Raw genomic sequence first — 57,103 nt, 5'->3', positions numbered from 1 at the left:
GCGGTAGGTGACTACCGTACCGGTTCGATTCCGGTCCTCGGCACCATAAATTTGCGCCCGTAGCTCAATTGGATAGAGCGTCTGACTACGGATCAGAAGGTTATGGGTTCGACTCCTGTCGGGCGCGTTATTCGGGAAATAGCTCAGCTTGGTAGAGCACTTGGTTTGGGACCAAGGGGTCGCAGGTTCGAATCCTGTTTTCCCGACCATTGAAACTATGAATTTGGGGCCTTAGCTCAGCTGGGAGAGCGCCTGCTTTGCACGCAGGAGGTCAGCGGTTCGATCCCGCTAGGCTCCACCAATTTAACAAGATTAATTTTGGCGGCGTAGCTCAGCTGGCTAGAGCGTACGGTTCATACCCGTAAGGTCGGGGGTTCGATCCCCTCCGCCGCTACCAAAATAAATAAATGGACCTTTAGCTCAGCTGGTTAGAGCAGACGGCTCATAACCGTCCGGTCGTAGGTTCGAGTCCTACAAGGTCCACCATTCATTTTAAATAATATGGAGGAATACCCAAGTCTGGCTGAAGGGGTCGGTCTTGAAAACCGAGAGGCGGTGAAAGCCGCGCGGGGGTTCGAATCCCTCTTCCTCCGCCATAAAATGATTAATTTCTATTATCGCGGGGTGGAGCAGTCCGGTAGCTCGTCGGGCTCATAACCCGAAGGTCGCAGGTTCAAATCCTGCCCCCGCAATACGGTCTGGTAGTTCAGCTGGTTAGAATGCCTGCCTGTCACGCAGGAGGTCGCGGGTTCGAGTCCCGTCCAGACCGCCATTATAAAATAATATTCCCGTTAGGGAACTTAATACTTCGGCTCAGTAGCTCAGTCGGTAGAGCAAAGGACTGAAAATCCTTGTGTCGGCGGTTCGATTCCGTCCTGAGCCACCATTTAATAATATGGCGGTTGTGGCGAAGTGGTTAACGCACCAGATTGTGGCTCTGGCATTCGTGGGTTCGATTCCCATCAATCGCCCCATCCAAAGTTAATGTTATGCGGGTGTAGTTTAGTGGTAAAACCACAGCCTTCCAAGCTGTTGTTGTGGGTTCGATTCCCATCACCCGCTCCATTATGGGCCTATAGCTCAGCTGGTTAGAGCGCACGCCTGATAAGCGTGAGGTCGATGGTTCAAGTCCATTTAGGCCCACCATATTAAATTTATTCCGCAGTAGCTCAGTGGTAGAGCTATCGGCTGTTAACCGATCGGTCGCAGGTTCGAATCCTGCCTGCGGAGCCATGTGGAGAAGTACTCAAGTGGCTGAAGAGGCGCCCCTGCTAAGGGTGTAGGTCGGGCAACCGGCGCGAGGGTTCAAATCCCTCCTTCTCCGCCAGAAAAGGCCCCTTGGTCAAGTGGTTAAGACACCGCCCTTTCACGGCGGTAACACGGGTTCGAATCCCGTAGGGGTCATACAAAAAGACTGATGACAATTTGTCATCAGTTTTTTTGTTTTATTGGAAATAAATAATAATGGGAACTTCCATATGGTCATTTTCTGCATTCAATAATCCAATCTATCTCCTCTGTTTATACTTCAGATGATAACTATATTAGAATATCATTTCTTCCTCATTATATTAATAAAATGTATTGCAATCGCTTACATTTATTAGACTTTTATAAATCAAATGTTTCCATTTCTTATTAAATTGAATAATTTTTTATGTATTTTTTCACAAAAAGTTTCGATATTTTTGTCGGATGTTGAATAATTTTTTGTCGATTTTAGGCTGATTTTAAGGAAATATATCACCTTATAGTAGCATGTCTCGGTTATTGTCAGAAAAGAGAAAAAAGTTTTTGAGGATTATTTATTATTTCCCTTTATAATTGGATTTTGAAATATATTTTTTTTATTGGAGTTGGAAAGAGCCATGGCAGTGAATACATTATTTCCTACAGATTATCAGTTACACCTGTTTCATGAAGGGAATTTTTTTCAAAGTCATGAGCTTTTTGGTGCTCATATCTTTAAAGATTCCAATAACGTATATACAAGATTTTGTGTATGGGCCCCGAATGCCTGCCAGGTGAGGCTCGTCGGGGATTTCAATAACTGGAATGGTGAAGGATATGAATTACAAAAGGTGAATGACGAAGGAGTTTGGGTGATAGTTGTCAACCAAAACCTAGAAGGAAATCGATATAAGTTTGAAATCTTTACACAGAATGGAGAAAGATTTTTAAAAGCTGATCCGTATGCATTCTATGCTGAAAAAAGGCCAAATACAGCTTCGATTGTATATTCACTTGGTGATTATGAATGGCAAGATGCTGAGTGGATGAATCGAAAAGCAGGGAAAAACTTTTTGTCTGAGCCCTCTGTCATTTACGAAGTTCATTTAGGATCATGGAAGAAACACAAGAATGGTGATTTTCTAACCTATAAAGAACTTGCTGATGAATTAATCCCTTATGTAGTGGAGCATGGTTTTACACATATAGAAATCCTTCCACTAGTTGAACACCCACTTGATATCTCTTGGGGTTATCAAGGAACTGGATATTTTGCAGCTACCTCAAGATATGGGACTCCAAATGATTTTTGTTACTTTGTTGATCAATGCCATCAAAATGGAATAGGAGTTATATTGGATTGGGTTCCAGGTCACTATTGTAAGGATGCTCATGGTCTTTATCGGTTTGATGGTACACATCTTTATTCTTATCAGAGTGAGCATGATCGGGAAAATGTGATTTGGGGGACAGCCAATTTTGATTTGGGAAGAGGAGAAGTTCAAAGCTTTCTAATCTCAAATGCCCTTTTTTGGATGGAATATTTCCACATTGATGGATTTAGAATGGATGCTGTTGCCAATATCATCTATTGGCCCAATGCGTTAGGAGAAAAATCTGAAAACCCTTATGGTATTCATTTCTTAAGGAAATTAAATCAGGTAGTTCATGATGTAAACCCTCATTTTTTAATGATTGGTGAAGATTCTACGGATTTCCGCAATGTAACAACACCTGTCCAATATGGTGGCCTTGGCTTCGATTATAAATGGAATATGGGATGGATGAACGACATACTAGAGTACATGGAAACCCCGCCATTTGCCAGGTCTCACGTTCATTCAAAAGTTACTTTTTCACTGTTATATGCTTTCTCCGAAAACTTCATGCTCCCGTTTTCACATGACGAAGTCGTTCATGGTAAAAAGTCATTGTTAAATAAGATGCCGGGGGATTATTGGGAGAAATTTGCTCAGCTAAGGCTATTGCTAGGTTATATGTTTACCCACCCGGGAAAAAAATTATTGTTTATGGGTTTTGAATTAGGAATGTTTTCCGAATGGAAGGATAAAGAACAGATGGATTGGCACCTTCTTGATTATGAAATGCACGAAAAACTAAATTCCTATGTGAAAGTATTAACGAAGGTTTATAAGCGTTCTAAAGCCCTTTATGAGCTGGATCATTTACAGGATGGCTTTGAATGGATTGATGTGGATAATAAAGACCAGTCTATCTTTTCTTTTATTCGTAAAGGTAAAAAAGAAGAGGATATGTTAGTCATCGTTTGTAATTTTACCGGTTTATCCTATCCAGAATATAAAATTGGTGTACCTAAAGCAGGGGAATACCGGGAGATATTTACCAATGATTTAGAGGAATATGGTGGCTCTGGGGTAGTCAATAAAAAAGTACTCAAAGCATCAGAGGAGCCATACCATGGTAAGCCCTATTCTATCAATCTTGCTATAGCCCCGTATGGGTTTCAAATATTAAGACCTGTTAAAAAAAGAAAGGAGAGAAAAAGCAATGGGAAAGAAAAAGTGCGTCGCCATGCTGTTGGCAGGAGGAAAAGGGAGCAGGCTTAATGCTTTGACAAATGACCTTGCCAAACCTGCTGTTCCATTTGGCGGTAAGTATAGAATTATTGATTTTACTTTGAGCAATTGTGCCAATTCAGGCATTGATACTGTAGGGGTCCTTACCCAATATCAACCGCTTTTGCTCAATTCCTATATTGGTATCGGTAGTGCTTGGGATTTAGACCGTAAAGATGGTGGAGTTACGGTATTACCTCCGTATAGTGAATCAACAGAAGTGAAGTGGTATACAGGTACAGCCAGTGCCGTTTACCAAAACTTAAATTATCTCAAACAGTATCAGCCTGATTATGTTCTTATCCTTTCTGGTGATCACATTTATAAAATGAATTACGAGAAAATGCTTGAATACCATATTGAAAAATGAGCAGATGTCACCATTTCCTTAATTGAAGTCCCATGGGCTGAAGCAAGTCGCTTTGGAATTATGAACACCAATGAGGAAATGAGAATTACAGAATTCGAGGAAAAACCGAGCCAACCAAAAAATAATTTGGCTTCCATGGGCATCTATATTTTTAATTGGAATATACTTAAGGAATATTTGGAAATGGATGCAAGAAATCCGGATTCCAGTCATGATTTTGGAAAAGATGTCATTCCATTACTACTTGATGAAAAGAGGAAATTATATGCTTATCCGTTTAAAGGATATTGGAAAGACGTAGGTACTGTTCAAAGCTTGTGGGAAGCTAATATGGATTTGCTAAAGGAAGATTGCGAATTAGATTTATTTGATCATAAATGGAGAGTTTATTCGGTTAATCCGAATCAGCCACCGCAATATATATCACCTAATGCCATTGTGAAGGAATCGCTCATCAATGAAGGTTGTACCATTGAGGGCAATATTGAAAGGTCTGTCTTATTCCAAGGTGTGACAGTAGGGAGAGAATCGATTGTAAAAGAGTCGGTAATCATGCCAGACGCTGTCATAGGTGAGAATTGTTTTATAGAAAAAGCTATTGTTCCATGTGATGTTTATATTCCTGATGGGACGGTGATTCGCTCATTTGATGATGAAATCATTTTAGTGACAAAAGAGATGATAAATACGCTTTATACTGCTTAGTCAGAACAATCTACAATGATGCTTTGTTGTTAAAAACGTTTTATGGGGGGACTTTGGAATGAAGAAAAAGCTATTAGGTATTATTGATGCGACAACCTATCACGAGGAATTGGAAGATTTAATTATACACCGTTCACAGGCGGCACTTCCTTTTGCTGGAAGGTATCGGATTATTGACTTTGTATTATCCAATATGGTGAACACAGGTATCCGCAGTGTCGCTATTTTTCCAAAAATGCAATACCGATCATTAATGGATCATTTAGGTTCAGGGAAAAATTGGGATTTAAACAGAAAACGTGATGGTTTGTTTTTCTTTCCATCTCCTGTTTTGGAAAGCAATCGTAATCGTATAGGGGCCTTTGACCTGTTTGCTGCCAATTTGGATTATTTTTACCGCAGTACTCAGGAATATGCATTCATCTCTAATTGTTATACCGTTGCCAATATGGATCTTAGGCCCATTTTAGAATGGCACATTCATTCTGGTTGTGATATTACGGAAATACGTCAGAAGAATGGAAAGTCCCTGGAAATGTTTTTAATTAAAACATCATTGTTGATTAAATTAATAGAAACACGGCATGAGACCGGTTATACATGCATGAAGGATGTGACAAATGATATCCATCATGATTATACGGTTTGCCACTATACCTATGAAGGGTATGCAGAAATGATTAACTCCATCGAGAACTATTATTCCACAAGTATGAAACTATTAAAGCCAGAGGTTTGGAAGGAGCTTTTCCTCAAAGAGCGGCCTATCTTAACGAAAGTGAAAGATGAGCCTCCTACTAAGTATGAAAAGGGATCATCGGTAAAAAATGCAATGATTGCAAATGGCTGTTTGATTAGCGGAACAGTGGAAAATAGTATTATTTCACGCGGTGTGAAAATTGGCAAAGGGGCTGTCGTTAAAAATAGTATTATTATGCAAAAATGCCAAATTGAAGATGGTTGCTATTTAGATTCAGTAATATTGGATAAAGATGTAAAAATTGAAGCGGGGGCCCAAATTACGGGAACAGCTCAATCACCTTTTGTTATTCGAAAAGGAACAAAGCAAGGAGCGTTGATGAATTCGTGAAAGTATTATTTGCTGTTTCAGAATGTGGACCATTTGCCAAATCAGGCGGACTGGCAGATGTTGCTGGTTCTCTACCAAAGGAATTAAAAAGTCTCGGTACAGATGTTAGGGTAATCCTTCCCAAATATGGTACGATTGCTGATCAATATAAAAAGAAAATGAAAAAAATTAAAGAATTCACAGTCGATGTTGGCTGGAGAAAACAATATTGTGGGATCGAAGAACTTATCCACCAGGGAATAACGTATTATTTTGTTGATAATGAATATTATTTCAAACGGGAAGGGTTGTATGGCTATTTTGATGATGGAGAAAGGTTTGCCTTTTTTAGTCGAGCTGTTCTTGAAACACTAAAAGAGCTAGATTATTTTCCGAATATTCTCCATTGTCATGATTGGCATACAGCAATGATTCCTTATTTGCTGCGAGCGGATTATTACCGAAGAACGGGTTATGGATCCATCCGTACTATATTTACCATTCATAATCTTCAATTCCAAGGCATTTTCCCGAGAGAGGTATTAAAGGATTTATTGGGGCTTGATGAAAGTTATTTTCATCCGGGACATTTGGAGTTTTTCGGAAATGTGAATTTTATGAAAGGGGCGCTTGTTGCCGCTGATAAAATTACAATTGTGAGCCCAACCTATAAGCAGGAAATTCAGACACCTGAGTTTGGAGAGAAATTGGATGGACTTCTTAGGGCCAGGAATGAGGATCTTGTGGGGATCTTAAATGGAATTGATGATGATTTTTACGATCCATCCAAAGATCCATTTATTTTTCAAAATTATTCTATTCATAATATTGGGAAAAAAGCAGCTAATAAAAGGGAGATTCAAAAGCAATTCGGTTTAAAACAATCCGCTTCTACTCCGTTAATGGTAATGATTTCAAGGCTTACTAGGCAAAAAGGGATTGATCTCATTAAATGTGTCTTCCGGGAGATTTTACAGGAGGATATTCAGCTCATTTTCCTTGGTGCAGGGGATTATGAATATGAGGAATACCTAAGACAGGCAGCAAGGATTTATCCGGAAAAATTAAGGGTCTATACTGGGTTTAATGAAGAATTGGCTCATAAATTATATGCTGCAGCTGATTTATTTTTAATGCCATCATTATTTGAACCTTGTGGCTTAGGACAACTTATCGCTATGAAATATGGGGCGATCCCAATTGTCCGAGAAACAGGGGGACTAAATGATACCGTTAAGAGTTGGAATGAATTTACCAAAGAAGGAAATGGATTCTCATTTAAGCATTTCAATGCTCACGATATGCTATACACAATTCGGAGAGCATTGAGCTTTTATCATAACAAAAAAACATGGGGATTAATTGTAAAGCAGGCTATGGAAAAGGACTACAGCTGGGCTCAATCGGCTTTTTATTACAACCAGCTATATTCCGAAGTGATTGCAAGGAGTGAAACCCATGTTTTCTAATAAAGAATCCTTTAAAGAAAACTTTAAAAAACGAGTTGAAATGCTGTGCGGTAAAAGCTTTTCGGAGAGTACTTCCAGAGATCATTATGAAACACTTGGATTGATGATTCGTGAATATGTCAGCAATGATTGGATAAAGACGAATGAAAAATATTTGGCTGTAAAGGGAAAACAGGTTTTTTATTTATCTATTGAATACTTATTAGGAAAGCTTCTTCGGCAAAATTTGATTAACCTTGGTGTTGAAGGATTAGTAGAAAAAGGGTTAGAAGAACTGGGAATTGTTCTCGAAGAACTCGAGGAAATAGAACCAGATGCAGGCTTGGGAAATGGTGGCCTGGGCAGGCTAGCTGCCTGCTTTTTGGACTCCCTTGCCTCATTGAATCTTCCAGGGCATGGGCATGGAATCCGTTATAAGCATGGATTATTTGAACAAAAAATTGTCAATGGATACCAAGTTGAGCTACCAGAACAGTGGCTAAGAAGTGGAAATGTTTGGGAAATACGTAAAGCAGATTTAGCGGTTCAAATTCCATTTTGGGGAAAAGTAGAAGCGAAAATGGAAAATGGACGACTTGTTTTTCATCATTTACATACCGAAACGGTTACAGCCGTTCCGTATGATGTTCCGGTCGTAGGGTATCATTGTAAAACAGTGAATACACTCAGATTATGGAATGCTGAACCTGCTCAATTCCCAATAAATAAGGATATTTTACAATATAAGCGGAGAACCGAGGCAATTTCTGAATTTCTTTACCCGGATGATACCCATGATGAAGGGAAGATCTTGAGGTTAAAGCAGCAATACTTTCTAGTATCGGCAAGCCTTCAATCCATTATTCGGTCCTATAAAAAGCAACATGGTAGTTTGAATGAGCTGCATCAACAAATTTGTATTCATATTAATGATACTCACCCTGTTTTAGCCATTCCAGAGTTAATGAGAATTTTAATTGATGAAGAAGGTTTTGGTTGGGATGAAGCATGGCATATTACTAAAAATACAATCTCCTATACAAACCATACCACTTTATCAGAGGCATTGGAAAAATGGCCAATTCATATTTTTCAGCCACTTTTGCCACGTATTTATATGATTGTCAATGAAATCAATGAACGTTTTTGTAGGGAACTATGGGAAGAGACTCCTGGGGATTGGGATAGAATAGCAAAGCTTTCTATTATAGCAGATGGTTATGTGAAAATGGCGCATTTAGCTATTGTAGGTAGCTTTAGTGTAAATGGTGTGGCAAGACTACACACGGAGATTTTAAAGGAACGGGAAATGCAACCATTTTATCAACTGTTTCCAGATAAATTTAATAATAAGACCAATGGAATTGCTCACCGCCGCTGGTTATTAAAGGCAAATCCGAAATTATCCACACTAATTTCCGAACGAATTGGAAATAGTTGGACAAGTGCCCCGCATGAGTTGATTAACTTGCTTAAATATCAAGAGGATCGTTCTTTATTAAAGGAGCTTGGAAAAATAAAAAGAGCAAATAAAGAAATGCTTGCTGACATTATTTATAAACAAAACGGCATTACGGTTGATCCACAGGCAATTTTTGATGTACAGGTCAAGCGGCTTCATGCATATAAACGGCAACTATTGAATGTACTCCATATATTGCATCTTTATAATCGCATATTAGAAGATTCAAGCTTCAGGATGATACCGAGAGTCTTTATTTTTGGAGCAAAAGCATCACCAGGGTATTATTATGCTAAAAAAATTATTAAGTTAATTAATACCGTTGCTGATAAAGTTAATAATGATCCTAGAGTTGGAGATCAAATGAAGGTCATTTTCTTAGAAAATTACCGAGTTTCTTTAGCAGAGAAAATTTTTACAGCTGCCGATGTTAGTGAACAAATTTCTACTGCAAGTAAAGAAGCTTCTGGTACTGGGAATATGAAATTCATGATTAATGGAGCTTTAACAATTGGGACATTAGACGGGGCAAATATTGAAATTCATGAGCGGGTTGGAGATGAAAATATTTTTATTTTTGGGCTGACCGCTGAAGAAGTTTTACATTATTATCGTCACGGAGGATATGACTCAGATGAGTACTATCATCATGACAGTCGTATTCAACAAATTGTTGACCAGCTGGTAAATGGCTTTTTTCCAGATGTTCATAATGAGTTTGAACCGATTTTTGATTCCCTTTTGGAGGAAAATGATCAATATTTTGTCTTAAAGGATTTTGCGTCTTACGCTGAAACACAGAGGAAAATTGGAGAAGCGTTTAAAGATCAGATTTCATGGCAAAAAAAATGTCTGGTTAATATCGCACATGCTGGCTATTTCTCCAGTGACCGTACTATCAGGGAATATGCTAAGGATATTTGGGACATTCATCCAGTGACATAATGGAGGCTAGATAAAGTGGCATCTAAAAACAAAAGCTTCTGTCGGGTTCGACAGAAGCTTTTGTTATGAAAAATAATGTCCAGTAAAAATCCCGATTGCTAACAAAAATCCAAAAATCGTGTTGGTTTGGGCAGTTGCCTTCATGGCAGGTGCCATTTGAATCGGCAATGTGCCTTGAATAAATCCTCTAACTGATTTGTATGGTTTAGGCGTACTTAATAGCACAAGTAATGTCCAAATAGGAACTACACCTGCGAAGATCAGACCTAAAATCCATAGATAAGAAAAGGCAAACATACTGGCTAATAAATAGATGGCCTTCTTTTTCCCTAAAAGAATTGCTAATGTTTTACGACCAAATTCCTTATCTCCATCAAGGTCACGGATATTGTTTGATAACAGAATTCCACCTACGAGTACAAAACTTGGAACGGAAACTAGAATGCTGGTAGTGTCCACCGTACCTGTTTGAATAAAGAAGGAGATTAAAATGATCATCATCCCCATAAACAATCCGGCAAAGATTTCTCCAAAAGGTGTATAAGCGATTGGAAGCGGTCCACCCGTATATAAATAACCGACACCCATGCAAATTAAGCCAACTAATGCAAGCCACCAGCTGCTATTTGCACAAATGTAAACCCCTAATAATAAAGCAATACCATAAAAAATCAAAGCTAATTGCATAACTGTCTTTGGCTTAATCCCGTCACGAACAATAGTTCCACCTATCCCAACAGAATGTTCAGTATCCAATCCGCGCTTAAAGTCATAATATTCGTTAAACATATTGGTGGCTGCTTGAATTAGAAGACTTGCGATCAACATGGCTAAAAATAATCCGATATGAATTTTTCCATACTGAAGTGATAGAGCCGTACCAAGTAGGACAGGTACAAAAGCCGCTGTTAAGGTATGAGGGCGGGTCATTTGCCACCATACTTGAAAGCCTTTGTTTGGCTTTACCACAGGATTTGTACCAGGTTGTACATTTGGCTGCATCCAATTTCTCCTCCCTCTGTTCGCTTTTTCTTTCTATTATAAATAGTATATTTGTCGAGAATAATATCTTGTCCAAACACTAGTGTAGGAAATCCCTACAAGAGTGTCAACGAAATTTTACTTTCAAAACTAGAAGATAATCCCTTTACCATTATAAGTCTTTTATTACAGTAAGGTCGAATTTTGACATATAATAAGGATAGAAATCGGGAAGTGGTGACAAGGATAATTGACTTCTTTACAATGGGAGTAGTATGTTTAAATAGTCTATTATGAATGGATAGCAGTCATTTTGGCTGTTTTGGAGGGATTTGTTTGGTTACCATTCAGGAAACAGAAATAATCGAAAAAGGCCGTTTAGCGAAGAATAGAGCGGAAGAACTTGGTCGGCCAATTTTAATCAGTGAAGTTCATCAAATACAAAATATGAACCCATTATCTTTTTTTAATATTGGGAAAGAACTCTATCAAGGTGAGCGATTTTTCTGGAAAGACCCAAATGATGAGATTATTCTGGTAGGGATTGGCATTTCGAAGCAATTACAGACAAATGATGTTTCTGATCGTTTTGCTTATGTAGAACAAGAGTGGAAAACTTTTTTAAAAGATAGTATTGTCATAAATCCATTTTCAATAGAAGGAGTAGGTCCTGTTATATTTGGGGGATTTTCTTTTGATCCAATGAAGCCAAAAACACAGCTTTGGTCCAAATATATGGACTCTATGTTTTATTTACCAAAATTTTTACTTAGTATCATTAAAGGACAAGCCTATTTTACAACCAATATAGTATGTTCTCAATATGATGACGATTTTTTCTTTCAAAAAATGCTGGATGAACGGAATGAACTGTTGAGGTCGGTTCAATCAAGCAATAGCTTACTTCCGCCAATACTGCTTGAGACAAAAGAGATTATGTCGGAAGAATGGAAAAAATCTGTTGAGAAGGTTGTAAAGGAACTTTCGACTGGACCATTAAAAAAGGTTGTTCTGGCTCGTGAACTCCGACTAAAATTTGAAAATAAGGTGGAGCCTGAAATCGTGTTGGAGCGGTTAAATAGACAACAACATGAAAGCTTTATCTTTGCCTTTGAATCTGAAGGCGACTGTTTTATTGGTGCTTCTCCGGAAAGACTGGTTAAGAAAAATGAAAACGAAATTTTTTCTACTTGCTTGGCAGGCTCGATTTCACGCGGGGAAACAGAAGAAGCCGACAGGATCTTGGGTGAACAATTATTAAATGATCAAAAAAACTTAATTGAACATCAGTTTGTAGTAGATATGATTAAGGAAGCTTTGGAAGAATCATGTGAGGAAATCATTCTTCCAGATCGGCCAAGCCTTTTAAAAAATAGAGATATCCAACATTTATATACGCCTGTTATTGGGAAATGCACAAAAGAAGCCTCCCTATTGTTATTAGTAGAAAGGCTTCATCCTACTCCTGCTCTAGGTGGTCTACCAAAAAAAGAAGCTGTGGAAAAAATTAGGAAGGTAGAAAATCTCGACCGGGGATTTTACGCAGCACCACTTGGCTGGATGGACTATAAAGGAAACGGGGAATTTGCTGTGTGCATTCGTTCGGGACTGATTCAGGGTAAGGAAGCCTCTCTTTTTGCGGGGTGCGGCGTTGTCGCTGATTCTGATTCCGAAAGTGAGTATTTAGAAACAGGATTAAAGTTTAGACCGATGTTACGGGCGCTTGGGGGAAATTAAATATGAGTCATCAAGAATCATTAACAGCCTATCTTGCGGCATTTGTCGCAGAGTTAGTGCATTGCGGAATAACGGATATTGTTGTCAGTCCGGGATCAAGATCGACCCCGATGGCAATGGTAATGGCTGAACATCCTGATCTACAGGTACACATACATGTCGATGAGCGCTCAGCTGCCTTTTTTGCTCTGGGAATGGCAAAGGCATCCAATAGACCAGTAGCTCTTCTTTGTACTTCTGGAACAGCCGCTGCCAATTATTTTCCGGCAATTATTGAGGCGCGATATTCTAGGGTTCCTTTACTTGTGTTTACAGCGGACCGGCCTCATGAACTTCGAGAAGTTGGTGCTCCACAAGCGATTGATCAAATTCATCTATATGGCCAGCATGTTAAGTGGTTTGCTGAAATGGCACCACCGGAAAGAAGCAATGAAATGATTCGGTATGTACGGTCAGTTTGTGCCAGAGCAGTAGCCATCGCAGGACAGGCTCCCGCCGGACCAGTACATTTGAATTTCCCGTTCCGTGAGCCATTGATTCCTAGATTGGAAGACGATCTTTTTCAATTAACGGACCGTCCGAAAGGATATGTAAAGGTTCATCATGGTGAATCAATAATAAACGATGACCAAATTCGACAAATAGCCGAGAAAATCAATAGGAAAACAAAAGGTATCATCGTTTGTGGAAATATAGACGATGGATGCTTTGCTGAAGCTGTTACCAAACTTTCTGATATACTAAAGTTTCCAATATTGGCTGATCCATTATCCCAATTAAGAAGTGGTGGACATAATCTTGAGAATATCATCGATACTTACGATACTTTCCTACGGAATGAAGACGCTAAGAAGTTCCTAAAGCCCGATGTTATTTTGCGATTTGGGGCAATGCCTGTATCAAAAGCATTATCGATATTTTTAAAAGAGAATTTAGAATCTGACCAATATGTCATTGATGGAGGAAGCGGTTGGCGTGATCCTTTTGCCTTATCCACAGATATGATTTACAGCAGTGAAACGCTATTTTGTCAGCAACTATCGGCATTGGTAGAAGAAAAGACAAGTGACCATTATTTAAAACAATGGTTAGCAATTAACGAACTGACGAAAGAAAATATGTCTATTGTAAAAGATATTAACGAATTAAGTGAAGGTAAATTATTTTCACAACTAGTAGACCTGCTTCCGGAAGGTGCAACTCTCTTTGTAGGTAATAGTATGCCTATTCGTGACTTGGACAGTTTCTTTTTGAAAAATAAAAAATCAATAAAAGTGATGGCTAATAGAGGGGCCAATGGGATTGACGGAACGGTATCGACCGCTTTAGGGGCTGCTTTGTATTCGAAATCTCTTTATCTCATTTTAGGAGATTTAACATTTTTTCATGATATAAACGGATTATTTGCAGCAAAGAGACAGCAAATCGATATAAACATTATACTGATAAATAATAATGGTGGAGGAATTTTTTCATTCCTGCCCCAATCGGAACACCCAAAACATTTTGAACTCCTTTTTGGCACCCCGTTAGATCTTGAGTTTGAGTTTGCGGTTAAATTGTTTAACGGTCATTTTACAAAAATCAAAGATTGGGACCATTTAAAAAATGAAATGGAAAGGTCAAAGGATGCCACTGGAATCAATGTATATGAAATTTTGACAAGCAGGGACAGAAATCGGGACGAACATCGCAAGTTTTGGAATTCAGTTTCCCAGGAAATATCAAAATATGTCAAAGGTGAGCAAATGTGAATGTGTTGATAAATGATGTTCGTTATTATGTTGAAACAAAAGGCAACGGCTTCCCGCTTATGTTATTACACGGTTTCACTGGTAATTCCACTACATGGGCACCATTTTATGATGTATGGGGAAAGCATTCCCGACTTATCATTCCGGACATTATTGGCCATGGGAAAACAGATTCTCCAACTGATCCTGATCGCTATAAGATTGAAAAGGTAGCCCGTGATTTAGCGGCTATTCTTGATGAACTTCAAATCGTGCAAGTGGACATACTTGGTTATTCTATGGGAGGCCGATTGGCTCTTACTTTTGCTATCATGTTTCCAGGAAGGGTTCGCCGGTTAATTTTAGAAAGTGCTTCTCCAGGGCTAGCAACTGTGGCTGAGAGAGCCAATCGCCGAATGAAAGATGCGGAACTTGCAAATTTTATTATGGATCAAGGGATAAAGAGTTTTGTTGATTACTGGGAAGAAATTCCCCTTTTTGCATCATTGAAGCGTTTACCTATTGAAAAAAGGATAGATATTCGCCAACAGCGTCTGGGCAATTCACCAGTTGGGCTTGCGAATAGTCTACTAGGGATGGGAACAGGATCACAGCCTTCCTGGTGGGAGCATCTTGATCAGCTTAAGTGTGAAGTATTATTACTAACAGGTAAAGAGGATAAAAAGTTTTGCCAGATTGCACAAGCCATGCTGCCAAAGTTGAATAAGGCGAGTCTAATTGAGTTTGAAAACAGCGGCCATACAATTCATGTGGAGAATTGTGAAAAGTTTGGTAGAATAGTAAGTGACTTTGTCACGAAATGAAATGAAGGAGGTAATTATTTTGGCAGTTGAATGGATTTCTGAACGTGAATATGATGAAATTTTATATGAAACATATAATGGAATTGCAAAAATCACGATTAATCGCCCACATGTACATAACGCTTTCACACCAAAAACCGTTATGGAGTTAATTGATGCTTTCTCCTATGCGCGTGACGATTCAAACATCGGAGTTATCGTGTTAACAGGTGCTGGGGATAAGGCATTTTGTTCCGGTGGTGACCAAAAAGTCCGGGGCCATGGTGGTTATGTTGGGGAGGACCAAATTCCTCGTTTGAATGTTCTTGACCTTCAGCGTTTAATTCGAGTGATCCCTAAGCCGGTTGTCGCTATGGTTAAAGGGTATGCTATCGGCGGTGGCCATGTATTGCACGTTGTTTGTGATTTAACTATTGCAGCCGATAATGCTATCTTTGGACAAACAGGTCCAAAAGTAGGAAGTTTTGATGCTGGCTATGGTTCTGGCTATCTTGCAAGAATTATTGGCCATAAGAAAGCTCGCGAAATTTGGTACCTATGCCGTCAGTACAATGCTCAAGAAGCGCTTGAAATGGGCTTAGTTAATACGGTTGTTCCATTAGAAAAGGTAGAAGAAGAAACGATTAAGTGGTGTGAGGAAATGCTTGAGAAGAGCCCGACTGCCCTTCGTTTCATAAAGGCTGCAATGAATGCTGATACAGATGGCTTAGCAGGAATTCAACAATTTGCTGGAGATGCAACATTGCTTTATTATACAACTGATGAAGCAAAAGAAGGCCGCGACGCATTTAAAGAAAAACGCAAACCTAACTTTGGTCAATTCCCTCGTTTCCCTTGATGAAATAGAAGTTTATTTAGCAGCTTGATGGTCTCCATCAGGCTGTTTTTTGTAGAAGGACGGATTAGAAGGTGAAGAAAATGGAGAATTTTATGCCGAATTTTTTGAAAAAAAGGGCGTTTCTAACACCTGATCGGCCGGCAGTTTATTTTCAAAACGAAATGATAACATTTAAAGATCTTTATGAACGCTCTTATTCTGTCGCAGGACAAATGCAGGGAATGGGAATTCAAAAGAATGATTTTGCTGGAGTTTTATTAAAAAACCATCTCGACAGTGTGGTTGTTTTATTTGCTTTACAGTTGTTAGGGGCTCGAGCAGTTATTTTAAATAATCGTTTAACACCAAATGAAATGGTGTGGCAGCTGGAAGATTCAGGAGCAGCATTTGTCATCCTCGATGACTCCTTTACTGAAATAGAATCAGTTGTTAACGAACGACTCCATCATATAAAAACCACGACCATCAAAAAGTTGTTTGCAAGCGATTCCGTCACACCAGCGATTCAGGAGGAAATCAGCCTTGGAGATATTTGCACGATCATGTATACTTCCGGAACAACTGGTTATCCAAAAGGAGTCATGCAAACCTACGGAAACCATTGGTGGAGTGCAACAGGCTCTGCCCTAAATCTAGGAATGACTGATAGAGATTGTTGGCTTTGCTCGGTTCCACTTTTTCATATTAGCGGGTTCTCCATTTTAATGAGAGGGATTATTTATGGTATACCAATAGTCCTTCATGAACGATTTGATGTAGATAAAACCATTCAAACGATACAAGAAAAACGAGTAACGATCATGTCGGTTGTCAGTACGATGCTTACACAAATTGTCGATGCATTGGAAGAGCAACGTCTTCCGGGATATTTTCGCTGTATGCTGTTAGGTGGAGGCCCTGCACCACTACCACTACTCCAATCTTGTCAAAAAAAAGAAATTCCAGTATTTCAAACATACGGTATGACGGAGACTGCTTCTCAAATTGTTACGTTAGCTCCTGAATATTGTTTGACGAAACTTGGCTCGGCAGGTAAGCCGTTATTTCCATCGCAAATCAAAATTGTGCGAGAGGATGGGGCTGAGGCTCAAGCAGGCGAAGTGGGAGGAATTATTGTAAAGGGTCCAAATGTCACACCGGGGTATTTAAATCGTCCGAAAGCAACAAAAGAAACGATTCGCAATGGCTGGTTGAATACCGGAGATATTGGTTACCTTGATGAGGAAGGCTTTTTATATGTCTTGGATCGCCGTTCCGACTTAATTATTTCCGGTGGAGAAAATATCTATCCTGCTGAAGTGGAAGCAGTAATATTATCACATCCAGATATTATTGATGTTGGTGTAACAGGCATAGAGGATGCAAAGTGGGGACAAGTACCAGTGGCATTTCTTGTGAAAAAGGCAGATTCAGAATTATCAGTTGAAGAAATTGAAAATTACTGTTTGAAACAGTTAGCGAAATATAAAGTTCCTAAATATATATTTTTTACTGAGGAGCTTCCAAGAAACGCAGCAAAAAAATTACTTCGCAGAACACTTAAGGAATGGATTCATGAAGGAAGGTTCTGTACATGAACATCAAGATGGTAGAATTGTTTGTTATTCGGATGCCATTGAAGACTCCTTTTACTACCCATTTAGGTAATGTAACCGAGCGTGAAGGAATTATTGTGAAGGTGACAAATCAGGATGGATTATCCGGTTTTGGGGAAGGAGTAGCCTTCTCTTCACCGTGGTATACAGAAGAAACCGTTGCTACAAGTATGCATATGCTTAGCGACTTTTTGATTCCACTTTTGCAAAAACATCCGATTCAACATCCAAAAGAGGCCTATTCTCTTTTTCAATGTATTAGAAGAAATCAGATGGCAAAGGCAGCTATAGAAATAGCATTGTGGGATTTATACGCAAAAAGCAAGTCCCTCCCCCTTTCAAAATTACTTGGAGGTACCCGCGAGGAAATTGTTTCTGGAGTAGTTATTGCAACTGATTCTATGGAAAAAGCACTTAAGCAAATTGAAGAGTATCTTCAGGAAGGGTATAGGAGAATCAAGGTGAAAATAAATCCTCAAATGGATTATCCTTTATTGAAGGAAATCCGACGCCATTATCCTGACTTGCCAATCATGGCCGATGCCAACTCTGCTTACACATTAAAGGACATGGATCATCTTAAATCCTTAGATGAATTTAATTTGTTATTAATTGAACAGCCACTCGCTCATGACGACATCATTGAACATGCTCAATTACAAAAAGAATTGAAGACGCCAATATGTTTAGATGAAAGCATTACATCATTTGAAGATGCACAAAAAGCGATAAAATACGGAAGTTGCCGGTCAATTAATGTGAAGATTGGCCGGGTTGGCGGGCTTTACGAAGCAAAACGAATTCATGATTATTGCTATGAACGAGGAATCCCAGTATGGTGCGGAGGAATGATAGAGTTTGGCATTTCGCGGGCTCATAATATTGCCCTTGCCTCAATGCCAGGATTTACAATACCAGGTGATATTTCCGGTTCAAAAAGGTTTTGGGAGGAGGATATTATTTCTCCCGAGGTAATTGTGGTGAACGGGAAAATATCTGTTCCAAATGTGCCAGGAATTGGGTTTAGTTTAAATGAAAAAAGACTGCGCGAAACAATAATCGCCAAAAAACATTTTCCTTTTAGAAACTAAGGAGCCATCATTTTGATAATACATTTCAAATACTTTACCTACAAAAAAAACCAGGCCATAGTGAGCCTGGTTTTAATATTCATTTTAGACATTTGCAGGTTCAAATGTTTTACAATCTGTTTCCTGACTATTTTCAGCTGTCTTTCCTTTGTGGCTGACTACATAAATTCGGTCAGCGGCACATTTGTTCCCTTCTGCCCAATACGTACAGTTATTTACTTCACATAAAACATCTTGTGCCATGTCGTATCACTCCTTAAATTATCGTAATACAATCATAGCATTGGTAGATGGCGGGATTTGTATACCAGTTAATATAAGGGAAAAATCCAGAAACATGGGAAAACTACCTTTTTTATGAACCATTTAATGCTTGTTTTAATGTTTTAAGGTTTTTATTCATTAAAGTAAAATAATTTTCCTCATTTTTTATGTCATCTTTTGTTAATATTCCCAGATTGTGAATCGGTAAGGCACGGGCATCTATTTCTTTTTGGACGATCTTTCCAAGTTTGGATTGAACATTTTGTTCAAAAAGCATGTAATGGATGCCTTCTCGTTCAGCTAAAGAAATAATTTTTTCCAACTCCTTTTGGGTTGGTTCATTAGTAGTGGATAAACCGATAATGCTGATTTGTTCAAGTCCGTAGCGTGTTTCCCAATAACTAAATGCGGCATGTGTCACAATTATCTTTTTATGTTTGGCTTTAGAAATCGTATTTTCAAATTCTTGATTTAATTGATCGAGTTCAGAGACAAGCACCTCAAAATTTTTCTTGAATTCATCTTTTTTCTGCGGCATTTTTTTCACTAAGTGATCGTAGATCACCGCCGCTAATTCTTTAGAATAGACGGGGTCAAGCCATATATGTGGATTTACATTCCCGTGATGATGATGATCTTCTTCCTCTTCATGAGCATGGTTATCTGCAGGCAGATCCAAACCATCAGCTACTGGGACCATCGTAACATGTTCATTTTTTAAAGTCTTTTCGGCTTTTTCAGCAAATCCTTCTAGACCAAGACCGATATAAAAAAATAAATCTGAATCGGCAAGCTTTATCATATCTTTTTGTGTAGGTTCAAATGTATGCTCATCGGCACCAGGAGGATAAATGGTTTCAACAGTTACGTTTTTTCCGCCAATTTGCTCAGCGAAATATTGAAGAGGATAGACCGTTGTATAAATAGCTAGTTGCTCCTTCTTTTTTGGTGATGGGTCTTTCTCATTGGAACAAGCAGACAGAACAAGAACTATCGGTAATAGGAAAGTAAAAAGTATTTTTTTCATAATAACTCCTTTTTCTAAATCGTATTTATTACGATTTGTATTCGAAAAAAATTTAGCTAATACGTAACGATTCCGATTTCCTTATGTATCTTACAAAAATTTTGTTTCTAATGCAAGTAAAAAAATTGTTTCCCCTAATTGATCTTGTGTATTCTAAATAAAAGAAAAAATGAAAAAGGTGTGAGGAAACTTGAAAAGCCCATCATTACTTCAGGAGATACTTGAGTTTAATGATAAATTTGTTGAAAACCGAAATTATGAAAAATATGAGACCACAAAATATCCCAATAAAGAAATGGTTATTCTTACATGCATGGATACTCGACTTCTCGAATTATTGCCGAAAGCATTAAATCTTGGGAATGGTGATGCAAAGATTGTAAAAAACGCTGGGGCTCTTGTTGCCCATCCATTTGGAAGTATCATGCGAAGCATTTTAATTGCGGTATATCAATTACAGGCAAAAGAAATATTAGTTATTGCCCATCATGATTGTGGCATGTGTGGATTAAAAGCGGAACCTGTAATTGACAGCATGTTAGAACGAGGGATTCCCCAAGAAACTCTTGATACACTAAATTATTCAGGATTGGACATTAAAAACTGGCTACATGGATTTGATTGTGTACAAGATAGCGTAAAGCACAGTGTAAACACGATAAAAAATCATCCTCTTATGCCAGAGGGAATTCCTGTGCATGGATTGGTCATTGATCCGAAAACGGGGAAACTAGACCTTATTGTTGATGGGTATCAGAATTAACTTTTTTTCTTTTATCCCATGTATCCGGTACAGGATCTATGCCGCCTGGATGGAATGGGTGGCATTTTAATATTCGCTTAACGGTTAAGTATCCGCCTTTAAGCACTCCAAATCGCTTAATGGCTTCCAAACCATAATGTGAACAAGTGGGATAAAAGCGACATGTCGGTGGCTTGAGTGGTGATATGAAGGTTTGATAAAAACGAATCAGGATCATCAACATTTTTTTTAGCATGAAATCTTCTCCATTCAGTGGTTTTGATTTTATTAATTTGAACATACATGGTTTCATGTAAAATGGCAATGTTTTTAAGTTGATGAAAATACTCGGAATTTATAGTATGATGAAAAGGTAAGATTGAAAAAGGAGTGATACTTAATGCCTTCAGTTGAAAGTTTTGAATTGGATCATAACGCCGTAAAAGCACCCTATGTCCGCCATTGCGGTGTTCATAAGGTAGGAAGTGATGGCGTTGTTAATAAATATGATATTCGTTTTTGTCAGCCTAATAAACAGGCGATGAAACCTGATGCGATCCATACACTGGAACATTTGCTTGCATTCAATATTAGAAAGCATGCGGAGAAATATGAGCACTTTGATATCATTGATATTTCACCAATGGGATGTCAAACTGGTTATTATCTTGTAGTAAGTGGGGAACCGACAGTTGAAGAAATCATTGATCTTTTGGAAGACACAATGAAAGATGCGTTGGAAATTACTGAGGTTCCTGCTGCAAATGAAAGACAATGTGGTCAAGCCAAACTACATGATTTAGAAGGTGCCAAGCGATTAATGCGTTATTGGCTAGAACATAGCAAGGAAGACTTAAAGCAAGTCTTTGCATAATAGGGAAAAGGGGCTGTTCAGTAAATCATTGATTTGATTTCTGAAAGCCCCTTTTTTTATGATTTATTCTTTTCATCCTCTTCTTGGCTGATATAAGGATTATCATCAATTGGATCAACGGTATGTTTATAGGAATAGGCTTTTGAAGTGGTGATAACAGCCAATAATAGAACAATGATGACAATAATAATTGATACGACCATTACTGTATACACAATTTTTTCCCCCTTCCCTCTCATATTGTAACATGTTCTGTTATAAAAAAGGGAACTGATTCATTTCAGTTCCCCCTTTGATATGTATGAATTAATGAATATTTCTTGGATAATAGGTATTTCCACGCTGTTGGACATATTGTTCTTGGGCAAATTTCCCTTTTAGACTTTCGATTAAATATAGCCCCATTAAATCATATAACTCTTGTTTATCCATATCATGGATAAGAGCCAGCAAATCTTCATATGACATTTCTTCTAAAAAGGCAAAGGCCAGCATGTCAATGTCTTCCTCATCACCAGTAAGCTTGTTTCTGTACATTTCATATAACTCATCGACCAATTTCATACCAACACCTCCAATAATGTTTATTCGTTTATTTAGTCAATTCCCTTAATAGATGAAAATCATCCGCATTATCAAATTGACTGAAAAGTCTGTTATTTATTGTTAATAATTATATCGTATTCATTTCTAAAAAATGTATCGAAATTTGGTAGAGAATAAAATATTTCTTTTTTGTGGATTCTAACCATAAAAGGGGATGAAAAAATGGAGAATGGAAAGAAAACGTATTATATAGACGTTGGAACTGGAGAAATTTCACAAAGTGCCACTGCATCTACATGGAGTTTTAAAATTCAAGCGACTGATGAAGAAATTACCCAGCTGCGGGAATTATTTGATCAAAACTACTCAACCGAGTGGAAAAACTTTTTCCGAGCTCATGTTCCTTATGTACAATATCATTATGACCGCGAAAATGATGAGTATGACAGTAGAATTCAACAAATTTATAGCATGATTTACCGCCTTGGGGATCAAGAAGCAAAAAATCATATTGAAAGCATGAATATTTTGCCGAATACTGAATTAACTGAGTGAGGAAAATCTTAGCCACAAGATTTTCCTTTTTTCGTTATAATAAAAGTATGATTTGAAAAAAGGCGGGCAAAGTGATGATTCAATTCTTCGATGAAATAGGGAATAGAGTAGAGCTTTCTTTTTCTCGGAATGCATTTGGTGTGGAACCAAAACATGTTTTAGTTCTCTGTAAATTACAAGAGGACTGGGTTTTGACCAGACATAAAAAACGAGGGCTGGAATTTCCGGGCGGCAAGCGGGAAAAAGGAGAAACGCTGGAGGAAGCGGCAAGACGTGAAGTTTATGAGGAAATAGGCGCCGTACTTGGAGATGTAAGATATTTGGCGGAATACAAAGTGTCTGAAAGAGACGGGGATTTTGTAAAAGCAGTTTTTTTTGCAGAAGTCAAAATGCTTGAAAGGACAGAGAATTATCATGAAACCCTCGGACCACATTTGATCAAGGGAGACCTGTTACAATTGCGTTTTGGCAAGGATTTTAGCTTTATTATGAAGGATCAGGTAGTAGAGGAATGTATAAAATTTATTGAAAACATAATGGAATAGTAAAGATGAAACAATTTAAGGCGGGATATTTTTTCCCGCCTTTTTGACTAGTCAGATGTTAGAAATAATTGAGATCCCAAATAAACAGCCATACTCCAGATAATAAAAGCGGAAATTTGATTGATCCGTTTGAGCAGTTTTCCATTGGTATCAATTTGACCGATCTTTTTTCCGGTAATTGCTAAGCTAAAAAACCAAACCCAGGAAACGAGAATGCAGGCAATCGAAAAAATCCATTTTTTAATCCCTGAATAGACCAGAGAGCTGGCACCGATTACACCGATGGTATCCATAATCGCATGTGGATTGAATAGGGAAACAGATGCAGCAAATAAAATTTGTTTACTAGGGGTAAAGCTCTCTGGATGATTGTTAAATTCAGGTGTATTTTTCCACATCAGCCAACCCATATAGGCCAAGAAAAAAAATCCAACAATAAACATTAAAGTTCGCAACCATTCAATATGTAAGACCATAATGGAAACACCAGCTACTGCCATGGTGATCAAAAGCGTATCACAAATACCAGCTGTAATCACAGAAGGCAATGCGTGTGTAAATTTCTTTTGTGTTGCTCCTTGATTAAACACAAAAACATTTTGGACTCCTAAAGGCAAAATTAATCCGAAAGCAAGTATAATTCCATGAAGGAATGGTTCCATTATTATTCTCCCCCTGTTCTTTTATAGAAACGAATAATGATTTATATGTCTTTATCAAATTGGAATAAGACAGTTGATAGTTTATTGACAGTTAATTTCGAAAGAATTTGAAAACCAGTCAATTTTACATAAATCTTAACATTATTACAGAAAACAACAAGATCTAGTTTAACTAAGTTTTTAATGTCTTGATTAAAAACTTAACCTTATTAAGAAAATATTATTTTTTTATACTTGGGATATATGAAATTTGCGGGCTAACATAATCTTAAGATGTAAAATAAAAAGTGGAGTTGGTATTTGATATAAAAGAGTATAGCTCACTTATTTTATAGACAAAAAGAACAAGAGAGTAGGATAGTATCATAAAATTCTATAAAATCATCTAGAAAATACTACCAAAGTAACTATGAAATAATAGTCAGAATTGTTAAACTATTAATAGCATCATGGGTTAGCTTCAATTTAATCCTACTAGGAGGGAGTAAAAATGGAGCGAAAAGTAAGTTTAATTCCGTATCAAGTCATTGAACAAGTAGAAAAGGCCAATGAAGTTCCCAAAGGAGTAGAAATGATTCAGGCTCCAAAAATTTGGGAGAAAACAAAAGGAAGAGGAATAACAGTTGCCATCTTGGATACAGGATGTGATATGTTCCATCCCGACTTAAAAGATCAAATTGTGGGCGGAAGAAATTTTACAGACGATGATAACGGGAACCCTGATGTCTTTCAGGATTACAATGGCCATGGTACCCATGTTGCTGGAACAATTGCTGCAAAGCAAAACGATAATGGTGTTGTTGGTGTAGCCCCTGAAGCAAAATTGCTTATTATTAAGGTGCTGAATAAAAAGGGGACTGGCCAATATGAATGGATCATAAATGGAATTCATTATGCCATCGAACAAAAAGTGGATATCATTTCTATGTCCCTTGGCGGTCCAGTAGATGTTCCTGAACTACATGAAGCCATTCAAAAAGCTGTTCAAAACAATATTCTAGTCGTCTGTGCAGCAGGGAATGAAGGGGATGGCAATGATTCAACAGATGAATTTGCTTATCCGGGTTCTTATAATGAAGTGATTAGCGTAGGTGCCATTGATTTAGAAAGAAACTCTTCGTGGTTTACTAATTCCAATAATGAAGTAGACGTAGTGGCTCCAGGAGAGAAAATTTTATCCACTTACTTAGATGGTAAATATGCTACTTTAAGTGGTACTTCGATGTCGACACCTCATGTGTCCGGAGCATTAGCATTGATAAAAGTACTAGCGAATGCAAGTTTTGAACGAGATCTTTCAGAGTCTGAACTTTATGCCCAATTAATAAAAAGAACGGTACCATTAGGAAATTCACCAAAACTAGAAGGAAATGGATTAATTTATCTAACAGTAACAGATTACTTGTCAGAAATCTTTAATCAGCAATTAAATCTAGAAAAAGTGAATATATAACAATGAAATATTAGTTCAAGTTTTAGAACAAAGAGGGTGTCCCCCAAGATATGATTAATAGGGGGCCCTTTTTATTTACTTTGAACATTGCCTGTTGCTATCCGTTTTAGAAGTTTGGTTGCCCTCTTTTATGATCAGTTATCATAATTCATCTTGGTCTGGAAAAAACTTAATTAACTGAAAATAGGAGTAGTTATTGACTATGAATTTAATTATTGATACTATTTTTTCTATTAATTTATTAACTATTTTCCTTGTATATGTTCAAGAATATGGCTTGAACGTCTCTACCGGGCTGCCGTAAATAGCCTGTCTACAAGGGGCAATGATTAGTGTTATAAGACTTTTTATTGGCCTTTGCAGAATAATCCTCCGGCAGTCAACCGGGGGATTTTTTCATTTTAATTGATTCGGAGGGCACATCATGAAAAACTTCTTTCAATTTTCCGAACGAAACACAACATGGAAACAGGAAAGTATAGCAGGAATAACAACTTTTCTTTCAATGGCTTATATTCTCGTTGTAAACCCGGTTATCTTAAGTCAAACTGGGATGGATAAAGGTGCATTATTCACAGCAACTGCTTTATCTGCCATTATTGGCTCTCTCCTTATTGGGTTGTTGGCAAATTATCCGATTGGAATTGCTCCAAGTATGGGAATTAATGCATTCTTTACTTTTACTGTCTGTATCGGTATGAAAATACCGTGGGAAACGGCATTGGCTGGAGTTTTTATTGCTGGTGTATTATTCATGATACTAAGCTTATTAAAAATTCGGGAAAAGATTATTAATGTCATTCCCAAAGATTTAAAACATGCCATTGCAGGAGGAATTGGCTTTTTCGTTGCCTTCATTGGTTTAAAAAATGCTGGGATTGTAACTTCAGATGAATCTACATTTGTGGCTATTGGCAATCTAAAATCTGCACCAACATTACTAGCCATTGTTGGATTTATCATAACCATTATTCTATTAAATAAAGGAATAAGAGGCGGCATTTTTTACGGGATGGTGCTGTCAACCATGATTGGAATGGCATTTGGTATTATTAATACACCAGAAGCAATTATTGGAAAAATACCGAGCTTAGAACCTACTTTTGGTGTGGTTTTTGAGAACTTGGATGATATTTTTTCTCCAAAAATGTTGGCTGTTATTTTTACCTTTTTGTTTGTTGCCTTTTTTGATACAGCGGGTGCACTTATTGCCATTGCTAGTCAGGCAGGCTTAATGAAGAATAATGAAATTCCTAACGCAGGAAAAGCACTCCTAGCTGATTCAATGTCTACTGTATTTGGAGCTATTTTAGGTACATCTACCACTGCATCCATGGTGGAATCCTCTTCTGGAATTGCTGTTGGTGGTCGGACAGGCTTTACTTCTATTGTCATTTCGGTTTGCTTTATAATTTCTTTATTTTTCTCGCCGGTTCTGTCTATTGTCACTCCTGAGGTGACAGCTCCAGCTCTTATTATTGTAGGTGCTATGATGGCAACTGAAATTAGCAGGATACAATGGAGCAATTTAGCTATTGTTATACCAAGCTTTATTACGATTATTATGATGCCTTTGACTTTTAGTGTTGCTACAGGGATTGCACTTGGTTTCATTCTTTATCCAATAAGTATGATGGCAATGAAGAAAACTAGGGAAATCCACCCAATCATGTATGTTTTATGTATCACATTTATCGGATATTTTATTTATGTTTTTTAACGTAACCATCATTTGCTTTCAAAAATTCATCACTTGTTGAAAGTAAGGTCTACCTAAAAAAGAGGACAATCTGTAGATACACAGAGTTGTCCTCTTTTTTGAATAAATAATACTAATGAAGGGATTCTAATACAGGAATCCCTTTTCTTTTAATATTTTATGATATTAAGAATAGATGTTAACTTGCATGAAAAGGATAATATATGAATTGAATGAAATGATAAAAATAAGGATCGTTGCTATAGCAAGATCCTTATTTTTATGAAGAAATCATGTAACGGAGGAATACATACGGTCGTTTATATTATCGTCAACAGTTTGAAAGAGAAAGAAGGTGTTAGTACTTATGCCTGATAGGAAGAAGGATGGAAAAAAGGAATCTATTGAGGAAATATGTTATGGGACATGGAAATCCATTTACCAATACATCTATTATAAAGTACAAAACAGAGAGGAAGCAGAAGATATAACCCAAGAAACATATGTTAAAGCGATTTCCTATTTGCAAAATGGGAGTGTGAATCCGGATAAATATATTGGCTTCTTAAAAACAGTTGCGTTAAATGTCATGCGTGATTTATGGCGCAAGAAAAAACGAAGGGGCCCTGTAGTGGATATTGACACATATATTCCAAAAGAAAATGCGGTGGAAGATCATTCAGAGAATAGCACCGATCGTTTAATGATCGAACATGCCTTAACCCAGCTTAATGAGGAACAACGGACGGTGATCGAACTACGGATTCTTAAAGGATTTTCTGTAGCGGAAACTGCTGGTCTAATGAATAAAAAAGAAGGGACCATCCGTGTTATACAGCATCGGGCATTAAAGAATCTTGCCAATATCTTAAAATCTAATAATTTAATGGGAGGGACAACAGATGAATCCACATGAAAAAATAGTATCAGATTTTATTGACCAATTAAATAAAGAAAAGAAACCAAAAGAAGATGAATATACCACGGATTCCGATGAATTAAAAGAGCTTTTTCAAACAGTTAAACTGGTTAAAAGCCTTAAAGAACCTGCCATGCCTGGAGAGGACTTTCCAGTAAAATTAGTCAAAGCTGTTGAAGAACAAGTATCACGCAAGCAAACGGTTAAAACTAGAAAATGGGCATGGATGGCAAGTATAGTCGGAATTGCAGCTATGTTCGCTCTCATGATAAATATCCTTTTTACACCAGGAAGCTCCAATATTGTTAAAGCCATGGAAGAGGCCTATCAAATGATTAACGCTTATCACGGGACGATAGAAATAGTTGAAACTAATGAAGATGGTGAATCTGTTACACAAGCGAAATTGGAAGTATGGGCAAATAAAGATGGAAACTATTATATAAAAGGAATACAAGGACCTAATAAGGATTATATTACGGTTAATAATGGAGAAAAGAAATGGCAGCTACAACCTGACAAAAAGCAAGTTCAGATTTTTCCAACCTTCCCAGATAACTATAGCTTTATTTTTGACTTAGGAAATGAAGTAAATGATGTAAAAAATGCTTTGTCGGTTAAAGAGATAGGGGAAGAAAAAATTGTAGGTAGAAAGACTACTGTACTAGAAGTAACGCCTAAGGGCGGATCATCTTATCATTTATGGATTGATCAAGAAACAAAGCTTCCGTTGAAAAAACAATCTGCTATGCAGCATGCCATTCAATATACAGTAACGTATACAAAAATTGATTTCAGCAACAGTATTCCTAATGAGCTATTATCTTATCAAGTTCCCCGTGACTATGCGGTAATTGACAACAACCCTGAGCAGGTTGTAAATAACTTGGAAGAGGTTCAAAAAACTGCTGGTTTTACACCAACGTCACCAAAAACTATTCCAGATGGTTATATCCAGGAACGAATTGCGGTCCTTCCTGAACAAAAAATAGTAAAAATGTTTTATAGTACAAAAGATCGTTCTAAAAAGGTCATGATTGTCCAAGGAAAATCAACCGGTAAGTTTAAACCAGTTCCCAATGCTACATTAGGAAAAATTAATAAACATCCAGTTGAAATTCAAGCTCCTTTCTATGAGGAAGCAGGATTGCTTGGTGGTGGTATTCCTTATTCAGGAACAACCAAAATCAATTCACTCCGTTGGCAACAAGATGGTTTAGAATATGTAGTTGTAGGTCAAGCGTCACTAGAGGATTTGACTGTATTTGTAGAAAATGTTGTCGATGGCCAATTGGAAATGCCGTCTCAAAATGAACAATCTTCCTTTAAACCGAAAGTAGAAGTTCCTTATGACCTATCAGTGGAGGAAAACGATCAAAAAAATGCGGATGCTGGAAGCTCACCATGGAAACTTGACCCATTATTTACTACACAGGTTTTTGTAAGTTTAAAAATGTCTCCTGAAGGCATTACTGGTGAATATCCTGTTTCCATAGAGGATCTTAAGCTTATCCAGAACACTGGAAAAACAGCGGTTGTAGAAGTAACAGGGGATCAATCACCTATTAAAAGGGTTTATTTAAAGCGGCTTATCAGACAAGATGCTACTGGGATTTGGACTGTTGTAGGTTATGATCCTATGGAATAAGATGGATAAATAAAATACTTTGAATAGTGTTGTTACAGTAAAAGCTGGTTACTCTTAATCAATGAGAGCCAGCTTTTTTTAAGAGGAAAATTCATAATATTTCTAAAAAGTGGATTTATTGTGTACAATCCTAGGTGAGGAGTGTGGTTAATTATGAAGGCAATGGTAATAAAAAAATTTGGAGATCCATCGGTTTTTGAAATTGCTGAAATACCAAAACCAAAAGTCATTCCAGGGCATGTTTTGATCCAAGTTAAAGCAACCAGTGTTAATCCAATTGATACAAAGGTACGGAGTGGAGTGGTGTCAGCCGTTGCACCAGCCTTTCCGGCGGTTTTACACGGTGATGTAGCTGGAGTTGTTATTGAAGTCGGAGAAGGGGTAACAAATATTAAGGTTGGAGATGAAGTATATGGTTGCGCCGGTGGTTTTAAAGAAACTGGAGGGGCACTGGCAGAATATATGCTTGCTGATGCACGGCTCATTTCACATAAACCAAAAAATTTGACGATGGCACAAGCAGCGGCACTTCCTCTAGTGACCATTACTGCATGGGAATCGCTCTATAACCGTGCCAATCTTCAATCCGGTCAAACTGTCCTTGTTCATGCAGCGACTGGCGGAGTAGGTCATGTGGCTATTCAGTTGGCAAAGTTGGCAGGTGCAAGGGTATTCACTACGGCTTCCTCTTCAGAAAAAGCAAGTATTGGCAAGCGTTTGGGTGCAGATGTGGTGATTAATTATCGAGAACAGTCGGTGGAAGAATATTTAAAGAAATACACAAATGGAAATGGGTTCGAAATCGTGTTTGATACAGTGGGCGGTGAAAATCTTGACCGTTCTTTCCAGGCGGCGGCTCCATTTGGAACAGTATTAGGTATTGCGGCACGCTCAACGCATGATTTATCTCCACTCCATGCAAAAGCACTAACCTTACATATTACATTCATGCTGTTAAAAATATTAAATAAAGATTTAAGGCAGGAATATGGTGAAATATTACAAAAAGTAACAAAGCTTGTAGAGGAAGGAAAGCTATATCCACTCGTTCATGAAAAAACATTTACATTTGATCAAGTCAGCGAAGCACATTCTTTATTGGAATCTAACAAGGCTATTGGAAAAATTGTCCTAACAAATGAATGGTAATATTTACTTTTGTGAAAAAGAACCCACTATTTTTAGTGGGATCTTCCTGTATGCTCCGAATAATGATGATGTAGTTTTGATAGAAAAATCAGACATTACAAACAATATTGAATGTGTACATAGGCAGTAAAAGGATTTTCAGGGAAATTTCCAGAATGTAATAAAGGGAAAATCATCTTTAGGAGGTATAAATATGGCTGTAACGCAAGGAATATTACAATGGACTTTGATTTCGGAATGTCCTGTTCCAAATGATGTAAACGAACTACTAGTAGAGGGTGAGGTCGCGATTGCTGCCTATAAAACGTTTCGGGACAGCGCGATTTTTACAAATAAAAGGTTAATTGTTAGAGACGCACAGGGGCTAACAGGGAAAAAGGTTGAGATTTATTCTTTGCCATATTCATCCATTTACATGTGGTCGACTGAAAACGCGGGAAGTTTATTTGATGTGAACGCAGAGGTTGAATTATGGACAAAAGCTGGTCATATTAAAGTAAATTTAAAGAAAGGCATCGATATTCGTAAATTTGACAAACTTATTGCAGAGGCTATTTTATAAAGAAAAACAAAGCATCCGTTTTTGGAAAACTTCGGATGCTTTGTTTTGTAGTAAATCTTTCTATTCATTTGATGGAGAGAAACTAATTATAAGAGACCCACCATTTCTAATCCATGGCGAATTCCATCTTCTTCAACAGATTTTGTCACAAATTTTGCTGCTTCTTTTACTAATTCTTCTCCATTTCCCATCGCTACACTATTTTGAACGGTTGAGAGCATTTCCACATCATTTAGTCCATCGCCGAAAGCATAGATTCGTTCAGGAGAAACTCCTAGTCTTTTTGCAATTCTTTCAATTCCTTTTGCTTTTGAACCACCTTTTGGAAGAATATCGACGGATACAGGGTGCCATCTGACAAAATCAAAATCATCATATTTTTGTTCATATTGTATTTCTTCTCCTACTGGACAAAAAAGGAGGGACTGGTATAATTCACGCCCTTTATAATAGTGTGGATCATGTGTTGGAAAATGACTAATTTTTAAAGTCTCAATACTTTCTTTAATATAAGGATGGTGTGGTACATTTGCTTTCATATCTTCATGGTCCATAAAAACAACCGGATGGTCATTTTGAAGCGCTTCTTCTGTTAATTTTTCAAGGGTATTAATATTTAAAGGATTTGTATATATGACCTCACCGTTTAACACAACATATTGTCCGTTATAACTGACATAAGTGTGAATATCCAATTCCTTCCGCAAATCCTCAAACATAAAAGGAGCACGGCCTGTGGCGATCGCAACAACATGTCCAAGCTCCTTCAGTTTAAAAATAGATTCCTTCGTTGAAATGGGCAACTCCTTTTTGGAATTAAGTAAAGTTCCATCTATATCAAAGAAAATCACGCTTTGTTCTTGCATTTCTCTCCCACCTTTTGAACTTGATTATTCGTTTTTTCATATAGTACTTTCGGATGTAACATCCCCGATATTCACTTAAGCCATACAGTAATATGAATCTAATCAACCTATAGTCCCTTTGTTAAGAGTGTAATTTATGAAAGGGATTTCATGTCAAATCAAATACTCATTAATCAGTAACCAAAGAATGTTCCAAATTATGCCTAAAAAAAGAAAGTCACTATTTTACCTTTGTAGGTAGAATAGTGACTTTCAAGGTTATAAGAATCATTTATTAATTTCGAATTAAGTAATCGAATGCACCCAATGCTGCAGTTGCACCAGATCCCATTGATATAATAATTTGCTTGTAAGCACTGTCAGTACAGTCACCTGCAGCAAATACACCAGGAAGGGATGTAGCACCATGCTTATCGACAATAATTTCACCGAAACGAGTGCGTTCAACGGTACCCTCTAACCATTCGGTATTAGGGACAAGTCCAATTTGAACAAAGACACCTTGTAGTTCAATATGGTGTTCTTCCCCTGTTTCGCGGTCGATATAGGTAATTCCGTTTACTTTATCAGTACCGGTAATTTCTTTTGTTTGTGCATTTTTGATTACTGTAACATTTGGAAGGCTATATAGACGTTCTTGTAGAACCTTATCTGCTTTCAATTCTGGCATGAATTCAAGAACGGTTACGTGTTTAACGATACCTGCGAGATCAATGGCCGCTTCAATACCGGAATTTCCGCCGCCAATAACGGCAACGTGTTTTCCTTCAAATAATGGACCATCACAATGTGGGCAATATGCCACACCTTTATTCTTGAATTCTGCTTCACCAGGGACACCGACATTACGCCAGCGGGCACCAGTCGAAAGAATAACAGTTTTACTTTTTAGAACGGCACCATTTTCAAGTTCTACTTCGATCATGTCTTTCTTTTCTAAACGTTTGGCACGTTGTAAGTTCATGATATCAATGTCGTACTCTTTCACATGTTCTTCAAGGCTTGCTGCAAGTTTTGGACCTTCAGTGTATTTCGTACCAATTAGGTTCTCAATACCAAGAGTGTCCATAACCTGGCCGCCAAAGCGTTCAGCAACAATACCTGTGCGGATGCCTTTACGTGCTGCATAGATGGCTGCACTTGCCCCAGCAGGACCACCACCGATAACAAGTACATCAAAAGGCTCTTTATTAGAAAGCTCTGATGCATCAGGGCCGCTTCCTATCTTCGCAAGGATTTCCTCAAGGGACATCCGTCCGCTTCCGAAAGGTTCACCATTTAAGAAAACAGTTGGAACTGCCATGATGTTTTTGCTCTCTACTTCCTCTTTGTATGCAGCACCATCAATCATGGTATGGCTAATGCCAGGATTCAAAACACTCATGACGTTTAATGCCTGTACCACATCAGGACAATTGTGACATGTTAAACTTACATACGTCTCAAAGTGATATTCACCTTTGATATTCATAATTTGTTCAATAGCCTTTTGATCAACTTTTGGAGCTCTTCCACTAACTTGAAGTAGAGCTAGAACTAAAGAGGTAAATTCATGTCCAAGTGGGACACCGGCAAAAGTGATGCCAGTGTCTTCGCCAAGTCGATTAATGCTAAAGCTTGGCGTTCTCTCTAACTCTGTTTTCTCTACTTTAATGTGAGATGACATAGTAGCCAATTCATCCACAAGGGAGAGCATGTCTTGAGATACTTTATCAGAACCAGTACTTACTTTAAGTAGCACATCGCCTTCCATCATTTGAAGATATTGGGCTAATTGTGCTTTGATTTCTGCATCTAGTAACATTATAATCTTGCCCCTTAAATTTTACCGACAAGGTCAAGGCTTGGCTTAAGTGTTTCGCCGCCTTCTTGCCATTTAGCAGGACAAACTTCGCCTGGGTTATTGCGAACATATTGTGCTGCTTTAATTTTATTTACAAGAACACTTGCGTCACGGCCGATTCCGTCTGCATGGATTTCCATTGCTTGTACTACACCGTCTGGGTCAATGATGAATGTACCGCGTTGTGCAAGACCAGTTTCTTCATCTAGTACATCAAAGATGCGAGAGATTTTTTGAGATGGGTCACCAACCATGATGTATTCAATTTTGCTAATAGCTGGTGAATGGTCATGCCATGCTTTATGAGTAAAATGAGTATCAGTTGATACAGAGTAAACTTCTACACCAAGTTCTTTAAGTGTTGCATATTGATTTTGAAGGTCTTCTAGTTCAGTTGGGCAAACGAAAGTGAAATCTGCTGGATAGAAGCAAACAACACTCCATTTTCCTTTAAAGTTTTCCTCAGTAACAGTGATAAAATCACCATTGTGGAATGCTTGTGCTGTGAATGGTTGTACTTCTTTGCCAATTAAAGACATGATTCATTCCTCCTAAATTGCTTTATATTTTATTAATAATAACCAATAATAATAAGTATTTTATTATTATTAGTTATTTATAATAATTTTAATTCGAAATTAATTATTATATAAATCGTTTGGTTTGTCAACAAATTAACTCACATTTTTATATTTTATTTTTTAGGCTATTATGATTCTTAGATTTTCAATTACGATGATTATTTCTCAATTAATATTTATTAAAAGTATTGAAAACTTTTTAATGATTACAATGTATTATTTAATTAATGGAGCTTTTTTGAAAATGGATAGTTAATCATTATCTATCTAGAACATGTCCAATTTTACCTAAGATGATTCAAAGTATGTACAAAACGGTTCATTTTCTTAACTTAAAAATGAACCGTCTTTTTTTATATAGGAAAGTGTAAGGAATCATTCTTATAACTAGCTATTGTTTGATTAGTTTTTTCTCAAGGAGGTCCACTAATTGGTACATAATTGTAGCGATAACGGCAATTACCAACAAGGATAAAAAGACTAAGGTAAAATTAAAGACTTGAAATCCGTAAATGATCATATATCCTAGTCCTTTGGACGAGACGAGGAATTCTCCGACAATCACACCGACCCATGAAAGCCCGACATTTACTTTTAAGGTGGATATAATCGTAGGAAAACTGGCGGGTATGATAGCTTCCTTAAAACATTGAAATCTAGTTGCCCCAAAGGTTTGGAGTACTTTTAAATAGTTAGGGTCCACCTCTTTAAAGGACGTATATACAACAATGGTGGTTATAATGACACATATGATCGCTCCCATGGCAATAATAGAAGGATACCCTGGACTTAGTGCTACGATTAGAACTGGACCAAGAGCTACTTTTGGCATGGCATTTAGTACTACGAGATAAGGGTCCAGTATTTTGGAAATCATGGGGGACCACCAAAGGATGGCGGCAATGAATACACCAAGAAAGGTACCTAATAGAAATCCGAAGATTGTTTCGGTTAAAGTTACACCTAAGTGGGTAAACAATGATCCATCTTGAATGTTATCGATGAATAGATTCCATATTTTTGATGGTGAGCTGAATATGAGAGGATCAATCCACTCATTTCGACTTAAGAATTCCCAGATGGAAAAGAAAAGAACGAAAATAACAGCTTGGTAAAAACGAACCCATCTTTTTTCCACCTTCAATGATTGAATATAGTTTTTATGAAGGAGTTCTACTTTTTTCAGTTGTTTGTTCAAGGGACTCCAACTCCTTCCAAATTGTTTGAAAAATACCCTGAAATGCTTCATGGTTTCTTGCGTGAAAAGGGGATAATCTTTTTAATTCTTTGGGTATTTCAAAAGTTTTATAAATTCTCCCGGGTCTTGGTGAAAGGAGGAAAACACGGTCGCTCATCGCAATTGCTTCTCCGATATCATGGGTGACAAGAATGGCTGTTTTACCAAAAGCTTTCAAGGTGTTTGATACTAAATCCTCCAGTTTGAGTTTTGTTTGATAATCGAGGGCAGAAAATGGTTCATCAAGCATTAATAGTTTTGGTTCGGTGGCTAGTGTACGGACGAGAGCGACTCTTTGTCTCATACCACCGGAAAGTTGTTTCGGCAACTGTTTTTCAATTCCTCCATTTAATCCCATTTGTTTAAGCAGATTTAAGGTGTTCGTTTTGGTTTTTTCATTTAGTTGTTTAGAAAGTTTTAGACCTAAAAGGATATTTTCTTCTATAGTTTTCCAAGGAAACAAATAGTCTTGTTGAAGCATATAACCAATATCATTTTTTAAGGTTGATACGGGCTTATTTTCTAGTAAGACCGTTCCTTCTGTTGGTTTGATTAGATTGGCAATAATAGAAAGGAGAGTTGTTTTACCACAGCCACTTGGGCCGAGGAAGGAAACAAACTCTCCCTCCTCAACCGTAAGTGAAATATCGGAAAGGGCTGTGGTGGCAGTGTCTTTAGTAAAGTACGTATGATGGATATTTCGAACCTGCAAGAAACTCATGAAAGCCGACCACCCTTTCTGTTTTACTTTTTCATAATTTTTTCTGCTATCTCGGTATTCACCAGTGTTCTATAATCCACATCTTGTGGAAGTTCGCCAGCTTCATTCATAATGTTTTTCAGATTGTTCCATTCTTCTTCATCTAAAATGGGATTTGTAGCAAAAGAGCCTTGGTTTTTATAGCGCTCGACAACTGTCTTCATAATTTCAGGATCGGTATCAGGGAAGAATTCTTCAACCGCTTGAGCAATTTCTTCAGCAGAGTGAGTTTCTACCCATTGTTGGGCTTTATAAATGGCCCTAGTAAATTTTTCAATAGTCTCTTTGTTATTTTTGATATAACTGTCTTTTGCCATAAAGGATGTATATGGAACATGACCTGATTCTTTACCGAAGGAGGCGATAATATAGCCTTTTCCTTCCTTTTCAAATATACTTGCGGTTGGTTCGAACAATTGGACAAACTCCCCAGTTCCTGAAGCGAAAGCATTCGCTATATTCGCAAAGTCGATGTTTTGGATAAGGTTGAGATCTTGATGTGGGGCGATACCGTGCTTTTTAAGAACGAACTCACCTACCATTTGTGGCATGCCGCCTTTTCGCTGTCCTAGGAAGGTTTTACCTTTAAGCATTTCCCATGAGAAATTATCGATTTTTTCCCGGGAGACAAGAAACGTTCCGTCTGTTTGGGTAAGCTGAGCAAAATTAATCACAGGGTCATTCGATCCTTGCGAGTAAACATAAATGGAGGTTTCAGAACCAACAAGAGCTACATCGGCCCCACCTGAGATTAAGGCCGTCATTGTTTTGTCTCCACCTGGTGTAGTTGTTAAGGTGATATCTAGCCCTTCTTCTTTAAAAAAACCTTTTGATATGGCAACATATTGAGGAGCATAGAAAATGGAACGGGTAACTTCTGCAATCCGAATTTTTTGAAGTTTCTCCTGTTTTTGGTTGGTATCTTTATTACAAGCGATGAGAGAAAACATAAGTATAGAGATCAATAGAAAAGAGAAACTGAGTTTTGACCATTTTTTCATTATGATATGACCTCCTATCTAGGCGTTTTGCCTAACATATCGTATGAAGATGAAAAAAATGTGTGATTCCTCACTGAGAAATTTTTCGGAATTCTAACTATTTAGATAAGGGAAAAGGATCGATATTATGAACCAAAATGACTATAACGGCAAAATCATTCATATGAAACGTTTTCCCTCTCCAAATCCAAATGTAGAACTTAAAGAAATTACATATTGGTCAAATGGTCTTCGAGTCAAGGGGATGCTAGCGGAACCGAAATGGGAACGTTCAACTGACGGCTTTCTTTATTTAAGAGGGGGAATCAAAAACGTCGGTAAGGTTCGTCCAGCGAGGATTGCCCAATTTGCCCAAGAAGGGTTTGTCGTATTCGCTCCTTACTATCGTGGCAATCAAGGTGGAGAAGGGAATGAAGATTTTGCTGGGAAGGACCGGGAAGATGCATTTGCGGGATATTTATTGCTAAAATCGCTTCCGAATGTTAAACAAATACATATTTTTGGATTTTCCCGGGGGGGAGTAATGGCGTTATTGACGGGAATTCAATTTCCTGACGCAGCATCACTTGTCACATGGGGTGGTGTTAGTGATATGAGCCTGACTTACTACGAGCGCAAGGATTTAAGAAGAATGATGAAACGAGTCATTGGAGGGACTCCAGAGAAGTATCCGGAACGATATCAAGAAAGAACACCTCTTTATGAATTAGAAAAACTAGAAGTACCAGTTCTCATTATTCATGGAGTCAATGACCGAAATGTTTCTATTGAGCATGCTTATCGGCTGGAAAGAAGACTCCGCACCCTTAACAAGTCAGTTGAATGTTGGTATTTTGACCACTTCACGCATTATTTTCCGCCAACCATTAATCGAAAAATCGTTGAAGAATTAACGAAGTGGATGAAAAAAAATAGGAAAAGATGATAAGATAGAATTATAAATAGTAGAGGAGTGGATCGTTATGGGGATGCCTCTTGAATTAAATACGTTAATTGTTACAAAAGGAAACGAAAAACGACTTGAAGAAAATCTTTTTGTTTTACAAAAAGAAGGTTATCGATTGTATCCACTAGAAATCCCAGTAGATGTTCGAAAAACTTTAGATAGCAACTCAAGTGGGACAGCTTTAATTAAAAAAGTAGAGTGGGAAAAAAATACCACTACTATCACGTATCAATTAATTTCATTAAATTCCACCAATTAAATCGAATGAATGACTCTTGCTCAAATTTTAATAAGAGAAATGGATTAAAACATTCGATTACTTTTTAGAGTTTTGTAAATTGATAAGAGCATTAGTTTAGCAAGTCACATTTCACTTCCTATATGTTTAAGTGTATTTCATGGAAAGTGATTCAGAGTATGGCGGATTAATTGATACAGCTGAGAAGCTTTTTAGAATACCAGTGGAAGTATAAGGCTAAAAATGCGATTAAGGCACCTCAATTGGGTGGTAACTTTGGAGGGGGAATTTAAAAAAACAAGCGATTCCTATTGGAATCGCTTGTTTTTATGAAAAGTTTAGGCAATTGGTCCGCCTTTTTCTTCAATTTCTGGTCCTACATTTTTAAACTTCTTAAAGTTTTCTCGGAATTTGGCTGCAAGCTCTTTTGCCTTAATTTCATATGCTTTCGGATCAGCCCATGTTTTTTGTGGCTGAAGAACTTCGTCTGGTACTCCAGGGATATGAAGTGGAATATTTAAACCAAAGATTTCATCCTTAATAGTCTCCACATTGTTTAATTCACCTTCAAGAGCAGCTTGCACCATGGCTCTTGTGTAAGAAAGCTTCATTCTTTGACCCACGCCATATTCTCCGCCAGTCCAGCCTGTATTTACTAAAAAGACATTCACATTGTGCTCAAGAATTTTTTCTCCTAGCATTTCAGCATATCGTGTTGCTGGAAGTGGAAGGAATGGCGCACCAAAGCAAGTAGAGAATGTAGCTTGTGGTGATGTTACCCCACGTTCAGTACCAGCAAGTTTTGATGTATAACCGCTTAAGAAATGATACATTGCTTGTTCTTTTGTTAATTTAGCAATTGGAGGTAATACACCAAAAGCATCAGCCGTTAAGAATACAATGGTATTCGGATGGCCTGCAATGCTAGGCTGAATAATATTATCAATTGCTTCGATTGGATAAGCGGCCCGGGTATTTTCAGTTAGTGTTCCATCATTATAATCCGGAATTCGTGATTCTTGGTCGATAACAACATTTTCAAGAACCGTTCCAAAACGGATTGCATCAAAAATTTGTGGTTCCTTTTCACGAGATAGATTGATGCACTTTGCATAACAGCCGCCCTCGATATTGAAAACGCCATTTGATGACCAGCCATGCTCATCATCACCAATTAGCTTACGGTTCGGATCAGCGGAAAGGGTGGTCTTACCTGTTCCGGATAAACCAAAGAATAATGCAACATCCCCTTCAGCACCAACATTTGCAGAGCAGTGCATGGAGAAAATGTTGTTCTCAGGTAACAAATAATTCATTACAGAGAAAATGGATTTTTTCATTTCACCTGCATACTCTGTACCGCCAATTAATACAATTCGACGTTCAAAAGAAATGATAATAAAGGTTTCAGAATTAGTTCCATCCACCTTAGGATCTGCTTTAAAATTTGGTGCAGAAATAACTGTAAATTCCGCCTCATGTGAAAGTAATTCTTCTTCAGTTGGACGGATAAATAATTGGTGGGCAAATAAATTATGCCATGCAAATTCATTGATCACTTGAATCGGCAGGCGGGATTTTTTATCAGCTCCTGCGAAACCTTTGAAAACAAAAATTTCATTTTGTTGTTTTAAGTAATCCAATACTTTATTATATAAGTTAGTAAAAACTTCTTCAGAGATTGGCTGGTTAAGGGAGCCCCAATCAATTTTCTCTTTTGTAGACGCTTCCGAAACAATAAATTTATCTTGTGGTGATCGGCCAGTATATTTACCTGTTGAAACTCGTACTGCTCCAGTAGAAGTTAATAACCCCTCATTACGGCTTAAAATTTTTTCCACTAACTGAGGAACAGATAGTTGAACATGGACATTATCTCCATTTAATAGAAGTTTTAATTCATTTGGAATATGAACAGTATTCATATAACGAACCTTCCTTATAAATATTTTTTTAAGTACTATTGTCAAACAATAGTATAACACATTTGGATGAATAGTCTATACTATTTGATAAAGTAAGGGTGTATTTTATACTTTATTCTTATCCTGTTGAAAAAGTCATGGACAGGATGTAGTTTTTTCATTTAAAAACTTAATGAATAAAGAATATTTTTTGATAAAAGTTTCAAAAAAATCCATTGACATTGCTTAAAGAAGTGGGTTATGATTTAACCTTGAACGGATACTCTCTTATCCCGAGCCGGTGGAGGGACAGGCCCAATGAAACCCAGCAACCTGCATACTAAGAAAATGTCTTATAACTAGACATTTTCTAGGCAAAGGTGCTTAACCTGATGCAAGGCTAGTCCTTGAACGATAAGAGTGAAAGGCACGCAAAACAATTGCTTATAACCTTTCCTCAAACGGAAAGGTTTTTTCTTTTGTCCGTGTCTACATAATCGCTTTTCTAACACGAGAAGATAACAGGGAAATTTCATACATTATAAAAACCCTGTGTTTATTTCATACTATTAGGGAATGAGTTCCGTATCAATTCTGAGGTTTGATAGAAAGCCATTTAAGCAAGTAAGCGACCTCATTTATCTCATATCTATAGGAGGAATTCAGATGTCAACAAAACGTCGTTTGTTCACTTCTGAATCAGTAACTGAAGGTCATCCGGATAAGATTTGTGACCAAATTTCTGATTCTATTTTAGACGCTATTTTAGCAAAGGATCCCAATGCGCGTGTTGCTGCAGAAACTTCAGTAACAACAGGGTTAGTTCTTGTTTCAGGGGAAATCACTACTTCTACATATGTAGATATCCCAAAGATTGTTCGTGATACCGTTCGCGAGATTGGTTATACACGTGCTAAGTATGGTTTTGATGCAGACACTTGTGCAGTATTGACTTCTATTGATGAACAGTCACCTGATATCGCGATGGGTGTTGACCAGGCATTGGAAGCACGTGAAGGTTTAATGACTGATGAGCAAATTGAAGCGATTGGTGCGGGTGACCAAGGCTTGATGTTTGGATTTGCCTGCAATGAAACAAAAGAGCTTATGCCTCTTCCAATTTCACTTGCACACAAGCTTGCCCGTCGATTAACAGAAGTTCGTAAAGAGGAAATTCTTCCATATCTACGTCCAGATGGTAAAACACAAGTAACGGTTGAATACGATGAAAATAACAATCCAGTTCGTATTGATACAATTGTTATTTCTACCCAGCATCATCCAGAAATTACACTTGAACAGATTCAGCGTAATATTAAGGAATATGTCATCAATCCTGTTGTTCCAAAAGAATTGATTGATGAAAATACGAAATATTTTATTAACCCAACTGGCCGTTTCGTTATTGGTGGACCTCAAGGGGATGCAGGCTTAACTGGGCGCAAAATTATTGTTGATACTTATGGCGGCTATGCTCGTCATGGTGGCGGTGCTTTCTCTGGTAAAGATCCTACAAAGGTTGACCGTTCCGCAGCTTATGCAGCACGTTATGTAGCGAAAAATATTGTTGCTGCAGGATTGGCTGATAAGTGTGAAGTACAGCTTGCCTATGCCATCGGGGTAGCAAGACCAGTTTCTATTTCAATCGATACATTTGGTACAGGCAAAGTTTCTGAGGAAGTATTGGTTCATTTAGTTGAATCTAACTTTGATCTTCGCCCTGCTGGCATTATCAAAATGTTAGATTTACGTCGTCCGATTTACAAGCAAACTGCTGCTTATGGACATTTTGGTCGCTCTGATGTAGATCTTCCTTGGGAGCGTACAGATAAAGCAGAAATCTTACGTCAACAGGCAAACTTATAATAAATTCATTTGTTAACTATTATGGTTTGACTATAAAAAAGCGGGAGTTACTCCCGCTTTTTTACTTTTGTAATGATTTATAATATTGTGCTTTCTCTTTATATTCTCTTGAAATACGTTCCATATCTTTAATATCATCAGCAGTGAGTTCTCTAATTACCTTGGCAGGTCTTCCAAATGCCAATGTATTGGGAGGGATTTTTTTACCTTGAGGTACCAAGCTGCCGGCTCCAATAAAAGCTCCCTCACCAATTTCCGCTTGATCAAGAATGATCGACCCCATTCCAATTAATGCTTTTTTTCGAATGATACAGCTGTGCAGGATTACCTGATGTCCGACCGTTACTTCATCCTCAATAATTAGGGGGTTATTGGGGCTTTGGTGTAAGATAGAATTGTCTTGAATATTAACCTTTTTCCCTATTCTTGTAGGAGCTACATCACCTCTAATAACAGTGTTAAACCAGATGCTGGATTCCTCATCAATTTCAACATCACCGGTAATGGTCACATAATCGGCAATAAATACGGAATCGGCAATGATTGGATACTTATCTTTATACGGATAAATCATAAACAACGCTCCTTTACCATACAATAGATGTATTCATTTTATCGAAAATTTGCAGAAATATAAAATAAATGGTACACCCTTCATAGGGATATGGTTTCAACCTACAATAGATTGTAGGTTATGGTAAAATACTTAAAATGATAGCAGGGGGATTATTTAAATATGTGGAAGTGGGAAGCAGAAGGAGAAGCAAAAGCTGTGATCGTGATTGTCCATGGGGCTATGGAACACCATCGACGATATGGCTGGCTGATTGAAATGTGGCGTTCATCCGGATTTCATGTAATCATGTCTGATCTTCCTGGACAAGGCATGACATCAAGAGCAAACCGCGGCCATATTGACTCCTTTGATGAATATTTAATGGAAGTTAAGGATTGGGTACAAGCAGCTTATCGTTACAATTTGCCTGTTTTCTTACTTGGACATAGTATGGGCGGATTAATTTCCATTCGCTTGTTGCAGGAAGAAAGACTGGATATTGCCGGAGTAATCCTGTCCTCTCCTTGTTTGGGGCTCGTCAAACCGCCCTCAAAATTGCTAGATCTTTTCTCACACGTATTAAATGTGTTTTTTCCAACTTTAAGGTTAAATTCCGGACTTACAGTTCAAATGGCTACAAGAAATGAAGATGTTAGAGAAGCGGACTCTAATGATAGCCTATATGTTACAAAGGTATCTGTCAGATGGTATCGTGAGCTAGTACACGGTATAAAACTGGCATTTCAAAATATGGAAAAAATCCAGGACGTCCCTATGCTTGTGATGCAAGGGGGAGATGATAAGATTGTTCGAAAAGAACATGTGAAGGAATGGTTTAACCGTGTTCCATTATCTGAAAAAAGGTATAAGGAATGGCCAAAATGTTACCATGAAATCTTTAATGAACCTGAAAGGGAAGAGGTATTTGAATATGCCAAAGACTTTGTTCTCAGTCAATTAAAGGCAATCGGATATATTGTGTAAGAAAGGGTGTATTCCATGATGCCAATTACCCTAATGGCAAATGTTTACCGCAAAATACTTCCAGCTGTTCATCAGGAATTGGCTTATTGGAAAAGCCGTGCTGAAAATATCCCGAACCCAGAGTTAAGGAAACAGGCGCTGGCTAGCATTGCCCAAAAAACCTTTCACTGTGAAGGCGGCGCCATTCTTGCCCTAACTGCCAATGAGCATTATCAAAAGGCCGTGAAGTTTATTGTAGCGTATCAAACCATTAGCGATTATCTTGATAATCTGTGTGATCGAAGTACCTCACTTGATCCGAATGATTTTGCTGCCCTTCATGAATCGATGTCAGATGCACTTAAATTGCAGGAAGTCAATAAAAATTATTATCGATTGAGGGAAGATCAAGATGATGATGGTTATTTACATGATTTATCAAAAACTTGCCGCACCATTTTAAGAGAAATCGAACATTATGATTTAATTAAAGATTATCTTCTTGAACTGTGCGAGTATTATTGTGATTTGCAAATACACAAGCATGTAAAAAAAGAAGAGCGGGTTGGGCGACTGGAAAAATGGTTTGAACAATATCAAAAACACCTCCCAGATATGGAGTGGTATGAATTTTCAGCCTGCTCTGGTTCTACACTTGGTATTTTTTGCCTAGTCTCCTATGCCATGAGAAAGGATTTTACAGCTAGTGATGCGGCTAATATTAGAAAAGGATATTTTCCGTACATACAAGGGCTTCATATTCTTTTGGATTATTTCATTGATCAAGAAGAGGATGTTGTAGGCGGCGATTTAAATTTTTGCTTTTATTACGATTCTCAGGAAATACTTTGTAACCGATTAAAATATTTTGTAACTGAGGCGGATCGTCATACTGAATTATTGCCCCACAAAAAATTTCACCAGTTGATTAACCGGGGGTTATTAGGTATTTATTTATCGGATTCAAAAGTGCGAAAGCAAAAGGATGTCCGAAAACTGGCAAAAGAATTAATAAAATCAGGCGGTTGGATTAGTTATTTTTTCTATATAAATGGAGTTGTTTATAGGTCGTTGCAGAAAGCAGTCCCATCGTTAATGGAGAGAATGCTAATCACAAAATAAAAAACCAGGCAGTTGCCTGGTTTATCTTTTTTCAATTGCCACGATAAATGGCGGATTATTTTGCTGATTAATGAATTGATATTGAAGGACATGGGCTTGCTTTTGGTCCAATTGCTGACAATATTGAAGCAGTGCATCTCGTTCAATAGCTCCCCCTTCATGCCCGTGATAGATGACAAGGACAATGATCCCTTCAGGAGCCATTATTTCTAGCAATTGCTTGATGGCAGAAATGGTTGTTTCCGGTTTAGTCACAATTGTTTTGTCACTTCCAGGGAGATAGCCAAGGTTGAAAATGGCTCCAGTGACTTTACCATGTTGGTCTGCTGGTATCAATTCACTAACCTTTTCGTGACCATTGTGAAATAGTATGACCCGCCCCATGAGATTATGGTTATTTAAGCGTTGTTTGGTTGCTAGAATTGCTTGTTCCTGAACATCGAAACCATAAACCTTTCCTGTATCTCCAACAAGTTCCGCTAGAAAAACGGTATCATGTCCATTTCCTAATGTTGCATCCACCGCGATATCGCCTGGGGATACAGCTTTTTTAAGTAAAAGCCGTGCAAACGGTAGAATTCGATCCATTTTCATCGTTTATTGGATTCCCCCTGAAAATATTTTCCCTGCCAACTGTCTCTTCTTTTTAACTCTGCATCGATACTGTTTAAGACTTCCCATTTGTTAACGCTCCACATTGGTCCAATCATCAAATCGATTGGGCCATCGCCAGTGATGCGATGAACAATCATTTCCGGAGGTAAAATTTCCAATTGGTCACATACTAAGTTTATATAGTCTTCTTGAGAAAGAAATTGAAGCATTCCTTTTTCGTATTGCTTCACCATTGGTGTTCCTTTGAGAAGATGCAACAAGTGAATTTTAATACCTTGTACATCTAATTTTGCAACTTCTCTAGCTGTTTCCATCATCATATCGTAATTCTCTAGAGGTAGTCCGTTGATAATATGGGAGCAAATTCGTATGCCATGTTTTCTTAGTTTGTTTACTCCATCAATATAGCATTGAAAATCATGTGCTCGGTTGATTAGGGTTGCTGTCTGTTCATGGATAGTTTGAAGTCCTAGTTCTACCCAAAGATACGTCCGTTCATTTAATTCAGCTAAATATTCAACGACATCATCAGGTAGACAATCTGGACGGGTGGCGATTGATAACCCAACTACTCCATCTTGTCTAAGGACTGTTTCATATTTTTCACGTAATTCCTCGACCGGTGCATGGGTATTGGTAAAGGCTTGGAAATAGGCCATATATTTGCCATCTTTCCATTTCGTATGCATTTTTTCTTTTATGTCATGAAATTGTTTTTCAAGACTGTCATTACGGTTACCAGCAAAATCACCGGAACCTGCTGCACTGCAAAAAGTACAACCTCCATAAGCCACCGTACCATCACGATTTGGACAATCAAAACCACCATCCAAGGCAATTTTAAATACTTTATGACCAAATTGTTGACGAAGATGGTAATTCCAAGTGTGATAACGTTTATCATCAGATGCATATGGAAAAGGGTTTGTCTGAAGCATATCAGAAAACCTCCTTTATAAAAATTCGCATAAAAAATATTTTACATGAAAAAAAGTGCTTCTCCAACTAATTATTTCACACATGATTGCCAGTAATTATCAATGTGTTCATTGTAATACGAAGAAAATTGGAGAACAGACTAAGAAGTGAAGCATTAATGCTTCATTAATTGGTGCCACATCAAGAAGGGGGTACTTTCATGGCTACTCGTGCTTCGATGGAAACTTTATCACAACAGGTAGAAGAAACCATTCGCTTTGCAGAAGAGCAATACAAACAGAGCAGTATGCAAGAGCATTATAATGAAAATGATTATATTGAGGCTTTACAGAGACTAGAGCAAACTTATCAGGATATTGCAACAATGGCTCATAGTGCTAATGGGCAGCAAAGAGAACAGCTTCACAGAATGCGCCTGCAGATTCAACAGATGCAGAACAATATGATCTTACAGGGCACTAGAGGAGGAGAACAATAATGAAAAAACGTTCTAAAAAGCAAAACCCTGAACAGAAAAACCGGAATGGGATCAATAATCAAGATATGGAACTAGGACAGGATGTTGATCTTGTTAAGCAAGCTAAAAAGAAATATGAAAAAACAGGTGGGCAGCGGGTTAAATCAAAAATGCATCAAGAACAGGATCAATCATCTTAAAATTACTAAAAATCTCTCAACACTATAGTTGAGAGATTCTTTTTTTACGGTGAGTTCTACTGAAAAATCATTAATATAATTGGAATGCAAAACACAATTCTTTTTTCGAAAAATGGCAAATGAAAATGATTGAACTTTTACCAGAAAAGCTCTAAAATTACCTAGGGTATCGAAATATTTTTTTCAAAAGGAGCGTTGTTCATGCCACGTGCCTTATGGCTATTAATTATTGGGATGGCAGTGAATGTGATTGGCTCTTCTTTTTTATGGCCTTTAAACACCATCTATATTCACGACCATTTAGGGAAATCCTTATCGGTTGCAGGTATTGTTTTAATGCTTAATGCTGGTGCAACCGTTATCGGAAACCTTGTTGGAGGAAATCTATTTGATAAAATCGGAGGATACAAATCTATATTACTCGGTATAGCTATTTCGCTGATTGCTTTAATTGGATTAACCTTTTGGCATGGCTGGCCGACCTATGTTATATTTCTAACTATTGTTGGCGTTGGAACAGGGATTATTTTTCCAGCGATGTACGCGATGGCAGGATCCGTGTGGAAAGAGGGTGGCCGAAAGTCATTCAATGCACTCTATGTTGCACAAAACGTTGGAGTAGCTATTGGAACTGCACTGGGAGGTATCGTCGCAGAATATTCCTTCCAACTCATTTTTCTAGCGAATACCGTCATGTATATTCTATTTTTATTCATTGCTGTTTTTGGTTATCGAAGTATAACGGTCAAATCATCTAATCAGCAGGCTGTCAATAATAAATCAGTGACTGTTACAAATAGGGCAAATCTACAGGCACTGTTAATTCTTTGCTTTGGTTATTTATTATGTTGGGTTGCATATGTCCAATGGACAACAACAATTGCTTCTTATATGCAAGACGTCCATATTTCATTGTCACAATATAGTTTCCTTTGGACGGTCAATGGAGCACTCATTGTTCTTGTACAGCCGCTCTTAAATGGTGTACTTAAGCATTTGTCCATTTCATTGAAAGTACAAATCTTAATTGGAATCGCCTTTTTCATTGTATCCTTTTTCATTGCAAGTAAAGCAGAGATTTTTACAGGATTTTTGACAGCGATGATAATTGTAACGATAGGCGAAATGTTTATCTGGCCGGCTGTCCCAACGATTGCTTTTACCCTTTCTCCAGGAGGGAGAGAAGGTTTTTATCAAGGGATTGTTAATAGCACCGCAACCTGTGGCAGGATGATAGGACCGTTATTAGGAGGAATGGTTGTTGATCTATATAATATGTCTGCATTATTTACCATCTTAATGGGATTGTTTGTTGTTTCAATCATAACTACACTCTTCTATGACCGCGGTATTAAAGGAAAAGAGCAAATAAAAGATAAAAGTATGGTCGTATAAAAGATTTAAAGTATGGGAATAAAGAAATTGACCCATACTTTTTTTGTATTCAAGTAATGGGTCGTTATTTTTCCTTGTTTTGAAAATAGGCATATGCCCCTTGCATCTTGTTCAAAAATTTAATACAATTACCGTAAAATGATATTCGAATAACATTGAATAGGAGTAGTAGTGACTCAAAACCGTATAAAGAGAGTTGACGGCTGGTGAAAGTCAACCGGGGAGGTCATGAACTCGCCTAGGAGTTGCAGATATGAAAGATAGTAATGTCTGCCGTTTACCGCGTTAAGGTAAAATGAAGTGAGTGCATATGCACTAATGTGGGTGGTACCGCGGGAAGATACATATAATCCTCTCGTCCCTGATTTGGGATGAGAGGTTTTTTATTTTTTTGCCGTTAAATTAATGGAGGAATCTCTAAAAAGGTATCTCATCTCCGAACGTGGCAGCTTCCTATGAGTAATTAATTGTCCTGCAGTAGTAGATGGCGAAAGAACATAACTAGTACGAAAAGAAAAAAACAGCCAAATTTTAAAGAAAAAATACGATTCGAATAGCAAAGTGTTTTGTTATAGCGACAAAGACGCTTTTCGCTTTTCTAGTTAGGAGGATGAAATATGAGTTACGACCATCAACAAATTGAAAAGAAATGGCAAAAGAAATGGGAAGAAGAAAAAACATTTAAGACAAAAGAAGAACCGGGCAAACGAAAATTCTACGCTTTAGACATGTTTCCATATCCTTCAGGAGCTGGTCTTCATGTCGGCCACCCGGAAGGTTACACAGCCACTGACATCCTTGCTCGAATGAAGCGAATGCAGGGGTATAATGTACTTCATCCAATGGGTTGGGATGCGTTTGGTCTCCCTGCTGAACAATATGCACTTGATACGGGGAATGACCCGGCAGAATTTACAGCCAAAAACATTGAAACCTTCCGCAGACAAATTAAGTCACTAGGATTCTCCTATGACTGGGATCGTGAAGTTAATACAACTGATCCAGAGTACTACAAATGGACACAATGGATCTTCCTAAAACTTTGGGAAAAAGGACTTGCCTATGTGGATGAAGTGCCAGTGAACTGGTGTCCGGCTCTTGGTACAGTGCTGGCAAATGAAGAAGTGATTGATGGAAAAAGTGAGCGCGGTGGCCATCCGGTTGAACGCCGTCCAATGAGACAATGGGTTTTAAAAATCACTGCTTATGCGGACCGCCTTCTTGAAGATCTTGAAGAGCTTGATTGGCCTGAGAGTTTGAAGGAAATGCAACGCAACTGGATCGGTCGATCTGAGGGAGCAGAAGTGACATTCCAAATCGAAGGGCATGATGAAACTTTTACTGTATTCACCACTCGTCCTGATACACTATTTGGAGCAACATATGCCGTGCTTGCCCCAGAGCATGCTTTAGTAGAAAAAATTACAACTCCTGAACAAAAGGCAGCAGTAGAGGCATATTTAGATCAAATAAAATCAAAAAGCGATCTTGAACGGACTGATTTGGCGAAAGAAAAAACAGGTGTGTTTACAGGTGCTTATGCTATTAATCCAGCTAATGGCGAAAAGATGCCGATCTGGATTGCAGATTATGTTCTCGTCAGCTATGGAACTGGGGCCATTATGGCTGTACCAGCTCATGATGAGCGTGACCATGAATTTGCAAAAACTTTTGGTCTGCCAATTAAGGAAGTCGTAGCCGGTGGCAATGTAGAAAAAGAAGCTTACACTGGTGATGGCGAACATGTGAATTCCGACTTCTTAAATGGTTTAAACAAAGCTGATGCCATTCAAAAAATGATTGCCTGGCTTGAAGAAAAAGGAATAGGTTCAAAGAAAGTAACCTATCGTCTTCGTGATTGGTTATTTAGCCGCCAGCGTTATTGGGGTGAGCCAATTCCAATCATCCATTGGGAAGATGGCACAATGACAGGCGTACCAGAAGAAGAGCTTCCATTAATGCTTCCGAAAACAACGGAAATCAAACCATCAGGCACGGGGGAATCGCCATTAGCCAATATCGAAGATTGGGTAAATGTAGTTGACCCTGTTACTGGTAAAAAGGGGCGCCGCGAAACAAATACAATGCCGCAGTGGGCAGGTAGTTGCTGGTACTACTTACGTTATATTGATCCGAAAAATAATAAACAATTAGCCGATCCGGAAAAATTAAAACATTGGCTTCCAGTTGATATTTACATCGGTGGTGCCGAACATGCAGTACTTCATTTACTATACGCTCGCTTCTGGCACAAATTCCTATATGATATCGGGGTAGTGCCAACGAAAGAACCATTCCAAAAACTATTTAACCAAGGAATGATTCTTGGTGAAAACAACGAGAAAATGAGTAAGTCTAAAGGCAATGTCGTAAATCCTGATGACATCATTAAATCTCACGGTGCCGATACTTTGCGCCTATATGAAATGTTCATGGGCCCTCTTGATGCATCCATTGCATGGTCAACGAACGGACTGGATGGAGCCCGTCGATTCCTTGACCGAATCTGGCGTTTAATGGTAGAGGAAAATGGAGAATTAAATCCGAAAATCCAACCGGTTGAAGATGGTTCAAATCTTGAAAAAGTATATCATCAAACTGTAAAGAAAGTGACGGAGGACTATGAAGGGTTGCGCTTCAATACTGCCATTTCACAAATGATGGTATTCATTAATGAAGCCTATAAAGCAACCGTTCTTCCGAAGCATTTCATGGAAGGTTTCGTGAAACTACTTTCACCAATTGCTCCACATATTGCTGAAGAACTTTGGGAAAAACTAGGTCATACTGGTACAATTTCTTATGAAGCATGGCCTGCTTATGATGAAGCGAAGTTAGTTGATAACGAAGTTGAAATCGTGGTTCAAGTTAATGGCAAAGTAAAGGCTAAGTTATTGGTTTCAAAAGATGCCAACAAAGAAACATTAGAAGGTATTGCAATGGAAGATGAGCGGATCAAAGAACAAATCGAAGGAAAAACGGTCCGTAAAGTCATTACTGTTCCAGGTAAATTGGTGAATATTGTAGCTAACTAATTATTTGAAAACATCCCCCAATTTTTAGGGGATGTTTTTCTAAAAAGGGGACGATTTAGATGGAAGAAATTAAAACAATAACCCCAGCAGAATTAAAAAAGAAGCTTGAAGCTGGGGAAAAGCTTGAGATGGTGGATGTAAGGGAAGATCACGAGGTGGCAATGGGAATGATTCCTGGAGCCAAACATATTCGCATGAGTGATATTCCAGATAACCTTGACTATTTTGATAAAGACAAAGAATACATTTTTATTTGTCGCTCCAGTGCTCGTAGCGGCAATGTCTGCCAGTATCTACAGGATAAAGGCTATAAAGTTTGTAACATGGTCGGCGGAATGCTTGAATGGGAAGGCGAAACGGTATAAGACTCCAAATGGGAGTCTTTTTTTTTGACTTTAAAAAATCTAGCAGTGAGATGACTTAAGTTTAAGTCAACATCTATTCGTCTTTCCGTCTCTTCGTGTATTCTCTTTCATCTCAGTTGGAGGTTAACACAAGGAAGCCTCCGGTAGCATCCATATCGCATGACTGAATGCGACAGCTTATGGGAGGAGGCGATAGGAGGACGCTAAACAGGGAGCCTTTCACTTTTAAGTTTCTGAAAAACTGTCCATACTGTAAGAAAAAAGGAAAGGGAGAGACAGATGATTCAAGTAAAGTTATTTGATCGTGAGCATGAAAAGGATTTAGAGATAGAAATGAATCGCTGGTTGAGAGGCTTAGATGAAAAAAGTTTGCTAGATATTAAATACAATGTAGCAGCATTTCAAGAGGATGAAGAGGAAGAACAAGTCTATTGTTTTTCCGCTATGATTATTTACAGGGCCTAACGCTCAAAGTCAGGCCCTATTATTTTTGGCAGTTAAAGCTGCATTTGTTCCGGCTAATCTTCCCGTTACAAGAGCAGCAGTAATATTGTAACCACCGGTGTATCCATGAATATCTAAAATTTCACCAGCAAAATATAAACCGTTCATCAGTTTTGATTCCATTGTTTTCGGATTAATTTCTTTTACCGAAACTCCGCCACCAGTTACAAACGCTTTTTCAATGGAGAGGGTTCCATTCACCTTGAATTGAAAGTTTTTGCAACTATGAACAAAACTACGAATTTTTTCTTTTGAAATCGTTCCCGCTTGGGCTGTTGGGTCGATCTCGTTTTTTTCTAATAAAAATAACAAGTATCGTTCCGGAAGCAAGCCTTTAAGGATGTTCTTAAGATTTTTTTTCGGTTCGGCTTTCACTAATTTTACGATTTCTTGGAATAATTCCTCTTCTTTTCGATCCGGTAGGGCGTCTATAAGCATAGACACATGTGTAACATTAAATTTCTTTAGCGCTTTTACAACGAACTGACTGCAACGGAGTACTGCAGGGCCGCTGATGCCGAAATGGGTAAAAATCATGTCCATGCGGTGAGTAATTAACGGTTTTCCTTTTGGATTTAACACACTTAATTCGATATCCCGGAGTGATAACCCTTGTAAAACTTTATTTTTAATGAAAGATTCATCCGAGGTAACTGGTACTTCAGTAGGAAATAAATCAGTGATCGTATGTCCGGCTTTTTCTGCCCAAGCATAACCATCTCCGGTTGACCCTGTGTGGGGAACCGATTTTCCACCAACAGCAATAACAATGGATTTTGCAGTGAAAATTTGTTTATTCTTTAATAAAATGCCAGAAACCGATCCATTTTCATAAAGAACATCAACTACGGGTGCATCGGTCATAACCATAACCTGCAGTTTATCCAGCTGATTTAGTAAAGCATCAACCACCGATTGTGCTTTATTGGTTACCGGAAACATCCGACCATGATCCTCTTCTTTCAGTTGTATACCTAATTTCTCAAAAAATCGGATGATATCTTCATTATTAAAAATTGAAAATGCACTATACAAAAATTTACCGTTTCCGGGAATATGCTTAATTAATTCATCGACAGGGAGCCTGTTCGTAACATTGCAACGGCCGCCACCGGAAATGGCTAGTTTTCTTCCAAGCTTGTTCCCTTTATCTATTAATAAGACTTTTGCTCCTTTTTCTCCTGCAGCAATAGCTGCCATTAATCCTGATGGGCCACCGCCGATCACAATGACATCATAATTCATACTTCCACCAACTTTAAATAGATTCACCTCATTATAAACATTTTGTGACGAATATAAACGATTTTTTCATAAATTTCATTTGGTTGTTAGTAGCATAGCAAGAAAAGAAGTTGTAAACTATCAATAGTGTGCAAAAAACTGTAATGGTTTTTGCGGATTCTTCAGTCAGGAAGGGATTTTATGCAGTCTAAGCTTTTAAGAGGAACTTTTATCCTTACATTCGGAACGATACTATCCAAAATTCTTGGTTTAATTTACGTCATTCCATTTTTCCAAATTGTAGGGAGAGAGGGGACGGTCCTTTACCAATACTCTTATGTTCCCTATACGATTTTTATCAGTGTTGCAACGGCGGGAATTCCGCTTGCTGTTTCAAAATTTATATCTAAATATAATGCTCTTGAGGAATTTGCTGTTGGCCGAAAGCTTTTTAAATCCGGCTTACTGGTTATGCTTACCACTGGTGTGATTTCATTTCTCATCATGTACTTCGCAGCACCTGTTTTTGCGGAAATGAGCACAAATAAAGACGCCAATATTAAAGATGTAACAACAGTAATGCGGGCGGTAAGTTTTGCTTTGATTATTGTGCCATTTATGAGTTTAATTAGAGGATTTTTTCAAGGCCATCAATCGATGGGACCTACCGCTGTTTCCCAGGTTGTTGAACAAATTGTCCGGATTGCTTTCTTGCTCATCGGAGCGTATGCTGTCTTGAAAATTTTTAAAGGTGACATTGTAACGGCAGCTTCAGTGGCGACGTTTGCAGCGTTTGTTGGAGCTATTGGTGGTTTACTCGTATTATTTTGGTATTGGTATAAAAGAAAGCCATATCTGGATGAGCTTTTGCGAAAAGATAAAGGAACAGTAGAAATTTCTCTTAAAGAAATTTACAAGGAAATTCTGCTTTATTCCGCTCCATTTGTGTTAGTTGGGATTGCTAATCCATTGTTTCAAGCCGTTGACCAAATTACTTTCAGTAAGGCTATGGCTGAGATTGGAATCCAAGCGAAGGTTGCAGATTCTTATTTTTCAATTTTAAATTTTGAGTCTCACAAAATTGTAATTATTCCTATGTCACTGGCCACCGCCTTTTCATTAACGCTTGTCCCAAGTATTACACAGGCATTTGTTGCTGGGGATCGGAAGAGCTTAAACCATCAGCTCAACCAAACGTTTCAAGTGCTGTTATATTTAACCTTGCCTGCTTCCATCGGATTATCCTTATTGGCGGAACCTGTCTATACTGCGTTCTATCAGCATGATTTGATAGGGGCTGAAGTGTTGCGAGCCTATGCTCCAGTTGCTATACTCTTTTCTTTGTTTTCAGTTACAGCAGCTATTTTGCAAGGGATTAATGAGCAGCGCTTTACGATTTTAAGCTTATTAGTCGGATTATTAATTAAACTTTCTTTAAACATTCCGCTCATTAAAATGATGGAAACAAAAGGAGCGGTTTTAGCTACTACGCTTGGATATGCTGCTGCGATATTAATCAATTTATTAGTCATTAAGTCATTTGCTCACTATCCGTTTCGACTTGTATTAAGAAGAAGTCTACTTATTGTCATTTTTGTTGGTTTTATGTGGGCGGGCACAGGCATTGTTTATAAACTCTTATTGTTATTCCTCTCACCTGAATCAAAGATTGAATCTGTGATTCTTATAGGTCTCAGCGCTAGTGTGGGGGCAGCTATTTATTTTTACTTAGGCTTAAAATCTGGTCTAGCCCGCAAGTTATTTGGTGACAGAGTCGACCGTTTGTTGAGAAAATTACAGATTTTTGGAAGGAGACGAGCCAGTGAGAATTGATAAATTGCTCTCCAATCTTGGTTACGGCAGCCGCAAGGAAGTGAAACAACTTTTAAAAGACGGTGCTGTCAAAGTGAATGACACCATTGTTAAAGATGCTAAACAGCATGTGGACCCCAATACAGAAACTATCACCTTATATGGTGAAGTAATTGAATATAAGGAATGGATTTATTTAATGATGAACAAGCCTCCTGGAGTCATCTCGGCAACGGAGGATCATCAAGAGGAAACAGTCATTGATTTATTGGAAATGGAAGATCAAGTATATAAACCATTTCCAGTAGGTCGGTTGGATAAAGATACAGAAGGATTGTTGCTGTTAACCAATGACGGGCAACTGGCCCATCGCTTGCTATCGCCGAAAAAGCATGTACCAAAAACTTACTTTGCTGTCATTGATGGTGTGGTAACCGAGGAGGATGTTCAAGCTTTCTCTAAAGGCGTGGTGTTAAATGATGGGTATTTGACAAAGCCCGGCGAATTAAAAATATTAAAATCTGGTCTTCGTTCTGACATTGAGTTGACGATTACCGAAGGGAAATTCCATCAGGTGAAAAGAATGTTCCAAGCCGTCGGCAAAAGGGTTATCTATTTGCAGCGGATTTCCATGGGCCCATTGAAATTGGATGAATCTTTGGGGCTCGGGGAATATCGGGAACTGACCGAGGAAGAAATTGAACAGTTAAAAAATTATCAGGTGAAATAAACAAGACCTGTAATTGACCTAATCTTACCAACTTAATAAAACTAGACAAATGTTTCGTTAGCTTCCAAGACTTAAGTCTGGTCTTTGGCTAGATTTAGGTCTTTTCATTTTGTTTGTAATTTTAAGAAATTAAATAGTGTGTTCGTTTTGTTTTTTAGTCTTTATCTTTTGTAAACCGTTAGAAATTATTTTTGCTTATCTTTAATTTAAAAAGGGACAGAGTTTAATGACTTTGTCCCTTTTTTATTCATTAAGCATTCAAAAAGGATTTTAACATCCAGTTGTGTTTGTTTAGTTTGGCGATTAATTCTAAAAACATGTCACTAGTAACTTCATCATTGTTTTGCTTCGCAACTTCCATACCAACTTGTAACTCTGCAACAATTTGTGAAAAATCATTTACTACAGCTTGGACCATTCCTTCCGCTGTTAACATTTCAGTAGATTCCTCGATGGTTGCATATTGTATATATTCTTTTAATGTTGAAATCGGGCTTCCTCCAATGACTAGTAATTGTTCTGCCAATTCATCTATTACAGCAGCTGCTTCTTCATACAATTCTTCAAATTTAGCATGTAATGTAAAAAATTGAGGTCCTTTCACATACCAGTGATAGCGATGTAATTTTGTATATAATACATTCCAGTTTGCAATTTGTTGATTTAGTACTTGT

The 57,103-nt window shown here is 37.9% G+C and carries 52 protein-coding genes, 15 tRNA genes, 1 pseudogene, 2 riboswitches and 1 other annotated feature (1 of these 71 running past the window's edge); of the genes and pseudogenes, 49 read left to right on the top strand and 19 right to left on the bottom strand.

Features of this window, described 5'->3' with window-relative positions; genetic code table 11:
- Positions 1-53: 53 nt before the first annotated feature.
- From G4Z05_RS07315 to G4Z05_RS07220, 20 genes and pseudogenes are all read left to right on the top strand, one after another.
- A tRNA-Arg gene (locus G4Z05_RS07315) sits at positions 54-127 on the top strand.
- A 5-nt stretch (positions 128-132) separates the two neighbouring features.
- A tRNA-Pro gene (locus G4Z05_RS07310) sits at positions 133-209 on the top strand.
- A 16-nt stretch (positions 210-225) separates the two neighbouring features.
- Positions 226-301 (top strand) — tRNA-Ala (locus G4Z05_RS07305).
- A gap of 19 nt (positions 302-320) precedes the next feature.
- Positions 321-397: transfer RNA gene (locus G4Z05_RS07300), tRNA-Met, on the top strand.
- A 12-nt stretch (positions 398-409) separates the two neighbouring features.
- Positions 410-486: transfer RNA gene (locus tag G4Z05_RS07295), tRNA-Ile, on the top strand.
- 17 nt (positions 487-503) lie between these two features.
- Positions 504-596: transfer RNA gene (locus tag G4Z05_RS07290), tRNA-Ser, on the top strand.
- A 22-nt stretch (positions 597-618) separates the two neighbouring features.
- A tRNA-Met gene (locus tag G4Z05_RS07285) sits at positions 619-692 on the top strand.
- Between the two features lie 3 nt (positions 693-695).
- Positions 696-772: transfer RNA gene (locus G4Z05_RS07280), tRNA-Asp, on the top strand.
- Between the two features lie 38 nt (positions 773-810).
- Positions 811-886: transfer RNA gene (locus G4Z05_RS07275), tRNA-Phe, on the top strand.
- Positions 887-898: 12 nt separating this feature from the next.
- Positions 899-974, top strand: a tRNA-His gene (locus G4Z05_RS07270).
- Positions 975-991: 17 nt separating this feature from the next.
- Positions 992-1,065 (top strand) — tRNA-Gly (locus G4Z05_RS07265).
- A gap of 4 nt (positions 1,066-1,069) precedes the next feature.
- Positions 1,070-1,146, top strand: a tRNA-Ile gene (locus G4Z05_RS07260).
- 12 nt (positions 1,147-1,158) lie between these two features.
- A tRNA-Asn gene (locus G4Z05_RS07255) sits at positions 1,159-1,233 on the top strand.
- 3 nt (positions 1,234-1,236) lie between these two features.
- Positions 1,237-1,327: transfer RNA gene (locus G4Z05_RS07250), tRNA-Ser, on the top strand.
- 5 nt (positions 1,328-1,332) lie between these two features.
- Positions 1,333-1,404: transfer RNA gene (locus G4Z05_RS07245), tRNA-Glu, on the top strand.
- Positions 1,405-1,868: 464 nt separating this feature from the next.
- Entirely contained in the window at positions 1,869-3,818 is a 1,950-nt protein-coding gene (glgB, locus tag G4Z05_RS07240) for a 1,4-alpha-glucan branching protein GlgB (protein WP_163251205.1), read from the top strand.
- Positions 3,760-4,902 (top strand): annotated as a pseudogene (locus G4Z05_RS07235) (glucose-1-phosphate adenylyltransferase). Before glgB ends, G4Z05_RS07235 begins: the two are co-directional and overlap by 59 nt.
- A gap of 58 nt (positions 4,903-4,960) precedes the next feature.
- On the top strand, positions 4,961-5,992 hold the full coding sequence (locus tag G4Z05_RS07230; RefSeq protein ID WP_163251204.1) for a GlgC family sugar phosphate nucleotidyltransferase: 1,032 nt from the start codon (positions 4,961-4,963) through the stop codon (positions 5,990-5,992).
- Positions 5,989-7,440 (top strand): glycogen synthase GlgA, encoded by a 1,452-nt coding sequence (gene glgA, locus G4Z05_RS07225; RefSeq protein ID WP_163251203.1) that lies wholly within the window; start codon positions 5,989-5,991, stop codon positions 7,438-7,440. The genes G4Z05_RS07230 and glgA overlap by 4 nt, the downstream gene beginning before the upstream one ends.
- Positions 7,430-9,826: a glycogen/starch/alpha-glucan phosphorylase gene (locus G4Z05_RS07220; protein ID WP_163251202.1), complete on the top strand. Its 2,397-nt coding sequence runs from the start codon at positions 7,430-7,432 to the stop codon at positions 9,824-9,826. The genes glgA and G4Z05_RS07220 overlap by 11 nt, the downstream gene beginning before the upstream one ends.
- 63 nt (positions 9,827-9,889) lie before the next feature.
- Here the strand turns inward: G4Z05_RS07220 and G4Z05_RS07215 are convergent, their stop codons facing one another.
- The gene (locus G4Z05_RS07215) at positions 9,890-10,828 is read right to left on the bottom strand and encodes a 1,4-dihydroxy-2-naphthoate polyprenyltransferase (protein WP_163251201.1); all 939 of its coding nucleotides are present in this window, start codon (positions 10,826-10,828) and stop codon (positions 9,890-9,892) included.
- A 315-nt stretch (positions 10,829-11,143) separates the two neighbouring features.
- Between G4Z05_RS07215 and G4Z05_RS07210 the strand changes: the two genes are divergently transcribed.
- From G4Z05_RS07210 to menC, 6 genes are all read left to right on the top strand, one after another.
- On the top strand, positions 11,144-12,544 hold the full coding sequence (locus G4Z05_RS07210; protein WP_240465337.1) for an isochorismate synthase: 1,401 nt from the start codon (positions 11,144-11,146) through the stop codon (positions 12,542-12,544).
- Positions 12,545-12,546: 2 nt separating this feature from the next.
- Complete coding sequence (gene menD, locus G4Z05_RS07205) at positions 12,547-14,298, top strand: 2-succinyl-5-enolpyruvyl-6-hydroxy-3-cyclohexene-1-carboxylic-acid synthase (RefSeq protein WP_163251199.1); 1,752 nt, start codon at positions 12,547-12,549, stop codon at positions 14,296-14,298.
- Complete coding sequence (gene menH, locus G4Z05_RS07200) at positions 14,295-15,101, top strand: 2-succinyl-6-hydroxy-2,4-cyclohexadiene-1-carboxylate synthase (protein WP_163251198.1); 807 nt, start codon at positions 14,295-14,297, stop codon at positions 15,099-15,101. Before menD ends, menH begins: the two co-directional genes overlap by 4 nt.
- Before the next feature lies 1 nt (position 15,102).
- The gene (gene menB, locus G4Z05_RS07195) at positions 15,103-15,939 is read left to right on the top strand and encodes a 1,4-dihydroxy-2-naphthoyl-CoA synthase (RefSeq protein WP_163251210.1); all 837 of its coding nucleotides are present in this window, start codon (positions 15,103-15,105) and stop codon (positions 15,937-15,939) included.
- An 80-nt stretch (positions 15,940-16,019) separates the two neighbouring features.
- Positions 16,020-17,516, top strand: coding sequence for an o-succinylbenzoate--CoA ligase (locus tag G4Z05_RS07190; protein ID WP_163251197.1), 1,497 nt, complete (start codon positions 16,020-16,022; stop codon positions 17,514-17,516).
- Positions 17,513-18,625 (top strand): o-succinylbenzoate synthase, encoded by a 1,113-nt coding sequence (menC, locus tag G4Z05_RS07185; protein ID WP_163251196.1) that lies wholly within the window; start codon positions 17,513-17,515, stop codon positions 18,623-18,625. Before G4Z05_RS07190 ends, menC begins: the two co-directional genes overlap by 4 nt.
- Positions 18,626-18,709: 84 nt before the next feature.
- Here menC and G4Z05_RS07180 read toward each other — a convergent pair whose 3' ends face one another.
- Positions 18,710-18,868, bottom strand: coding sequence for a DUF1540 domain-containing protein (locus G4Z05_RS07180; protein WP_163251195.1), 159 nt, complete (start codon positions 18,866-18,868; stop codon positions 18,710-18,712).
- A 112-nt stretch (positions 18,869-18,980) separates the two neighbouring features.
- On the bottom strand, positions 18,981-19,916 hold the full coding sequence (locus G4Z05_RS07175; RefSeq protein ID WP_163251194.1) for a metal ABC transporter solute-binding protein, Zn/Mn family: 936 nt from the start codon (positions 19,914-19,916) through the stop codon (positions 18,981-18,983).
- Positions 19,917-20,106: 190 nt separating this feature from the next.
- On the opposite strand from G4Z05_RS07175, the gene G4Z05_RS07170 reads away from it, so the two are divergent.
- Positions 20,107-20,679 (top strand): beta-class carbonic anhydrase, encoded by a 573-nt coding sequence (locus tag G4Z05_RS07170; protein WP_240465336.1) that lies wholly within the window; start codon positions 20,107-20,109, stop codon positions 20,677-20,679.
- On the opposite strand, the gene yidD is transcribed toward G4Z05_RS07170, so the two are convergent.
- Entirely contained in the window at positions 20,654-20,914 is a 261-nt protein-coding gene (yidD, locus tag G4Z05_RS07165; protein ID WP_163251193.1) for a membrane protein insertion efficiency factor YidD, read from the bottom strand. The genes G4Z05_RS07170 and yidD overlap by 26 nt on opposite strands.
- Before the next feature lie 144 nt (positions 20,915-21,058).
- On the opposite strand from yidD, the gene G4Z05_RS07160 reads away from it, so the two are divergent.
- A complete protein-coding gene (locus G4Z05_RS07160; protein WP_163251192.1) occupies positions 21,059-21,532 on the top strand; it encodes an S-ribosylhomocysteine lyase in 474 nt (157 codons plus the stop codon).
- 56 nt (positions 21,533-21,588) lie between these two features.
- Here the strand turns inward: G4Z05_RS07160 and ytzI are convergent, their stop codons facing one another.
- Both ytzI and G4Z05_RS07150 read right to left on the bottom strand, forming a co-directional pair.
- Positions 21,589-21,747 (bottom strand): YtzI protein, encoded by a 159-nt coding sequence (gene ytzI / locus G4Z05_RS07155; protein WP_163251191.1) that lies wholly within the window; start codon positions 21,745-21,747, stop codon positions 21,589-21,591.
- 91 nt (positions 21,748-21,838) lie between these two features.
- On the bottom strand, positions 21,839-22,096 hold the full coding sequence (locus tag G4Z05_RS07150; protein WP_163251190.1) for a DUF6154 family protein: 258 nt from the start codon (positions 22,094-22,096) through the stop codon (positions 21,839-21,841).
- Positions 22,097-22,300: 204 nt separating this feature from the next.
- Between G4Z05_RS07150 and G4Z05_RS07145 the strand changes: the two genes are divergently transcribed.
- Both G4Z05_RS07145 and ytkD read left to right on the top strand, forming a co-directional pair.
- Entirely contained in the window at positions 22,301-22,633 is a 333-nt protein-coding gene (locus G4Z05_RS07145) for a hydrolase (RefSeq protein ID WP_163251189.1), read from the top strand.
- Positions 22,634-22,707: 74 nt separating this feature from the next.
- Positions 22,708-23,178 (top strand): RNA deprotection pyrophosphohydrolase, encoded by a 471-nt coding sequence (gene ytkD / locus G4Z05_RS07140; protein ID WP_163251188.1) that lies wholly within the window; start codon positions 22,708-22,710, stop codon positions 23,176-23,178.
- 47 nt (positions 23,179-23,225) lie between these two features.
- On the opposite strand, the gene G4Z05_RS07135 is transcribed toward ytkD, so the two are convergent.
- Positions 23,226-23,840, bottom strand: a complete 615-nt coding sequence (locus tag G4Z05_RS07135) for a LysE/ArgO family amino acid transporter (protein ID WP_163251187.1) — start codon at positions 23,838-23,840, stop codon at positions 23,226-23,228.
- A gap of 490 nt (positions 23,841-24,330) precedes the next feature.
- On the opposite strand from G4Z05_RS07135, the gene G4Z05_RS07130 reads away from it, so the two are divergent.
- From G4Z05_RS07130 to G4Z05_RS07105, 6 genes are all read left to right on the top strand, one after another.
- Positions 24,331-25,293 (top strand): S8 family peptidase, encoded by a 963-nt coding sequence (locus tag G4Z05_RS07130; RefSeq protein WP_163251186.1) that lies wholly within the window; start codon positions 24,331-24,333, stop codon positions 25,291-25,293.
- A 234-nt stretch (positions 25,294-25,527) separates the two neighbouring features.
- Positions 25,528-25,629, top strand: a riboswitch (purine riboswitch).
- A gap of 88 nt (positions 25,630-25,717) precedes the next feature.
- Positions 25,718-27,013: an NCS2 family permease gene (locus G4Z05_RS07125; protein ID WP_163251185.1), complete on the top strand. Its 1,296-nt coding sequence runs from the start codon at positions 25,718-25,720 to the stop codon at positions 27,011-27,013.
- A 346-nt stretch (positions 27,014-27,359) separates the two neighbouring features.
- Complete coding sequence (locus tag G4Z05_RS07120) at positions 27,360-27,908, top strand: RNA polymerase sigma factor (RefSeq protein WP_163251184.1); 549 nt, start codon at positions 27,360-27,362, stop codon at positions 27,906-27,908.
- Positions 27,895-29,559, top strand: coding sequence for a LolA family protein (locus tag G4Z05_RS07115; protein ID WP_163251183.1), 1,665 nt, complete (start codon positions 27,895-27,897; stop codon positions 29,557-29,559). The genes G4Z05_RS07120 and G4Z05_RS07115 overlap by 14 nt, the downstream gene beginning before the upstream one ends.
- Positions 29,560-29,712: 153 nt before the next feature.
- Positions 29,713-30,708: a zinc-dependent alcohol dehydrogenase family protein gene (locus tag G4Z05_RS07110; RefSeq protein WP_163251182.1), complete on the top strand. Its 996-nt coding sequence runs from the start codon at positions 29,713-29,715 to the stop codon at positions 30,706-30,708.
- A gap of 193 nt (positions 30,709-30,901) precedes the next feature.
- Positions 30,902-31,270, top strand: a complete 369-nt coding sequence (locus G4Z05_RS07105) for a PH domain-containing protein (protein ID WP_163251181.1) — start codon at positions 30,902-30,904, stop codon at positions 31,268-31,270.
- 86 nt (positions 31,271-31,356) lie between these two features.
- Here the strand turns inward: G4Z05_RS07105 and G4Z05_RS07100 are convergent, their stop codons facing one another.
- The 6 genes from G4Z05_RS07100 to G4Z05_RS07075 form a co-directional block, all read right to left on the bottom strand.
- Positions 31,357-32,136 (bottom strand): Cof-type HAD-IIB family hydrolase, encoded by a 780-nt coding sequence (locus G4Z05_RS07100; RefSeq protein ID WP_163251180.1) that lies wholly within the window; start codon positions 32,134-32,136, stop codon positions 31,357-31,359.
- Positions 32,137-32,410: 274 nt separating this feature from the next.
- Positions 32,411-33,940 (bottom strand): alkyl hydroperoxide reductase subunit F, encoded by a 1,530-nt coding sequence (gene ahpF, locus G4Z05_RS07095; RefSeq protein WP_163251179.1) that lies wholly within the window; start codon positions 33,938-33,940, stop codon positions 32,411-32,413.
- Between the two features lie 14 nt (positions 33,941-33,954).
- On the bottom strand, positions 33,955-34,518 hold the full coding sequence (gene ahpC / locus G4Z05_RS07090) for an alkyl hydroperoxide reductase subunit C (RefSeq protein ID WP_163251178.1): 564 nt from the start codon (positions 34,516-34,518) through the stop codon (positions 33,955-33,957).
- Between the two features lie 433 nt (positions 34,519-34,951).
- On the bottom strand, positions 34,952-35,758 hold the full coding sequence (locus tag G4Z05_RS07085) for an ABC transporter permease (RefSeq protein WP_163251177.1): 807 nt from the start codon (positions 35,756-35,758) through the stop codon (positions 34,952-34,954).
- On the bottom strand, positions 35,721-36,518 hold the full coding sequence (locus G4Z05_RS07080; protein WP_163251176.1) for an ABC transporter ATP-binding protein: 798 nt from the start codon (positions 36,516-36,518) through the stop codon (positions 35,721-35,723). The genes G4Z05_RS07085 and G4Z05_RS07080 overlap by 38 nt, the downstream gene beginning before the upstream one ends.
- 23 nt (positions 36,519-36,541) lie before the next feature.
- A complete protein-coding gene (locus G4Z05_RS07075) occupies positions 36,542-37,558 on the bottom strand; it encodes an ABC transporter substrate-binding protein (RefSeq protein ID WP_163251175.1) in 1,017 nt (338 codons plus the stop codon).
- A gap of 127 nt (positions 37,559-37,685) precedes the next feature.
- On the opposite strand from G4Z05_RS07075, the gene G4Z05_RS07070 reads away from it, so the two are divergent.
- Positions 37,686-38,483, top strand: coding sequence for an alpha/beta hydrolase family protein (locus tag G4Z05_RS07070; RefSeq protein ID WP_163251174.1), 798 nt, complete (start codon positions 37,686-37,688; stop codon positions 38,481-38,483).
- Between the two features lie 37 nt (positions 38,484-38,520).
- Entirely contained in the window at positions 38,521-38,763 is a 243-nt protein-coding gene (locus G4Z05_RS07065) for a DUF2584 domain-containing protein (protein ID WP_163251173.1), read from the top strand.
- A 317-nt stretch (positions 38,764-39,080) separates the two neighbouring features.
- Here G4Z05_RS07065 and pckA read toward each other — a convergent pair whose 3' ends face one another.
- Complete coding sequence (gene pckA, locus G4Z05_RS07060; protein ID WP_163251172.1) at positions 39,081-40,667, bottom strand: phosphoenolpyruvate carboxykinase (ATP); 1,587 nt, start codon at positions 40,665-40,667, stop codon at positions 39,081-39,083.
- Positions 40,668-40,931: 264 nt separating this feature from the next.
- Positions 40,932-41,067, top strand: a riboswitch (SAM riboswitch).
- Positions 41,068-41,312: 245 nt separating this feature from the next.
- Here pckA and metK point away from each other — a divergent pair.
- On the top strand, positions 41,313-42,512 hold the full coding sequence (gene metK / locus G4Z05_RS07055) for a methionine adenosyltransferase (RefSeq protein ID WP_163251171.1): 1,200 nt from the start codon (positions 41,313-41,315) through the stop codon (positions 42,510-42,512).
- A 61-nt stretch (positions 42,513-42,573) separates the two neighbouring features.
- Here the strand turns inward: metK and G4Z05_RS07050 are convergent, their stop codons facing one another.
- A complete protein-coding gene (locus G4Z05_RS07050; protein ID WP_163251170.1) occupies positions 42,574-43,086 on the bottom strand; it encodes a gamma carbonic anhydrase in 513 nt (170 codons plus the stop codon).
- Between the two features lie 162 nt (positions 43,087-43,248).
- Here G4Z05_RS07050 and G4Z05_RS07045 point away from each other — a divergent pair, with 162 nt between their 5' ends.
- Together G4Z05_RS07045 and G4Z05_RS07040 are read left to right on the top strand one after the other, a co-directional pair.
- The gene (locus G4Z05_RS07045) at positions 43,249-44,052 is read left to right on the top strand and encodes an alpha/beta hydrolase (protein WP_163251169.1); all 804 of its coding nucleotides are present in this window, start codon (positions 43,249-43,251) and stop codon (positions 44,050-44,052) included.
- A gap of 15 nt (positions 44,053-44,067) precedes the next feature.
- Positions 44,068-45,153, top strand: a complete 1,086-nt coding sequence (locus tag G4Z05_RS07040; RefSeq protein ID WP_163251168.1) for a tetraprenyl-beta-curcumene synthase family protein — start codon at positions 44,068-44,070, stop codon at positions 45,151-45,153.
- A gap of 21 nt (positions 45,154-45,174) precedes the next feature.
- On the opposite strand, the gene mnmM is transcribed toward G4Z05_RS07040, so the two are convergent.
- Both mnmM and mnmL read right to left on the bottom strand, forming a co-directional pair.
- Positions 45,175-45,747, bottom strand: coding sequence for a tRNA 5-(aminomethyl)-2-thiouridylate-methyltransferase MnmM (gene mnmM, locus G4Z05_RS07035; RefSeq protein WP_163251167.1), 573 nt, complete (start codon positions 45,745-45,747; stop codon positions 45,175-45,177).
- Complete coding sequence (gene mnmL / locus G4Z05_RS07030) at positions 45,744-46,706, bottom strand: tRNA modification radical SAM protein MnmL/YtqA (protein WP_163251166.1); 963 nt, start codon at positions 46,704-46,706, stop codon at positions 45,744-45,746. The genes mnmM and mnmL overlap by 4 nt, the downstream gene beginning before the upstream one ends.
- Positions 46,707-46,906: 200 nt before the next feature.
- Here mnmL and G4Z05_RS07025 point away from each other — a divergent pair, with 200 nt between their 5' ends.
- The 6 genes from G4Z05_RS07025 to G4Z05_RS07000 all read left to right on the top strand — a co-directional run bounded on the left by G4Z05_RS07025 (position 46,907) and on the right by G4Z05_RS07000 (position 52,624).
- On the top strand, positions 46,907-47,185 hold the full coding sequence (locus G4Z05_RS07025; protein WP_038536814.1) for a YtzC family protein: 279 nt from the start codon (positions 46,907-46,909) through the stop codon (positions 47,183-47,185).
- Complete coding sequence (locus G4Z05_RS07020) at positions 47,185-47,364, top strand: glycogen biosynthesis protein GlgD (RefSeq protein ID WP_163251165.1); 180 nt, start codon at positions 47,185-47,187, stop codon at positions 47,362-47,364. The genes G4Z05_RS07025 and G4Z05_RS07020 overlap by 1 nt, the downstream gene beginning before the upstream one ends.
- A 201-nt stretch (positions 47,365-47,565) precedes the next feature.
- Positions 47,566-48,759: an MDR family MFS transporter gene (locus tag G4Z05_RS07015; protein ID WP_163251164.1), complete on the top strand. Its 1,194-nt coding sequence runs from the start codon at positions 47,566-47,568 to the stop codon at positions 48,757-48,759.
- A gap of 146 nt (positions 48,760-48,905) precedes the next feature.
- Positions 48,906-49,125, top strand: a binding site (T-box leader).
- 251 nt (positions 49,126-49,376) lie between these two features.
- On the top strand, positions 49,377-51,794 hold the full coding sequence (gene leuS / locus G4Z05_RS07010; RefSeq protein WP_163251163.1) for a leucine--tRNA ligase: 2,418 nt from the start codon (positions 49,377-49,379) through the stop codon (positions 51,792-51,794).
- A 59-nt stretch (positions 51,795-51,853) separates the two neighbouring features.
- A complete protein-coding gene (locus G4Z05_RS07005) occupies positions 51,854-52,159 on the top strand; it encodes a rhodanese-like domain-containing protein (protein ID WP_163251162.1) in 306 nt (101 codons plus the stop codon).
- A 279-nt stretch (positions 52,160-52,438) separates the two neighbouring features.
- The gene (locus G4Z05_RS07000) at positions 52,439-52,624 is read left to right on the top strand and encodes a sporulation protein Cse60 (protein WP_163251161.1); all 186 of its coding nucleotides are present in this window, start codon (positions 52,439-52,441) and stop codon (positions 52,622-52,624) included.
- 9 nt (positions 52,625-52,633) lie between these two features.
- On the opposite strand, the gene G4Z05_RS06995 is transcribed toward G4Z05_RS07000, so the two are convergent.
- Positions 52,634-53,908, bottom strand: a complete 1,275-nt coding sequence (locus G4Z05_RS06995; protein WP_163251160.1) for a BaiN/RdsA family NAD(P)/FAD-dependent oxidoreductase — start codon at positions 53,906-53,908, stop codon at positions 52,634-52,636.
- 180 nt (positions 53,909-54,088) lie between these two features.
- Between G4Z05_RS06995 and G4Z05_RS06990 the strand changes: the two genes are divergently transcribed.
- Positions 54,089-55,720: a putative polysaccharide biosynthesis protein gene (locus G4Z05_RS06990; protein ID WP_163251159.1), complete on the top strand. Its 1,632-nt coding sequence runs from the start codon at positions 54,089-54,091 to the stop codon at positions 55,718-55,720.
- The gene (locus tag G4Z05_RS06985) at positions 55,710-56,429 is read left to right on the top strand and encodes a pseudouridine synthase (protein WP_163251158.1); all 720 of its coding nucleotides are present in this window, start codon (positions 55,710-55,712) and stop codon (positions 56,427-56,429) included. The genes G4Z05_RS06990 and G4Z05_RS06985 overlap by 11 nt, the downstream gene beginning before the upstream one ends.
- Positions 56,430-56,679: 250 nt before the next feature.
- On the opposite strand, the gene G4Z05_RS06980 is transcribed toward G4Z05_RS06985, so the two are convergent.
- Positions 56,680-57,103, bottom strand: partial view of a Dps family protein gene (locus tag G4Z05_RS06980; RefSeq protein ID WP_163251157.1) — the 3' portion only. 11 nt of this gene lie beyond the right edge of the window; only the last 424 of its 435 coding nucleotides appear in the window; its start codon lies beyond the right edge, outside the window; it ends in the stop codon at positions 56,680-56,682.

The organism is Neobacillus thermocopriae, from assembly GCF_010975035.1.
Lineage (GTDB): Bacteria > Bacillota > Bacilli > Bacillales > Cytobacillaceae > Neobacillus > Neobacillus thermocopriae.
This window is presented reverse-complemented; position numbering and strand designations above follow the sequence as displayed.

What these genes read in the sequence shown, in the direction of transcription:
- leuS (WP_163251163.1), top strand. Translation starts at nt 49,377, where the DNA reads ATGAGTTACGACCATCAACAAATTGAAAAGAAATGGCAAAAGAAATGG.
- G4Z05_RS07160 (WP_163251192.1), top strand. Translation starts at nt 21,059, where the DNA reads ATGCCTTCAGTTGAAAGTTTTGAATTGGATCATAACGCCGTAAAAGCA.
- G4Z05_RS07075 (WP_163251175.1), bottom strand. Translation starts at nt 37,558, where the DNA reads ATGAAAAAATGGTCAAAACTCAGTTTCTCTTTTCTATTGATCTCTATA.
- mnmL (WP_163251166.1), bottom strand. Translation starts at nt 46,706, where the DNA reads ATGCTTCAGACAAACCCTTTTCCATATGCATCTGATGATAAACGTTAT.
- G4Z05_RS07040 (WP_163251168.1), top strand. Translation starts at nt 44,068, where the DNA reads ATGATGCCAATTACCCTAATGGCAAATGTTTACCGCAAAATACTTCCA.
- G4Z05_RS07180 (WP_163251195.1), bottom strand. Translation starts at nt 18,868, where the DNA reads ATGGCACAAGATGTTTTATGTGAAGTAAATAACTGTACGTATTGGGCA.
- G4Z05_RS07230 (WP_163251204.1), top strand. Translation starts at nt 4,961, where the DNA reads ATGAAGAAAAAGCTATTAGGTATTATTGATGCGACAACCTATCACGAG.
- G4Z05_RS07145 (WP_163251189.1), top strand. Translation starts at nt 22,301, where the DNA reads ATGGAGAATGGAAAGAAAACGTATTATATAGACGTTGGAACTGGAGAA.
- G4Z05_RS07175 (WP_163251194.1), bottom strand. Translation starts at nt 19,916, where the DNA reads ATGAAAAAAATACTTTTTACTTTCCTATTACCGATAGTTCTTGTTCTG.
- ahpF (WP_163251179.1), bottom strand. Translation starts at nt 33,940, where the DNA reads ATGTTACTAGATGCAGAAATCAAAGCACAATTAGCCCAATATCTTCAA.
- G4Z05_RS07190 (WP_163251197.1), top strand. Translation starts at nt 16,020, where the DNA reads ATGGAGAATTTTATGCCGAATTTTTTGAAAAAAAGGGCGTTTCTAACA.
- menC (WP_163251196.1), top strand. Translation starts at nt 17,513, where the DNA reads ATGAACATCAAGATGGTAGAATTGTTTGTTATTCGGATGCCATTGAAG.
- G4Z05_RS07005 (WP_163251162.1), top strand. Translation starts at nt 51,854, where the DNA reads ATGGAAGAAATTAAAACAATAACCCCAGCAGAATTAAAAAAGAAGCTT.
- G4Z05_RS07025 (WP_038536814.1), top strand. Translation starts at nt 46,907, where the DNA reads ATGGCTACTCGTGCTTCGATGGAAACTTTATCACAACAGGTAGAAGAA.
- pckA (WP_163251172.1), bottom strand. Translation starts at nt 40,667, where the DNA reads ATGAATACTGTTCATATTCCAAATGAATTAAAACTTCTATTAAATGGA.
- G4Z05_RS07050 (WP_163251170.1), bottom strand. Translation starts at nt 43,086, where the DNA reads ATGATTTATCCGTATAAAGATAAGTATCCAATCATTGCCGATTCCGTA.
- G4Z05_RS07105 (WP_163251181.1), top strand. Translation starts at nt 30,902, where the DNA reads ATGGCTGTAACGCAAGGAATATTACAATGGACTTTGATTTCGGAATGT.
- G4Z05_RS07080 (WP_163251176.1), bottom strand. Translation starts at nt 36,518, where the DNA reads ATGAGTTTCTTGCAGGTTCGAAATATCCATCATACGTACTTTACTAAA.
- G4Z05_RS07125 (WP_163251185.1), top strand. Translation starts at nt 25,718, where the DNA reads ATGAAAAACTTCTTTCAATTTTCCGAACGAAACACAACATGGAAACAG.
- G4Z05_RS07070 (WP_163251174.1), top strand. Translation starts at nt 37,686, where the DNA reads ATGAACCAAAATGACTATAACGGCAAAATCATTCATATGAAACGTTTT.
- G4Z05_RS07000 (WP_163251161.1), top strand. Translation starts at nt 52,439, where the DNA reads ATGATTCAAGTAAAGTTATTTGATCGTGAGCATGAAAAGGATTTAGAG.
- G4Z05_RS07150 (WP_163251190.1), bottom strand. Translation starts at nt 22,096, where the DNA reads ATGAAATTGGTCGATGAGTTATATGAAATGTACAGAAACAAGCTTACT.
- G4Z05_RS07015 (WP_163251164.1), top strand. Translation starts at nt 47,566, where the DNA reads ATGCCACGTGCCTTATGGCTATTAATTATTGGGATGGCAGTGAATGTG.
- G4Z05_RS07110 (WP_163251182.1), top strand. Translation starts at nt 29,713, where the DNA reads ATGAAGGCAATGGTAATAAAAAAATTTGGAGATCCATCGGTTTTTGAA.
- glgB (WP_163251205.1), top strand. Translation starts at nt 1,869, where the DNA reads ATGGCAGTGAATACATTATTTCCTACAGATTATCAGTTACACCTGTTT.
- G4Z05_RS07045 (WP_163251169.1), top strand. Translation starts at nt 43,249, where the DNA reads ATGTGGAAGTGGGAAGCAGAAGGAGAAGCAAAAGCTGTGATCGTGATT.
- G4Z05_RS07120 (WP_163251184.1), top strand. Translation starts at nt 27,360, where the DNA reads ATGCCTGATAGGAAGAAGGATGGAAAAAAGGAATCTATTGAGGAAATA.
- menB (WP_163251210.1), top strand. Translation starts at nt 15,103, where the DNA reads ATGAAGGAGGTAATTATTTTGGCAGTTGAATGGATTTCTGAACGTGAA.
- ytkD (WP_163251188.1), top strand. Translation starts at nt 22,708, where the DNA reads ATGATTCAATTCTTCGATGAAATAGGGAATAGAGTAGAGCTTTCTTTT.
- G4Z05_RS07115 (WP_163251183.1), top strand. Translation starts at nt 27,895, where the DNA reads ATGAATCCACATGAAAAAATAGTATCAGATTTTATTGACCAATTAAAT.
- G4Z05_RS06990 (WP_163251159.1), top strand. Translation starts at nt 54,089, where the DNA reads ATGCAGTCTAAGCTTTTAAGAGGAACTTTTATCCTTACATTCGGAACG.
- G4Z05_RS07020 (WP_163251165.1), top strand. Translation starts at nt 47,185, where the DNA reads ATGAAAAAACGTTCTAAAAAGCAAAACCCTGAACAGAAAAACCGGAAT.
- G4Z05_RS07130 (WP_163251186.1), top strand. Translation starts at nt 24,331, where the DNA reads ATGGAGCGAAAAGTAAGTTTAATTCCGTATCAAGTCATTGAACAAGTA.
- G4Z05_RS06995 (WP_163251160.1), bottom strand. Translation starts at nt 53,908, where the DNA reads ATGAATTATGATGTCATTGTGATCGGCGGTGGCCCATCAGGATTAATG.
- G4Z05_RS07135 (WP_163251187.1), bottom strand. Translation starts at nt 23,840, where the DNA reads ATGGAACCATTCCTTCATGGAATTATACTTGCTTTCGGATTAATTTTG.
- menD (WP_163251199.1), top strand. Translation starts at nt 12,547, where the DNA reads ATGAGTCATCAAGAATCATTAACAGCCTATCTTGCGGCATTTGTCGCA.
- G4Z05_RS07215 (WP_163251201.1), bottom strand. Translation starts at nt 10,828, where the DNA reads ATGCAGCCAAATGTACAACCTGGTACAAATCCTGTGGTAAAGCCAAAC.
- G4Z05_RS07220 (WP_163251202.1), top strand. Translation starts at nt 7,430, where the DNA reads ATGTTTTCTAATAAAGAATCCTTTAAAGAAAACTTTAAAAAACGAGTT.
- G4Z05_RS07065 (WP_163251173.1), top strand. Translation starts at nt 38,521, where the DNA reads ATGGGGATGCCTCTTGAATTAAATACGTTAATTGTTACAAAAGGAAAC.
- metK (WP_163251171.1), top strand. Translation starts at nt 41,313, where the DNA reads ATGTCAACAAAACGTCGTTTGTTCACTTCTGAATCAGTAACTGAAGGT.
- G4Z05_RS07100 (WP_163251180.1), bottom strand. Translation starts at nt 32,136, where the DNA reads ATGCAAGAACAAAGCGTGATTTTCTTTGATATAGATGGAACTTTACTT.
- mnmM (WP_163251167.1), bottom strand. Translation starts at nt 45,747, where the DNA reads ATGAAAATGGATCGAATTCTACCGTTTGCACGGCTTTTACTTAAAAAA.
- yidD (WP_163251193.1), bottom strand. Translation starts at nt 20,914, where the DNA reads ATGCTAAAAAAAATGTTGATGATCCTGATTCGTTTTTATCAAACCTTC.
- ahpC (WP_163251178.1), bottom strand. Translation starts at nt 34,518, where the DNA reads ATGTCTTTAATTGGCAAAGAAGTACAACCATTCACAGCACAAGCATTC.